The sequence below is a fragment of the Pseudomonas anatoliensis genome (assembly GCF_017976235.1).
GTDB lineage: Bacteria > Pseudomonadota > Gammaproteobacteria > Pseudomonadales > Pseudomonadaceae > Aquipseudomonas > Aquipseudomonas anatoliensis.
This window is the reverse complement of record NZ_JACVHC010000004.1, coordinates 342216-396564: the sequence shown is the minus strand read 5'-3', so window position 1 is coordinate 396564 and position 54349 is coordinate 342216. Positions and strand designations below refer to the sequence as shown.

The following is a 54349-nucleotide window of genomic DNA, read 5'->3' as shown; positions in this document are numbered from 1 at the left end:
GGTGCGGTGCTGCTTGATCACACCTTCTGCCAGCCAATTCGTCACCCGTTCTCCTTCAATCTGATAACTGTCCAGCGGCCAGCGCTTGCGACCTTCACTGTCGATCAGCCAGCCGGGATTGCGCGGTGCCATGAAGATCGGGTGTTCGATGGAAAACACAAAATGCGAACCCGGTTTCAGCGCTGTGTAGAGGTGGGCAAACAGCCCCGGCAGATCCTTGATGTAGTGCAACGCCAGCGAACTGTAGGCCAGGTCGAAACTGCACGCGGGCAAGTCGAGCTGTTCCAGATCGGCGCGTTCGTAGCGGATGTTTGCCACCGAAGTGGTGTCGCGTGCCCGCTGCAGCATTTTCTCCGAGACATCCAGCCCCAGCACATTGTGCGCGCCTTGTTCGCTGGCCCAACGGCTGAACCAGCCATAGCCGCAGCCCAGATCCACCACGTGCAAACCGTGCATGGAGGGCAGCAATGCCTTGAGCGCAGGCCATTCCGGCGCGGCATCGAGGCCGCCGATGGAGCGGTTCATCTGGCTGTAGCCCTGGAAGAACCCAGGGTCGTCGTAAATGTTTTGAGTCATGGCTCAAGTGCTCTTTTGAGTTAGGTTGTCAGCGGCAAACGGACCGCAGTGGGTTCCCTCGAAAGTGATGACGCGTATTCGTCGATGGCCGCGCAGGGGGAGGGTGGTGGTAAATCTGATGCTCCGCGGATATCAACCCTGCTGCAATACCTTCAAAGCCGCCGAAGCCAGAAACCCCGAACGACTCTTCTCCTCCGGGTGATGCAAAACATATTCATCAATGCGGTTGAGCAAATGTCCAGGCAGCGTGATGTTGAGTTTCTGGGCTTTACCCAAATACTTCACGACATCAATATCCACCACTGCCCACGCGCATCCGGCGAACTTCGGATTGGCCACATGGAGCCCCAACTTACTGGCAGCCGGAATCGGCGCACCGTCCTCGGCCAGAATCTCGAAATGCCCCTCGATGGCTTCGCGAGCCATGGCAACGGCATCATCCAGATCGTCGCCAGCCGAAAAGCAGCCGGGAATGTCCGGCACTTCCACGCCCCACGCGTGTTCTTCATCACCTATTGAAATCGCAATCGGATAGAGCATATTCGTTGATCTCCATGGTTGCTGACTGAGCCAATCAAAGCAGCGCTTGTTCAAAATACTGATGGCCGTTTTCTTCAGCAGATCTTTCGTCGGATGCGGCACCGTGACCAGTCCAGGCTTGGTCGGATGCTTGAAGTGATGGTGACTGCCTCTGACTCTCACTAAATACCAACCGTCTGCGACAAGTTGACCTATTAAAAACGGCTATTCACAACACCTCCCTGTGGTGTGCGTGGTGGGTACTATACCTACCGATGATCCGCGGGCAACAATGTAATCACCGAGCGGTCATCCGTTGTTAATCAGCTCAGTGGTTTGAAGCAGTCTAGATAGGGAAGCAACGGAGGCATGGAGAGTGTGTTGCAGGCTTTTGCGTTGTTCCAAATGTCAGATGTAAACCTTTTTTAGGGCACAAAAAAACCGGCCATCAAGGCCGGTTTTTTCTGTTCCTGCATCCCCCGTCAAACCACAACGTGAGACCAAAATTGAGTGGAGCGGGTAGAGGGAATCGAACCCTCGTCGGAAGCTTGGGAAGCTACTGTTCTACCATTAAACTATACCCGCTCAGAGCGGCTGACTTTGTACCAGACTCGGCCACGGATTTGAAGTTTTTCTTTCTGCGCACGGCATTACAGCACTGAATCGGTCGATCGCGAGCAAGCACTGCGGAGTGGTAAACAAAACACTCAGCCCGGCAGTCTTGCTCGCGATGACGCGCTTTCAAATGGCCAATGCATGTTGATCCTGTACAAACGAGTAACGCGTTCGGCTCGCCTGCGGTGCCGGTTTCAAAAAGCCCAGCAAGGCGTTCTGGCTGTCGCGGCACGCAGCTTTGTGCTCCATGTCGAGAAAGTGCCCGGTGGCTTGCACGGTGCTGAAGGTGCTCTGTGCCACGTGGTTGCCGAACAGGCGCGCATCCTCGGCGGCGGTGTATTCGTCCCATTCGCCGTTGAGAAACAGCACCGGCACGTTGATTTTCTTCGCCGCGTCTAAATAGCACTGACGATCGCTGTGCAGCACGTCGCTGATGTGGAAGTGCATCTGCCCGTATTCGTGCTCCGCCAGGCTGCTGACGTGGCGATAGTTGAAGCGTTTGAACAGTGACGGCAGGTGTTTGCCGATAGTGCTGTTGACCAGATGCCCGACTCGATCACCGTCACGCTGGCCGAGGTAATCGACGCCGCGCTCCAGGTAATCAAGCATGTGCGCGTTGATCACCGGCGAAAACGAGCTGATCACCGCTTTTTCGATGCGCCGTGGCTGGTTTGCAAGGGCAACCAGTGTCGCGGCGCCGCCCCAGGAGAACGACAGCACGTGTTCGGCGGCGAAGTGGTCGATCAGCTCCAGCAGAATTTGCCCTTCAACGTCCTTTGTCAGATGTTTCTCGTGACGGTTGTGGGCTTTTGACCGGCCCGCGTAGGGCTGGTCGTAGCAGACCACGTTGAATTGCGGGTGCAGGTTTTTCACAGTCTGTGCAAACGACGCAGTCGTGGCCATCGAGCCGTTGACCAGAATGATGGTCTTTTCTGCGGCGTCTGCGCGATAGAACTCCGTGTAAACCCGATACTGACCCTGTATATCCAGCACAGCGATTTCTGGCCTCATGTCATAAGACTCCTGGCAAGCAAGCGGGTATGCGCGCAAATAGACATTGCACGAGCTTTGTGACAGGTAGGCATACGCCTGGAATTTGCTTGGCCCATGTCGATCCATGACTGCGGTCGACGGGTATTGTTATTGGCGGGCAGTCTGCCGGCTGAGGCGCAGCCCTGGGGGCTGACGACCGGCAAAAAGTTTCTTAGAAGTATGGTGTGACTCGTCGGTCACATTTCGTCCGACGTCCTGATTCAAGCAGGGGGAGCAGGATCGCGCAAGTGCCATTGGCAAATTGTTCGACAACTTCTGCTGAGCGGTCACAGGCTTAGAACAAATGAATCTCTTCGGTGCGCAAAGCGCGGTACTCGCCCGGTTTTAGCGCGTCATCGAGCCGCAGCGGGCCCATGCATTCGCGGTGCAGACGCAGCACTTTGTTGTTGAAAAAGCCAAACATGCGCTTCACCTGATGGTAGCGGCCCTCGACGATGCTCAGGCGTGCCGAGTGTGATCCGAGGAGCTCCAGCTGCGCAGGTTGCGTGGTCAGGTTTTCGAAGGCGAAGTAGATGCCCTCGGCAAACTTGCTCGCATATTGCGCGCCGATTTCCTGGTCGGTCTCGACGTAATAGACCTTTGGCAATTTGGTTTGCGGCTGGGTCAGGCGGCGCGACCAGGCGCCGTCGTTGGTGATCAGCATCAGCCCGGTGGTGTTGAAGTCCAGGCGTCCGGCGATGTGCAGCTCGTCCTTGTCCGGTTCATTGATCAGGTCTAGCACGGTCGGATGTTGCGGATCGCGAGTGGCGCTGACGCAGCCCGGTGGCTTGTGCAGCATGAAGTAGCGCGCCGGTTTGCCGAGTTGCAGCACTTCGTCATCGACTTCGATGCGGCTGAATTCCAGTACCTCTGAATGCGGGTCGCTGACGACTTTTCCGTCAACGCGCACGCGCTTTTCCACCAGCAACAGGCGAACCTGCTGACGGTTGTAGCGGGGCAGATTGCTGAGGAAACGGTCGACGCGCATGTTCAGGTTTCAATGAATCAGGGGGCACGCATCTTACGGGATCGGCTGACCGGCCGCTTGCAGTTGCGCCTCGACCTGCGCGCATCGCGGGCACAGGCAGGATTTGTCGCGCAGTGCTGACGGCAAGGCCTGGAGCACCGCCGGATCGATGCTCACGCCATAGCACCAGCAGGCGCGGTCGGCGGTGCGTGGGTCAGCCAGGCTGCAGTCGTTGCGGGCGCCGCAGGCCGGGCAGAGGTCGGGTTTAACGTCAGATTCAGGCATAGGTCGAGTGAGGCATTTCCACGCAGGTGCGATTGCGGCCGTTTTGTTTGGCACGGTACAGCGCATGATCGACCCGCGACGGCAGACTGTGCAAGTTGCCATTACATAGAAATTGCGCCGATCCTTGTAGGAGTGAGCCTGCTCGCGATCGCGGTGTGACAGTCACCAGGATGTGACTGATAAACCGCCATCGCGAGCAGGCTCACTCCTACATGGGGAACGGTCAGGCCAGGGTTTTCAGGTACGCCCGCCAGCCACCCAAATGGCTGATATCCAAGGCACCTTCCAAGCCATACGGCTCACAGATAAAACCGCTTTCCCAACGACCATCTGCCAGTTGCACTTTGCCCAACCCGAGCGGTGCGGGAATCCCGGTGAGGAACGAGCCCAGCTCGCTGCTCGGCAAGTCCCAGACTTCCACCGCGATCGCCACGCCGCCAGCCTTCACCCGAACCATGCCTGGACGCAACGGCGGGCCGCCGGCCAAGGCGTGCAGTTGATAGTTCGCAGAGCTGAATGTCGTCTCGAGCAACCGCCCGCCACGCTGAGTAAGTTGCCAGTTCAACGCCAACCCTTGCAGATGTGCGCCGCACACGACGATTCGCGCACGGTCATGGCGTGCGACATTGGTGGGTGTTGGCAACATTGAATCTTGCTGACGCTGCAATGCGTCCGCCACGCTCAGCAGATACTGATCGGTAAACGCCCGGCCAAAAAGGGTCACACCCCACGGCAAACCGTTGCTCATGAATGCGCTCGGCACGGCGACGGCAGCGTAATCGAGCAAGTTCATGAAGTTGGTGTAGTAACCCAGTTCGGAATTGCGCAGCACCGGTTCGGCGTCCAGTTCGGCCAGCGTCACGGGGCGGCCGATGGTCGGCGTCAGCACGCAGTCGAGGTTTTCGAGCGCCTGGTCACACAGGGCTTTAAGGGCTTGCAACCGGTATTGCGCGCGGAACGTTTGCACGCCAGTGACTGCCGGGGCTTTCGCCAGCACAGCGCGGATCACCGGCAGCACCGCTTCAGGCTGCTGCTCCATCAGTTCTCCGGCAACGCTGTAACGCTCGGCAACCCACGGCCCGTCATACAGCAGGCGCGCAGCTTCGAGAAACGGAGACAAATCCAGTTCGACTGCTTCTCCCCCCAACGCTTGCAGCCGTTCAATGGCGTCGCCGAACAGTCGCGGGCCTTCTTCGCAGCCGAAAAATTCCAGGTCCTGCGCGCGCGGTACGCCGAAACGAAACGGTCGTGGCGCACCGAATGCCGAGCCGTCATTCCAGGACGGATTGCGGCGACTGTATTCGTCGCGCGGATCAAGTCTGGCGGTCAACGCCAGCAACTGACTGGCCTCGCGTGCCGTCGCCGTAAACGTGGTGACGCAGTCCAGCGTGCGGCACGCCGGCAGCACACCGGCCGTGGAGATAAGTCCTTTGCTGGCCTTTAACCCGACCAGATTGTTGAGCGCCGCCGGTACCCGACCGGAGCCGGCCGTGTCGGTGCCCAAGGCAAAACTCGCCACGCCCAACGCCACCGCCAGTGACGACCCGGCGCTGGAACCGCCGGACGGATATTCCGGCAACACGCTGTTGGGGCATGCGCCGCAAGGTGAGCGGCTGCCGTTGAGGCCGGTGGCGAACTGGTCGAGGTTGGTCTTGCCCAGCGGAATCGCGCCCAACGCCAACAGTTGCTCGACGATGGTCGCCGAGCGTTCCGCCACGTAGGCGAACGCCGGGCACGCAGCGGTGGTGGCAATGCCCGCCAGATCGATGTTGTCCTTGATCGCAAACGGCACACCAAACAACGGCAAAGCTTCAAGATCGCGACCATCGAGGGCGGCCAGATAAGGCTCCAGCTCTTCGAGGCTGAGCAGGTGGATGAACAGGTGATAGTCGGGATTCAGCGCGGCGGCTTTTTCGCGCAGCAGCGGCAGCAGTTTGCGCGGCGTGGTGTCGCCATTGCGGTAGGCCTGGCGCAGAACATCGAGTTGCAGATTCATGAATTTATCCTTTTCGAAATAGGTTTCAGTCGAGTTCCAGCACCACGACCCGCTGTCCGGCGCGCACCGCCGATCCGGGCTGCACACGAATCTCGCGCACCACGCCGGCCATCGGCGCGAGGACTGGGATTTCCATCTTCATCGACTCCAGAATCACCAGCACATCGCCCGCTTGCACGCGGCTGCCGGCTTCGACTTGCACCTGCCAGAGGTTGCCGGCGATGTGGCTGTCGACGCTTTGCTGACCGTTGGCCAGGGGCGCGTCTTCGGTGGATTCGGGTATGGCTTCTTCACTGTCGAAATGCGCCTGACCGCTGGCGATCCAGCGTTCGCGCTCGGCGTTGAATGCGCCCTGTTGCTGGCGTCGAAACGCGCCAATGCTCTCGGCTTCGTGATTGAGAAAAGCCTGGTAGTCGGCGAGGTTGAGTTGGCTGTGTTCGATGTTCAGATCGAACCGCCCGAGGGGAAAGTCGCGGCGGATGCGCAGCAGTTCTTCGGCGCTCACCGGGTAGAAGCGAATCTGGTCGAAAAAGCGCAACAGCCACGGTTTGCCATCGAATGCCGCGACCTCGCGATAGCGATTCCACATCTGCAAGGTGCGCCCGACGAACTGGTAGCCGCCGGGGCCTTCCATGCCGTAGACACACATATAGGCGCCGCCGATGCCCACCGAGTTTTCGGCGGTCCAGGTGCGCGCCGGGTTGTATTTGGTGGTGACCAATCGGTGACGCGGATCAAGCGGTGTGGCTACCGGTGCGCCGAGGTAAACGTCGCCAAGACCCATCACCAGGTAACTCGCATCGAACACCGTGCGTTGCACTTCGTCGAGGTTGGGCAGGTCGTTGATGCGGCGAATGAACTCCAGATTGCTCGGGCACCACGGCGCGTCCTTGCGCACGGTGGTCATGTATTTTTCGATGGCCAACTGGCAGGCCGGATCATCCCAGGACAATGGCAGATGCACGATGCGTGACGGCACTTGCAGGTCCTGGGCGGCGCACACCGCGTCCCACTCGCCAGCGACAATGCCGAGCAGATCGGCCAGCGGCAATTGCTCAGGCTGGTAGTGCACTTGCAGCGAGCGGATGCCGGGCGTGAGGTCGATCACGCCCGCCAGGGCTTTGCTTTCCAGCGCCTGCATGAGGGCGTGGGCACGAAAGCGCAGGACCAGGTCGAGCTCGGGTGCGCCGATTTCCAGCAACAGATGCGTGTCGCCGGATACGCGCGCCACGAGATGCATATCGCCCTGACCCAACTCCAGAACCACAGGCGACAAAAGTCCTTGTGGGAGCTGGCTTGCCAGCGATGAAGTTGATGCGGTGTCTGGACGGCCCCCATCGCTGGCAAGCCAGCTCCCACAGGTATCCCATTGGCAGGCGAGATCGCGGGCGGTCTTGAGGTCGACCGGGATGAACTGGATTTTATCGCCAGCCTTGAGCTGCCCCAGTTGCCACAAATCCGCTTCGATGACCGTCACCGGGCACACAAACCCGCCGAGACTCGGACCGTCAGGGCCGAGGATTACTGGCATGTCGCCGGTGAAATCCACCGCGCCGATGGCGTAGGGATTGTCGTGAATGTTCGACGGATGCAACCCGGCCTCGCCACCGTCGGCGCGCACCCATTCGGGCTTGGGCCCAATCAACCGCACGCCGGTTCGGCTTGAGTTGAAATGCACTTCCCACTGGGTCGCAAAGAAGGTGCCGATGTAGTGTTCGGTGAAGTATTCCGGCGCCCCGTGCGGGCCATAGATCACGCGAATCTGCCGCACTGCCGGTAACTCGCTGATGTGCTGCTGCGCTAGTTGTTGCCCAGCGCTGCGATCAGCCAACGCGGGCACGTGCAACACGTCACCGGCGCGCAATGCTCGACCGGCATGCCCGCCGAACTGGCCGAGGGTGAAGGTGCTTTTGCTGCCCAGGTAATCCGGTACCTGCAAGCCGCCGCGCAGGCACAGATAACTGCGCGCCCCGGCGCCGTTTATGCTGCCAAGGGTCAACGTCGCGCCGGCCGGAATCAGCAATGCGGTGTTCATCGGCACCGTTTCACCATCGAGCGTCAGGGCAGTCGGCGCGCCGGTCACCGCCACAACGGCATCGCAGTTGAAGCGCAGCAACGGCCCGCTCATGGTGATTTCCAGCGCCGCAGCACCGTCGGCATTGCCCAGCAGACGATTGCCCAGACGCAACGCGCGGCTGTCCATCGGCCCCGATGGCGGCACGCCAACCGCCCAGTAACCGAGGCGGCCGGGGTAGTCCTGCACGCTGGTTTGCGTGCCGGCGCTGAGCACTTCCAAAGTGTTGGCGCGATACACCAGACCTTCGAGGCAACGGGTCCACGGCTCACCACTGGCGAACGGCGTGTCCATCAGAATTTGCCGCAAATAGTCGCGGTTGGTTTCCACGCCGTACAACACACTGGCGCCCAGCGCTTGATGCAGTTCGGTGCGCGCCTGTTCGCGGCTCGGTGCCCAGGTGATGACCTTGGCGATCATCGGATCGAAGTACGGCGGGATCTCGCATCCAGCCTCGACCCAAGTGTCGATGCGCAGTTGAATCCCGTTGGCCGGCGCGAATTCCACGGCGGTCAGCAAGCCCGGACTCGGCTGAAAATCACGCCCCGGATCTTCTGCATACAGGCGTGCCTGAATCGCGTGGCCCTCGGGTTTGAGCTCGCGAAACAACTCGGCCAACGGCGGCAGATCACCCGCCGCCAGTTCGACCATCCAGCGCACCAGATCGACGCCCCACACCTGCTCGGTGACGCCGTGTTCCACCTGCAATCGCGTGTTCACTTCAAGAAAGTAAAAACGCTGCGCCTCGCTGTCGAAGACAAATTCGACGGTGCCGGCGCTGCGGTAATTCACCGCTTTGGCCAGTTTGATTGCCGCGACGCACAGCTCATCCGCCATGCCGGCCGGCAGGTTGGGCGCTGGGGTTTCCTCGAGAACTTTCTGGTTGCGCCGCTGCACCGAGCAGTCGCGCACGCCGAGGGCGATAACCTCACCGTGACCGTCACCGAACACCTGCACTTCCAGATGTCGGGCGCGCTGAATGTATTTCTCGATGAACACGCCTGCGTCACTGAAATTGTTCTGGCCGAGGCGTTTGACCGCCTCGAACGACTCACTCAGTTCGCTGGCGTTGCGGCACACGCGCATGCCGATACCGCCTCCGCCGGCAGTGCTTTTGAGCATCACCGGGTAACCGACCTGCTCACAGGCGATCAGTGCGGCGTCGAGGCTGTCGAGCAGTTCGCTGCCTTCGAGCATCGGTACACCGTGCTGTTTGGCCAGAGCGCGGGCCGTGTGCTTGAGGCCGAACACCCGCAGTTGCTCCGGTGTCGGGCCGATGAAGGCGATGCCTTGTGCTGCGCAGGCTTCGGCGAACGCAGCGTTTTCCGAGAGGAAACCGTAGCCGGGATGAATCGCCGTGGCGCCGCTGGCTTTAGCAATTGCGAGGATTTTATCGACCGCCAGATAAGTGCCGGCCGCCGCACCTTCGCCGAGGCTGTGCGCTTCATCGGCCTGGAGGATATGCAGGCTGGCGGCATCGGCTTCGGAATACACGGCCACACCCTTGACCTGCAGTTGCGCGAGGGTACGCAGGATCCGGCAGGCGATGGCGCCACGGTTGGCGATGAGGATTTTTTCGAACATGGCTTGTCCCCTGGAGCCGCCCGAATGCGCTGGCTCGACTGGGAGGCGGGCCGTCCCGCCGTTTGTAAAAGGTCCTCGGGCCGTCCCGAATGACTGAATTGCACCCGTCCCCTGTAGGAGTTGCCGAAGGCTGCGATCTTTTGATTTTGCAGATGAAGATCAAGATCCAAAGATCGCAGCCTGCGGCAGCTCCTACAAGGGCGCGGTTATTTGATGCACTGCCCGGATCGGGCCTGACACAAGGCAAACAACCACCGCCGCAACCGGCGCATTTTCAGTTCCATACCAGTAGCTCCGCAGGTGTCGGGTTGTAGGCGTTGCACGGGTTGTTCAGTTGCGGGCAGTTGGAGATCAGCACGATCACGTCCATCTCGGCGCGCAGGTCGACGTATTTGCCCGGTGCAGAAATCCCGTCTTCAAAGGTCAGCCCGCCGTCGGCCGTCACCGGCACATTCATGAAGAAATTGATGTTCGGGCCGATGTCGCTTTTGCCCAGCCGACCGTCGTGGACACAGGCGCGCAGGTAGTTGTCGCGGCAGCTGTGCATGTAGCGTTTTTCCAGGGCGTAGCGCACGGTGTTGCTCTCTTGCGCGCAGGCACCGCCGAGGGTGTCGTGACGCCCGCAGGTGTCGGCAACGATGGTCAGCATCGGCTTGCCGAGATTGGAAAACAGCACGCTGCCGGTGCTCAGGTAAACGCTGTTCTGCCGGCGCAAAGTGCGTTGCACGTCGTAGCGTTCCCTGGGATTGGCGACGCTGTAGAACAAGGTGTCGACGGCCTGATTGCCCTCAAGATCGAGGATGCGCAGGGTCTGGCCAGCCTTGACCTCCATCAACCACGGCTCACCGGCAGGGATGGTGGCCCGGTAGACGGCGCTGTCGGGATGTCGGTTTTGTGCAGCTGTAGCAGGGGCGATGGCAAGTGACATGGCAGCGATCCTCAGGCGAACAAACGGTCGGTGTTGATAAAGCCGCGCTCGTTCTCCGGGCGCGAGGTGCGGCAGTGTTCGGCGACGCTGGCGTCGGCGTTCATCCAGCTCAGCTTCAGCGGTTTTGGCGCGTATTCGGGTGAGGGATCCATCGGATGTTGCAGGGCGGTCAGCACCACCAGCGTGTCCATCGGCGCGTATAGCTCGATGTAATCGCCAGCCTTGGCGTTGCCCTCGACGAAGTGAAAACGCCCGGCCTCATCGACGTTGACCCGGCTGAACAGATTTAGGGTCATCAGCAGGTCGGACAGGCCCAAGCCCCACTTGCCGAGTTCCACCAGCAGGTTGTCGGTGCCGTTGCGGAAGAAGCCGTTGCGCAGCTCTTGATAACGGCCCTGACCGTACTTTTGCGCGACTTCTTCGGCGCAGAGCACACCACCGAGGCTGTCGCTCCAGCCGCAGGTGTCGGCGGTAATCGCCGCGAGCACGCGGCCCATGTCCGAGTACAGACAATGGCCGGCGGTGAGCTTGGCGGTGTGCTGGCATTTGAGGCTGTCGGGCAGGTTCAGCCGCTCGGTTTTTTCGTTGGCGTTGAGCAACGTCAGGCTGACGTTGGCGCCGCCGCGCAGGTCGGTCAGGCGCAGCAGTTGGCCGCGCTTGAGGACGAAGGAGCGGTGGCCGCCACCGGGCAGCATTTCCTCGGCGAAAGGTGGGAACAGTTGGGTCGAATCAGTCATCGGATCATTCACAGGATCAGTCCTCTCAAGCGGTTCGAAGTACGCCCGCCAGTGGCACCGGCAAGGCCTCGACGGCGGCGCGTTGGGCGCGGCGGTCGCTGTTCAAAGGGATGTCGTAGGTGATGCGCGCGCCATAGGCGCCTGGGGCGTGCGGGTCGACACGGACTTTGTCGAAGACCAGTAATCGCGTGCCGAGGCTGAAGCCCTCCGACAAGTCATGGGTGACCATGAACACCGTCAGTCGCGTCTCGCGCCACAGTTCCAGCAGCAGCGCGTGCATGTCTTTACGAATGCCCGGATCGAGCGCGCCGAAGGGTTCGTCGAGCAGCAACACGCGCGGTTTCATGATCAGCGCCTGCGCAATCGCCAGGCGCTGTTGCATGCCGCCGGACAACTGCGCCGGATATTTGTCCAGCGCATGGCCCAGACCGACCTTGTGCAACAGCGCCGAGGCCTGTTCGCGGGCGTCTTTTTTCGCGCTGCCGAACAACCGACCGAGCAGTGGCGCGCGGGGCAGTTCAAGGCCGAGGGCGACGTTGTCCAGCACGCTCAAATGCGGGAACACTGAATAGCGCTGGAACACCACGCCACGGCTGGCATCCGGTTCGCTGGCCAGCGGTTGACCGTCGAGCAGGATCTCGCCGCGACTGGCGGTTTCCTGGCCAAGCAGCAAGCGCAGGAAGGTTGATTTTCCGCAACCGGACGCACCCACCAACGTGCAGAACTCGCCTTCGTTGACGTGCAGGTTCAGGCCTTCGAGCACGACTTGATCGGCGTATTGCTGCCAGACGTTTTTCACCGTGATGAAGCTCATTTGGCCGCCCCCTCATACCAGGGAAATGCCCGCCGGGTCAGGGATTTGAGGCCCCAATCCATCAGCCAGGCGAGGAGGGTGATCCACACCACGTACGGCAGGATCACGTCCATCGCCAGATAACGGCGTACCAGAAAAATCCGGTAGCCGAGGCCGTCGGTGGAAGCGATCGCCTCAGCGGCAATCAGAAACAGCCACGCCGAGCCGAGCATAAGCCGCAGCGAGATCAGCAGGCGCGGCAACAGTTGTGGCAGCACCACGCGCAGTATCAGCGTCCAGGTCGAGGCGCCGAGGGTCTGCGCCTTGATCAGCAGTTCGACGGGAATGTCCCGGGCACGCTGCTCCAGATCGCGAGCCAGTGCCGGGGTAATGCCGATCACGATCAGCATCACTTTCGACAACTCGCCCAAGCCGAACACGATAAACAGAATCGGCAGGATCGCCAGCGGCGGTACCATCGACAGCACCGTCAGCAATGGCGACAGCGGTGCGCCGAACAGCGGCAGCGTGCCGGCGGCGATGCCCAGGCACAGCCCGGCCAGTGCCGCGATACCGAGGCCGATAGCCAGACGCCGCACACTCGACAGCGTGTCCTGCCACAACAGATAGTCGCCGGTACGGCTGTCGGCATTGAACGCCAGACGTTTCACCGCATCGGTCATCTGCACGGCACTGGGCAGCAGTTTGTCGTTGGGGTTTTCTGCCAGTCGTTCGGCCGAGCCCATGAAGTAGGCGAACAGCAGCAAAGCGAACGGCAGAATCACCAACAACAAACGACTCGGGCGATCGGGGTGGCGATTGATCAGGCGCATGGCCAAATCCTCCGTGGCTTACAGCTTGGCGTCGGCGGCCATCTGCACGTAGGTCGGATCGAAACGCAGCTTGAGGTTGCCGGTGTCGCCGCTGGTCACGCCGTTGGCGAAGGCCATGCCCACCGCACTGGTGTCTTTGGCACCTTCACCGAGCAAACCGTGCTGGAACGAGAACTCGGCGACTTTGCGCATGGTTTCCGGTAGTTGCTTGCTGGTGGCGAAGCTCAGCGCTTCACTCGGTGTGGCGAACAGTTTGGTCGTGGCCAGTTGCGCCTGGAAGCCGGCCAGGTCGGTGCCCGATGCCTTGGCCATGTGTTCCAGCGCAGCGTTGCTCGCGGCGTTTTTCGCGTTCATCAATTCGACGACTTCGAACCAGGCGCCGGTCAGTGCTTTGCCCAGCGCCGGGTTGTCTTTGAGGGTGGCGCTGTTGACCACCATCATGTCCATGATCTCGCCGGGAATCTGGCTGGAGTTGAACACCTCGGTGACGCCGGGTTTGGCCTTGATGTCCGAGAGCATCGGGTTCCAGGTGGTCACCGCGTTGACCTGATCGGTATTGAAGGCGGCGGAGATGTCGGCATCGGAGGTGTTGACCACTTTCAAGTCTTTCTCGCTCAAGTCGACCGAGTCCAGCGCCCGTGCCAGCAGGTAGTGCGACACCGAGAGTTCGACCAGATTGACGTCCATGCCCTTGAGGTCGGCAACCTTCTTGCCGTCGCCCTTGAGGACGATGCCGTCGTTGCCGTTGGAGAAATCGCTGACGATCAGCGCGGTGCTGTCGACGCCACCCGCCGCTGGAATGGTCAGCGCATCCATGTTGGTCATGGTGCAGCCGTCAAACTGGCCAGCGGTGTACTGGTTGATCGATTCGACATAGTCGTTGAGTTGCACAACGTCGATCTTGATCCCGTACTTCTTCGCCCATTTGTCGACGATGCCCTGGCTGCCGGCGTATTCCCACGGCATCCAGCCGGCATAGATCGTCCAGCAGACACTGAAGTGGTCTTTCTGCGCGGCAAAGGATTGGGTGCTGAGCAGCGCGGCGAACGCGGCAGCGAGCAGGGCGGGGAAACGTAGTCGGGACATAGCGGATTCTCCAGTTGAAAAAGGGCGGACAGGAAGGCAACGCGGCACCGCGAACGGTGGCTTGTCTCCCGGGCTTTTGTCCCGCCGTGTAACCTCAACTGGAGGTCGCCAACTCTCGGACCAGTCACTCGCGATTGCGAGCCGGAACCCTAGTCAGCCATTGCAAATTGTGGTGCCGCGAACCTGTGATGACTCCTGCACGGGTTTTCTATAGCGAGAGGCGTGCCAAGTCGGCGCAAGCGCTCTGCCACGCGGCTATGACGTTGAAAGGCTATGCGCAGGTATCAGCAAGGTGCGTTGTGTTGGTGCGCGGCTGCACCGTGATGCAGCGTTCACGCCGCTGATCTGAAGTTGGCCAGGATATGGCTTATCACGGCGGCGGATATCACGCAGACCACCATTAATCAGCAGATGAATGACCGCGTTCTGCGAGTGAACAAGGTTTAATAAATCACTTGTTTCAACTTGTTGCAGAATCGCACCAGATTCGGAAATCGGTGTCTGATCTTTCGTCAGTCACCGAATAAAAGACTGACGCCTGCCAGCGTCGCTGGTGTGGCTACCCGCGGTCCAGGAGGCCGCCATGTATCGACGAATTCTTCTGCTTGCTGCGTTGATGTTTTCCGTCACCGGTTGTGCCCCGTATTCGTACGCGGACACTTATTACAGGTCTGAGGTTTACACATCACCCGCACCGGCGTACTACAACACTGGCGGCACGTACTACTCGGCTCCGCGCTATTACCAGCCAGCGCCGCGTTACTATCAGCAACCGCGTTATTACCAGTCGGCGCCGCGCTACTATCAACCGTCGCCGCGGTACTACGAGAGCCGTCGCTGGCACGGTAATGATCGGGGTCGCTGGGAAGGCCACCGTCGCGGCGGTTGGGACAACGACCACCGCGGTCGCGGCAACTATGATCGCCACAGCGGACGCGGCAATTACGACCGCCATAGCGGTCGCGGCGACCACAACGGACGTGGCAATCGCTGGTAACTGAACCGTAAATAAAAGCGGCGCATGATGCGCCGCTTTTTTGTGCCTGCGATTCAGTCAGTAAGCCGTCAGATCCGCCAACGGATGCCGCCCCTCCCACGCTTTATGAAAATGCGCCTCAACCACTGCATCCGGCACGCTGCTGATGTCCGGCCAATGCCAGTGCGGCTTTTGATCCTTGTCGATCAACCGCGCCCGAACCCCTTCGCTGAACTCCGGATGTCGGCAGCAATTGAGGCTCAGGGTGTATTCCATCTGAAAGACTTCGGCCAGCGACATGTGCCGCGCGCGGATGATCTGTTGCCAGACCAGATGGGCGGTCAGCGGCGAGCCTTCGCTGAGGGTTTTTGCCGCGCGGGCGATGAGCGGGTCGCTGCTGTCGCGTTGCAGGCTGATGGCTTTCCAGGCGCAGGTGACGTCGCTGACATCGAGCAGTTCGTCGATCTGCCGACGACGCGGCAGCCACTGCGCCTCAGGCATCTGCTCTACGGCTTCCTGCTGCAAGGCCTTGAGCAAGCTGTTGAGTTGCATGTCGGTCTGTTCCTGCCAGTTGAGTTGCAGCAGGCCTTCAATCAGCTCCGGTTGTTGCTCGTCGAGCAGAAAGCGGTCGGCCAGATCGAGGTCGATCGCGTCACGGCCATTCATGTGCGCGCCGGTCAATCCGAGGAACAGACCGAGCTTGCCCGGCAACCGCGCCAGAAACCAACTGGCGCCGACATCCGGATACAGCCCAATGCTGATTTCCGGCATCGCCAGACGGCTGCTCGGCGTGACGATCCGCGTACTGGCGCCTTGCAATAGACCCATGCCGCCACCCAGCACATAACCGTGGCCCCAGCAGATCAGTGGTTTCGGATAGGTGTGCAGGCTGTAGTCCAAGCGGTATTCGGCCGCAAAAAACTGTGCTGCCAGCGGCGGGACTTCGCCGGGATGTGCGCGACAGGCTTCCACCAGGCTGCGCACTTCACCGCCAGCGCAAAAGGCTTTGGTGCCGTTGCCGCGCAACAGCACGCAGACGATTTGCGGATCCTTGGCCCAGGCGTCCAGCTTGTCGCTAAGGGCGTTGATCATCGGCAGGGACAGCGCGTTGAGCGATTTTTCAGCATCCAGGCTGGCGATACCGATGCGGGCGCCGTTGGTGCCGCAGAGTTCTTCGAAGTGCAGATTCATCGTGACCTCGATCGGAAATTTGAACGATCAGTATGATCGCTGCGTGGGAAAGTGCCGGATCTGCATCAGATCAATTGACAAGCGTGGCCGGCTTTCCTAGGGTTCGCCCCATTGTTTTTGCCGGGTATGACCATGACTGCTGACGACCGTATCAAACTCGAACCGAGCTGGAAGGAGGCACTGCGTGCTGAATTCGACCAGCCTTACATGGCAGAGTTGCGCAACTTTCTGCAGCAGGAGCAGGCGGCCGGCAAGGAAATCTATCCGCCACGGCCGCTGATTTTCAATGCGCTGAACTCCACCCCGCTGGACAAAGTGAAGGTGGTGATCCTCGGCCAGGACCCCTACCACGGCCCGGGCCAGGCCCACGGCTTGTGTTTCTCGGTGCAACCGGGCGTGCCAGCGCCGCCGTCGCTGGTCAACATCTATAAAGAGTTGAAACGCGACCTGAACATCGACATCCCCAGCCACGGTTACTTGCAGAGCTGGGCGGATCAGGGCGTGTTGATGCTCAACACCACCATGACCGTCGAGCGCGCCAACGCCAATGCGCACAAGGACAAGGGTTGGCAGTTTTTTACTGACCGGATCATCGAACTGGTCAGCGAGCGGCAACCGCATCTGGTGTTCATGCTGTGGGGCGCCCATGCGCAGAGCAAGCAGAAGCTGATCGATGCGACCAAACACCTGGTGCTGACTTCGGTGCATCCGTCGCCGCTGTCGGCTTATCGTGGCTTTCTGGGATGCGGGCACTTCGGCCGGACCAACAAGTTTCTTGAGCAGAATGGCGAGACGCCGATTGAGTGGCGGTTGCCGCCGGTTTGAAAAGCATCGCGAGCAGGCTCACTCCTACAGTTGGAATGCGTTCCCCTGTAGGAGTGAGCCTGCTCGCGATGGGGGCAACTCGGTCTTACTCGGGATTACGATTCCAGTACTTGAACAACGGCTCCGCCAGAAACAGCACAAACAACAGCCGCATCACCTGCATCGCCGTCACCAGCGGCACCGACAGTTGCAGGGTTTCCGCCGTCAAACTCATTTCGGCGATACCACCGGGCATCATGCCTAACGTCAGCGAACGCAGATCCAGATGCGTTAAAGCGCTCAATCCCAACGCCGCCAGGGTCGCGATCAACATGGTCAGTGCCGTGCCGATCAACGTGCGGCCCATGAATGACGGCGCACGCCTGAAAAACTGTCGATTGAAGTGACAACCCAATCCGCTGCCGATCAACCACTGGCCAATCTGACTGCCGCCATCGGGCAAGCCGATGTGCAGATCCCAACCGATGCTCACCGCCGCACTCACCAGCAACGGCCCGAACAGCCATGGATTGGGTTGGCGCAGACGCTGCCAGATCCAGGCGAGCAGGGCGCCCGCCGGAAACAGAATGGCCAGCCAGCGCCAATCGACGCTGCCGGCATGAGAAATCGGCGTGCCGTCGCCCAGCAAATACTTGAACGCGGCCGGCACACATAAAACCACCACCAACACCCGCAAGCTTTGCCCCGCCGCAACATGACTGAGCATTGCGCCATTGCGTGCGCCGAGGTTGACCATCTCCCCGGAGCCACCGGGCATGCTGGAGAAAAACGCCGTGGCGCGATCCTCACCGGTGCGGCGCATCAACCACACGCCAACCACCGCCGACAAACTGGTGACCAGCGCACCGAAGAAGATCAAACCGAAATGACTCAGCACCTGCTCCATCACCACCGGGGTGAAGTGCAGGCCAATGCCGATGCCGACGATCCACTGGCCGCATTTACGCCCGCCAGGGATCTCCGTCAGTTGCCACGGGGTCAGGCAGCGCACGAGGATGATCGCCAGCAACGAGCCGACCATCCATGGCAGCGGCCAGCCGATCTGGCTGGCGAGGTAACCGCCAAGCAGACCGACCAGCGGGGTTCCCCACCAGGATTTTAGCGACAGCCGATCAAACATCGGCAACTGCGCGCCGGGCGACCGAACGTTTGCGCCAGATGCGCAGCAGCGGCATCAGCAGCATGATCGCGGTCAGTACCCAGACACCGAAGGTGATCGGGCTCGACCAGAGGATTTCCAGCGCGCCGTTGGAGATCGACAGTGCACGACGCAAGTTCTGCTCCATCAGACCACCGAGGATGAAACCCAGCAGAACCGGCGACAACGGGAAGTCGAGCTTGCGCAGGATGTAACCGAAGATGCCGATGCCGACCATCAGGAACAGATCGAAAGTGGTCGCGTGTACCGCGTAGACGCCGATCCCGGTGATGATCGCGATGACCGGCACCAGTGCCCAATTCGGCACGGCAAGGATGCGGGTGAAGATGCGGATCATCGGAATGTTGAGGATCACCAGCATGATGTTGGCGATGAACAACGAAGCGATCAGGCCCCAGACGATGTCGGGTTGTTGCTGGAACAACAGCGGGCCCGGAGTGATGTTGTACAGCGACAGCGCGCCGATCATCACCGCCGTGGTACCCGAACCCGGCACGCCCAGCGTCAACATCGGCACCAGTGCGCCACAGGCCGAAGCACCGATGGCGGTTTCCGGCGCTGCAAGGCCACGGGCATCGCCCTGACCGAATTTGCCGCTGGTACCGGCGATGCGTTTTTCGGTCATGTAGGCCACGGCGCTGGCCAGCGTCGCGCCGGCACCCGGCAACACGCCCATGATGAAGCCGAGCAGGCCGCAACGGATGTTCACGGTGAACACCGACGCTGCTTCCTTGAAGTTGAACATCATTCGGCCGGTAGCTTTTACCGCTTCCTGGCCGCGATGGGTTTTCTCCAGCAGCAACAGAATTTCGCTGATCGAGAACAGGCCCAGCACCAGTACGACGAATTGAATCCCGTCGGTCAGGTGAATGTTGTCGCCGGTGAAGCGGTACACGCCGCTGTTGGCGTCGATGCCGACCGTCGACAGGAACAAACCGATCAACGCCGCAATAAACGTCTTCAGTGGTCGATCACCCGCCATGCCGCCGAGACAGACAATCGCAAACACCATCAGCACGAAGTATTCCGCCGGGCCAAAGGCAATCGCCCATTTCGCCAGCAGCGGGGCGAACAGCACCATGCCGCACGTGGCGATAAAGGCGCCTATGAACGAACTCCACGCCGACAACGACAGCGCCACACCGGCCATGCCTTTGCGCGCCATCGGGTAGCCGTCGAGCGTGGTCATTACGGTAGAGGCTTCGCCCGGAATGTTCAGCAGGATCGAGCTGATCCGGCCGCCGTATTCGCAGCCCAGATACACCGCCGCCAGCAGAATCAATGCCGATTCCGGCGGCAGGCCGAGGGCGAATGCGATCGGGATCAGCAGCGCCACGCCGTTGATTGGGCCCAGCCCCGGCAGCAGGCCGACGACGGTACCGATCAACGTGCCGCACAGCGCGGTCACCAGGTTGTACGGGCTCAGCGCGACGCCGAAACCCTGACCCAAATAGCCAAGAGTATCCATATCAGTTCTCCAGAACGTCGAGCAGGCCGAGGGGCAGCGGAACGTCCATCACACGGTCGAACAGCAGGTAAAGACCGATGGCCATCAGGGTGGTCACCACGACGCTCGGCATCCAGCGACCGCCATACAGACGCGCCATCGGAATGCCGATCAGCATGCTGCTGAGAATGAAGCCCAGCGGTTCGAAGAGGCCGGCGAACACCAGCAACAGCACGACGCAGATGCTGATCTTGGTCAGCGTCTGGCGATCCAGTGGCGGCTCGTCTTCAGTGTGTTTGATCGGCGCCGGGCGGAACACCATGTACAACAGCGCTGCACCCATCAGGCCGAGCATCAGCAGAGGGAAGGCGCGTGGGCCCACCGGTTCGTAGGAAAAAGCCGCTTGGTACGGCCACGCCATCAGTGCCAGGCCGACACAGGCCAGCAAAAGCACCGAAGCGAAAATGCGTTGTAAGAGCATGGGAAACTCCTGTGCCGCCGCCCCGCGAACGGGGGCCGCAGCCGCTAGACAGAGACGATCACTGAATCAGGCCGAACTCTTTGGCCAGCACTTTGTAGTCCGCAACCTGCTTCTTCACGTAGGTATCCAGTTCCGGGCCGGTCATGGCGAACGGGAAGAGTTCACGCTGATCGCGCAGCTTGGCGAACTCATCGGAGGCCAGCAGCTTGTCGAACGAATCCTTCCACCAGGCGTAGTCTTCATCGCTGACTTTTGGCCCCAGGTAGAAGCCGCGAACCACCGGCCAGACGATGTCGTAGCCCTGCTCGCGAGCGGTCGGGATGTCTTTCATTTCCGGTTCGTCGAGACGCTTGTCGGAGAAGACGGCGAGCAGGCGCATGTCACCGCTCTGGATGTGCGGCATGGAGTCGGAGATATCGGTACTGCCGACCTGAATGTGGCCGCCGAGCAGCGCGGTGGCGATTTCGCCGCCACCTTCGAGGGCGACGTAACGCAGTTCGCGCGGGTTGATCCCGGCAGCCTTGGCGATCAGTGCGGTTTGCATCCAGTCCTGGCTGCCGACGGTGCCGCCGGAACCGATGACCACGGAGCCGGGATCTTTCTTCAAGGCCTGAACGAGATCGTCGAGGGTCTTGTAGGGCGAATCGCTTTTCACCGCGATGGCACCGTAGCTGGTGCCGACTGCCGCGAGCCAGCGCACGTTGGTCTCATCGAAGCGCCCGAACTTGCCTTGCGCCAGGTTCAGCAGCGAACCGCTCGACCACGCCACCAGCGTGCCGGCATCGGCTGGCCGCTGCGCAACCACTGCGTTGTAAGCCACCGCGCCAACACCGCCGGGCATGTAGGTCACGCGCATCGGTTTGGACAGCAGTTTTTCGTTGACCAGCGCGCTCTGCACCAGTTTGCAGGTCAGGTCGAAACCGCCGCCGGGCGACGCCGGAGCGATACATTCCGGACGCTTCGGTTCGGCCATGAGTTGGCCAGCGAACAGCACGCAACTGGCGGCGAGTGCAACTTTACGCAGTGACAGGTTCATTCGATTCTCCACGGTTTCTTGTTGTAAGGCTTTATGTAGGAGCTGCCGAAGGCTGCGATCTTTTGATCTTCCGATCACAGCACCCCGGCGTTTCAATCAATCACCAAATGGCAACGCTATAGCTCACCAGCAGCCGCACTTCATCGGCATCGCGAGCGGAGTAGTTGGAGCGGTAGGTGGCATTGCGCAGGCGAACAGCGACATCCTTCAAGGCGCCGCTTTGTACTACATATTTGATCTCGGTGTTGCGCTCCCACTCTTTGCCTTCTTCGCCACTTTTGAGCTTGATGTTGTCACCGCTCAAGTAACGACTCATGAAGCTCAGGCCGGGAATGCCAAGTTTGCTGAAGTCAAAGTCGTAGCGCGCTTGCCACGAGCGTTCTTCGGCGCCGGCGAAGTCGTTGATCTGCACGAAGTTGACCAGGTACGGGTCGCTGCCATCGACATAGGGGAAAGCGCTGTCGCCGGACATGTGCTGATAACCGGCGCTGAACTTGTGGCCGCTCAGGGCATAGCTGACCAGGCCGTTGAGCGAGCGGTTGTCGATCTCTCCGCCACGGGCCGCACCTTGATCGTCACTGACTGCAAAACGCAGGTCGGTGGCAAACGTGCCGGGACCCATCGGGCGCGAGGCAACCAGGCCGAAGAAGTGCTGGTTGTAAACTTCGTCGAGTTGCGCGAAGTGGTAACTGCCGGTGATCTTGTCAGTGAACTTGTAATCCACGCCGCCAAAATCGAAGTGCTTGCCGGCAGCGGTGCCAGCAAAGCGGCTGTTCTTGTTGTTGAGCGCAATGTCCTCGAAATCGGTGCTGTCGCGATCCTTGGCTTTCTCCAGACGCCCGCCCGTGAACGTCAGATTCTTGATCTCTTTGGAGGTCAGCAAGCCGCCTTCAAAGGTCTGCGGCAGGATGCGTCCGTCGTTGGGCTTGAGGATCGGCAGTTCGGGAATCAGGCTGCCGATTTTCAGTTCCGTGGCAGAGATTTTCACTTTGCCGGTCAGGCCGAGTTTCGAGTATTCGTCCGCCGCGCGCCCGTCGTCGTGGGTCGGCAACAGGCCGGTGCCGGTGCGGTCCGGACTCGAATCAAGTTTCACACCGAGCATGCCCAGCGCATCGACACCGAACCCCACGGTGCCGTCGGTGTAGCCCGATTGCAGATTGAGCATGAAGCCCTGAGCCCATTCATCGCGTTTGGATTGCTGGGCGCTGGTGCCGTCGCGAAAGTCGCGGTTGAAATACATGTTGCGGGTTTCGAAGGTGGCTCTGCTGTCTTCAATGAAGTCGGCAAAACTCAACGGCGAAAAACCCGCGAGGGCGGTTGCACTGGCGAGGGCAGTGTGGCGGAGACGGGAAGGGCGAACAGGCACAAGGACCTGGGACTGCATGGACGGCATGCGGGTGTACTCCGATTATTGTTCTTATTGGTCGAAAACGCTTCGTGGCGTTTTTCGTAGCGCTGTGTGGCAGCAGCGACGGCAGTCGAAACTGTCCGTAGGCCGACTCTAACGGCCTAACCTTTCGCTAACCTTTCAGCTGACTTTCAATGTTTTCGGGCTTCACAGTGGCGGTTGCGGCTGTAAACTCCGCGGCAAAGAGTGGCGTCGGCCATCCCTGAACGAGGTAAAAATCCATGCGTGTTCTGCTCGTCGAAGACCATCTGCAACTGGCCGAAAGCGTCGCCCAGGCGCTCAAGAGCACCGGTCTGACCGTGGATGTGTTGCACGATGGCGTGGCTGCCGATCTGGCGCTGGGCAGTGAGGAATACGCCGTGGCGATCCTCGATGTCGGCCTGCCGCGCATGGACGGCTTTGAAGTGTTGGCGCGGTTGCGGGCTCGCGGAAAAAATCTGCCGGTGCTGATGCTGACGGCGCGCAGCGATGTGAAAGATCGGGTGCATGGCCTCAATCTTGGCGCCGACGACTACCTCGCCAAGCCGTTCGAACTGACCGAACTGGAAGCCCGGGTCAAAGCGCTGTTGCGACGCAGTGTGTTGGGCGGTGAACGCCAGCAGCGCTGCGGGGTGCTGGCCTATGATCTCGACACCCGACGTTTCTCCCTCGGTGAGGAACTGCTCACGCTGACGTCCCGCGAGCAAGCCGTGCTTGAAGCGCTGATCGCCCGGCCGGGGCGAGTCATGAGCAAAGAGCAACTGGCCGCGCAAGTGTTCGGTCTGGACGAAGAGGCCAGCCCCGATGCCATCGAAATCTACGTGCATCGCTTGCGCAAGAAACTTGACGGTCAACCGGTGGCGATCGTGACCTTCCGCGGCCTCGGCTATCTGCTGGAAAGCCGCGATGCATAAGCCCAGCAGCCTGCGCTGGCGGTTGCTGTGGAACCTTGCGTCGTTGCTGGTGGTGTTGATGCTCGCCAGCGGCTTGAGTGCTTACTGGAATGGTCGCGAGGCGGCCGACACCGCGTATGACCGCACGTTGTTGGCTTCGGCGCGAACCATTGCCGCCGGCCTGTCGCAACGTGATGGCAGCCTGAGTGCCGACGTGCCTTACGTGGCCCTCGATACCTTCGCTTACGACAGCGCCGGACGCATTTACTACCAGGTCAACGACATCCATCAAAAGCTGATTTCCGGCTACGAAAACCTCCCCGGGCCACCACCCGGTACGCCAAGAACTGACAGCTATCCGGCGCTGGCGCGTTTTTACAATGCCACCTACAAGGGGCAGAACGTGCGCGTGGTCAGTCTGCTCAAGGCAGTGAGCGAGCCGAACATGAACGGCATGGCGGAAATCCGCGTGGCCGAAACCGACGAAGCCCGCGTCAGCATGGCGCGCAGTCTGGCGGCCGATACGTTGTTGCGATTGGGCATGTTGGCGATCGGTGCATTGCTGTTGGTCTGGTTTGCCGTCAGCGCCGCACTGCGTCCGCTGGAGCGTTTGCGCACGGCAGTCGAGGAACGCCAACCCGATGACTTGCGGCCATTGCCACTGGTGGAAGTGCAACATGAGCTCTGGCCGCTGGTGCGCGGGCTCAACCATTTCACCGAGCGCCTGCGTGGCCAGTTCGAGCGCCAGGCGCAGTTCATCGCCGACGCGGCGCATGAGTTACGCACACCACTGGCGGCGTTGAAGGCGCGGCTGGAATTGGGGCTGCGTTCAAATGACCCGCAGGTCTGGCGGACGACGCTGGAATCTTCGGCGCAAGGCACAGATCGCCTGACCCATCTGGCCAATCAATTGTTGTCGCTGGCGCGCGTCGAAAATGGCGCCCGAGCGATTGCCGAGGGCGGTGCGCAGTTGCTCGATCTGAGTCAGTTGGCCCGCGAGTTGGGCATGGCCATGGCGCCACTGGCGCACAAACGCGGGGTGGCGCTGGCGCTGGAGGCCGATGAACCGGTGTGGCTGCGCGGCGAGCCGACGCTGCTGAATGAGTTGTTGAGCAATCTGGTGGATAACGCCCTGGCGCATACGCCACCGGGCGGCAATGTGATCTTGCGCGTGCTGACCCCGGCAGTGCTTGAGGTTGAGGACGACGGGCCGGGAATTCCGCTGCAAGAGCGCGATCGCGTGTTCGAGCGCTTCTACCGGCGTAATCAGCAGGTGGCGGGATCGGGATTGGGTCTGGCGATTGTCGGCGAGATCTGCCGGGCGCATCTGGCGCAGATCACGCTGCATGATGGTGAGCAGGCGGGGCTGAAGGTGCGGGTGAGTTTTATTGCGGGGTGAATTGTGTTGATTGCGTTGGCCCCATCGCCAGCAGGCTGGCTCCCACAGCGGATTTGTCTCAATCACAGATCCAGTGTGGGAGCTAGCCTGCTAGCGATGGCAGCACCAAGGTCTTGGATCAGTAAAACATCGAGCGCGATTCTTCCAGATCCGCACACAGCGCCTTGTTTTCCGGATCAATCCCAAGCTTCCTGAACGCCGGAACACTCAGCGGATCAATCCGCGCAAACGGATGGTCAGTGCCCTTGTGGCAATACAGGCTCGCCACCTGCACCAGATCGACATAATCGATCTGCGCCGAGTCGCGTTTGAGATCCTGATACAGCCCCGGCAGCTCCACCAGTCGTTCCGGAAAGTCCCACACGCGCAAGAGTTTGTCACCCAGCAACGGATGAAGCTGGTCGATTACATGGTTGAGGCTGACCGGGTCCGACAGCAGTTCATAGTGGTCTTCGGCGTAGGTCAGAATCGGCAGCACGCCGATCTGATGCACCAGCCCGCCCAGCGCCGCCTGATCCGGCTTGAGCTGGGTGTAACGACGACACAACGCATAACTGACCCCGGCAATTTCCAGGCTCTTGCGCCAGACTTCGCGCATTTTCTGTTCCACTACCTCGGAACTGGCGTGGAAAATCTGCTCCATCACCAGACCGATCGCCAGGTTACTGCTGTAGTTGATGCCCAGGCGGGTGATGGCGGTGTGCAGGTCGGTGACTTCCTGCGCCGCGCGCAGCAGTGGGCTGTTGACCACTTTGATCAGGCGCGCGGACAGCGCCGTGTCACGGCCAATAACTTTGCTCAGCTCGCTGACGCTGATTTCCGGATCTTCCGCAGCCTTGCGAATTTGCAAGGCTACTTCCGGCAGTGTTGGCAGAACCAGGTCATCTTTATCGATGGCCTCAACCAAATCCTGTTGGATCTTATCCGCCAGTTCGTTCATTTAGGCTCTCTAGGGTGTTGCAACAAATGCTGCGATCAGCGCTGGATTTCGCGGTCGCGATCCAGTTCGTAGGGCAAATCGAGCAGATGCAGCGCAGGCCCTTCGAGGGTGCCCAGATGCAGATCACCCGCTTCTGCAGCTTCGGCCTGCAACACTGCCAGTAGTTCAATGTTTTGCCCGGCGTTGGCAGCCAGTACGACCTCGCCGATCGAACTGTTGTGGCTCGGCGCGAATAATGGCGTGCCGGGTTCCGGCAATTGTGCGGCGTCGAGGCTCAAGCGATACAGACGGCGCTTGAGTTTGCCCAGGTACTGCATGCGCGCGACGATTTCCTGGCCGGTGTAGCAACCCTTCTTGAAACTCACGCCGCCGACGGCTTGCAGGTTGAGCATCTGCGGGATGAACAGCTCGCGGGTGGTCGGCATGACCTGACCGATACCGGCGCGGATCTGGCCGAGCAACCACTGGTTCAGTTCACCTTCAGGCAGGGTGATCGACAACTTGCGGCGGATGGTTTCAGCTTGATCGGCGGGTACCCACAGTTCGGCACGATCCGGCGAGACGCGAATTGCAATCAGGCCGTCGTTGCGCACCACGCTGTCGGTCTCAATCGGCAGATCCAGGCCGAGACTGCTCAGCGCTGCATCGCCCGACCTGAGCCCAAAACGCACCCAGGCGGCGCTTTCGTCGGTCAGTTTCGACTTGGAGAACACCGCGTACTTTTTCAGATCCGCCAGTTGCGGCTCGAGCAATTCGCTGGCCATCGCCAGCAGCACACCGTCACCTTCGAACAGAATGCGGAAACTCGACTGCATCCGGCCTTTTTGCGTGCAGCGAGCGCCCAGGCTGGACGCTGTTTCGCTCAGGTAATTGATATTGCAGGTCAACTGGCCTTGCAGGAATTTTCCGGCATCCGCGCCGCGGACCGCGAGAACGCCTTCATGAGACAGGGTGCAGAAAAAAGCAGAATCGGCCATGGGTCTTCGCAGGGTAAATAGACTGGGGCACATCATAAGGGCGCGTTGTTGAAATGGGTAGTTGATAAAGGATCGGTGGTGCCCGACCAAAGCCGACTGTGCGAGCGGCATCGGGGCTGTATACTTGCCGCCAAATTTGAGGAGGGCCCCATGGTCGAACAAGTTGAACTGAATCGCCTCTTTTGGCACAGCCGTCGCGGCATGCTTGAGCTTGACGTGTTGCTGGTGCCATTTGTGCAGGAGGTTTACGCAAACCTGAATCAAGTTGATCGCGATCTGTATGTCCGTCTGTTGACTTGCGAAGATCAGGACATGTTCGGCTGGTTCATGGAGCGCAACGAGTCCGAAGATCCGGAGCTGCAACGCATGGTTCGCATGATCCTGGATCGTGTTCAGCCCAAGTAATACGTTCGAATGCCGCTGGCATGCCTCACGGCAGTTGCTGGCGGCGTATCTGTTGGCCCAGGCATTCGCTCTGGGTGCCTTGTTTGTGCTTTCAATTCCCGTGTGGGCGAGCTTGCTTGGGGCTTTCGGTTGCCTGCTTCACGGGTTTTGGGTGTTGCCGCGGCAGATTTTGCTCAGTCATCCCAAGGCAATGCGCGGATTGCGTCGAGACGGCGACGGCTGGCAATTGTGGAATCAGGCGGATGGCTGGCAAGCGGTGCAGTTGCGGCCGGACAGCCTTGCACTGCCGCTGATCGTGGTGCTGCGTTTTCGTTTGCGCGGTGAGTGGCGCGTCAGATCGATCTGCGTGCCACGGGACTCGCAGGCGACGGATTTGCATCGACGCCTGCGAGTGCGGCTCAAGTTCAGCCGACGTAGGTGGGCGGCACCAGAATAGTGTCGAGCGCTTCGGGCAGCAGGTCCGGGTAGTCGAGGGTGTAATGCAGGCCGCGACTTTCCTTGCGTTCCATGGCTGAGCTGATCATCAGTTCCGCCACTTGCGCGAGATTGCGCAGCTCGATCAAATCGCGACTGACTTTATAGTTGCTGTAGAACTCGTCGATCTCGTCCAGCAGCAGACGCACCCGATGTTGAGCCCGTTGCAGGCGCTTGTTGGTCCGCACGATGCCCACGTAGTCCCACATGAACCGCCGCAGTTCATCCCAGTTGTGCGCGATGATTACGTCTTCATCAGAGTCGGTCACCTGACTGGCATCCCAGACGGGCAGGGTGCTTGGCGCTGTGACGTCATCCAGTTGCGCCAAAATATCTGCCGCCGCCGACCGGGCGTAGACGAAACATTCCAGCAACGAGTTGCTGGCCATGCGGTTGGCACCGTGCAGGCCGGTGAAGCTGGTTTCGCCGATGGCGTACAAACCCGGCACATCGGTGCGGCCATGCTGATCGACCATTACGCCGCCGCAGGTGTAGTGCGCCGCGGGTACGACTGGAATCGGTTGTTTGGTGATGTCGATGCCAAAACCCAGGCAGCGCTCATAAACAGTCGGGAAGTGAGTCTTGATGAACGCTTCGGGTTTGTGGCTGATGTCGAGATAGACGCAGTCGACGCCCAGACGCTTCATTTCATGGTCGATGGCCCGGGCGACGATGTCACGCGGTGCCAGTTCGGCGCGCTTGTCGAAGCGATACATGAAGCGTTCGCCGTTCGGCAGCTTCAAATGCGCGCCTTCACCACGCAGGGCTTCAGTGATCAGGAAGCTCTTGGCCTGCGGGTGATACAGGCAGGTAGGGTGAAACTGATTGAATTCCAGGTTCGCCACCCGGCAGCCCGAGCGCCAGGCCATAGCGATGCCATCACCGCAGGCGCCGTCGGGATTGCTGGTATAGAGGTAAACCTTGGCCGCACCACCTGAGGCCAGAATCACGAAGCGCGCACCGTAGGTGTCGACTTCACCGGTCGCGCGGTTGAGCACATAGGCGCCGAGGCAGCGATCGCCGTCCATGCCCAAACGTCGTTCGGTAATCAGATCGACCGCTACCCGCTGCTCCAGCAGTTCGATGTTCGAGCGCTCTTTGGCCTGGGCCAGCAAGGTTTTGAAGATCGCAGCGCCGGTAGCATCGGCTGCATGGATGATGCGCCGGTGACTGTGGCCGCCCTCGCGGGTCAGATGGAATTCGAAACCGCCGTCTTCAGTGCCGGACTGTTCGTCGCGGGTGAACGGCACGCCTTGGTCGATCAGCCACTGGATGGCTTCGCGGCTGTGCTCGACGGTGAAGCGTACGGCGTCCTTATGGCACAGGCCACCGCCAGCATTCAGGGTGTCGTCGACGTGGGATTCGACAGTATCGGTGTCGTCCAGCACGGCAGCGACTCCGCCCTGGGCCCAGAAAGTCGAGCCATTGGCGAGATCACCCTTGCTCAATACGGCAATGCGCAAATGACCTGGCAGGGTCAGCGCAAGACTCAAACCGGCAGCACCGCTGCCAATGACCAGAACATCGTGTTGGAACTGTTGGCTCATTTCAGCATTCCGCTCAAAGCGACCCGGATCGGGGGTGGCGCATGACACCTGGATCGGCGAGTCAAGTCAGCCACACAGCCCACTAGTATATAGAGGGGTGGGGCGGCACAATAGCCGGGCTCAGATGGCATTGTGAAACTACTGTGACGGAAAAATCCGGGTGCTTCGTCGGAAGTTTTTTCCTGCGGTTTTGGGAAAAGACGACTGTATCGGCGTTGAAACAGTCTTTTTCCGTCCAGAGTCGCCCAATGTCGGGTGGGTGCGGCTATAAATAATTGGAACTTTTGCCAAAAGTCCAAGATCAATAGACGGTGCCAGAAATAGGGACAGTGTCGGTTTCAGTGAGGAATCTGCGATCAGGGGTTCCTGCCGGCGAAACCGATGACAAGATTATTCGCGCAGCCGGTTTATCCCGCGCTGCGTTTTTCGTGCGTGCCAAATCAGAGCCCGCAGGAAACTTGCTTGGAGGGGGAGAACTTTTGCGAAAAGCCCGAGTCTATGTTTGCAAGTCTGGTCGTTTAGTTATGCAAGTCTCCTTCGGGCCTATCGAGGAGTGTTCATGCTAACCCAGGAAGAGGATCAGCAGCTGGTCGAGCGCGTTCAACGTGGCGACAAGCGAGCTTTCGATCTGCTGGTGCTGAAATATCAGCACAAAATTCTCGGGTTGATCGTGCGTTTTGTGCACGACACCCATGAAGCCCAGGACGTAGCTCAGGAAGCCTTTATCAAGGCGTATCGAGCACTTGGAAACTTTCGCGGTGACAGTGCGTTTTATACGTGGCTGTATCGTATTGCCATCAACACGGCAAAGAATTACCTCGTTTCCCGTGGCCGCCGGCCGCCGGATAGCGATGTAAGTTCTGAGGATGCGGAGTTCTACGACGGCGATCATGGCCTCAAGGATCTCGAGTCACCAGAACGAGCACTGTTGCGGGATGAGATCGAAGGCACCGTCCATCGAACCATTCAGCAACTACCAGAGGATTTGCGTACGGCTTTAACTTTACGTGAATTCGATGGTCTGAGTTACGAGGACATTGCGAGCGTCATGCAGTGTCCGGTGGGTACCGTGCGCTCCCGGATTTTCCGCGCTCGGGAAGCCATCGATAAAGCCCTGCAGCCGTTGTTGCAGGAAAACTGAGACAGCGGCGACAGCCAAGAGAGGAACGCCATGAGTCGTGAAGCCCTGCAGGAATCGCTGTCCGCAGTGATGGATAACGAAGCGGACGAACTGGAATTGCGTCGAGTGATCAATGCACTGGACGATGTCGAAACCCGTGAAACCTGGGCTCGTTACCAGATCGCTCGGGCAGCCATGCACAAGGATCTGCTGCTGCCACGTCTGGATATCGCTGCGGCAGTGTCTGCTGCGCTGGAAGACGAAACGGCTCCGGCCAAAGTATCTCGCAGCCCATGGCGCAACCTTGGCCGTCTGGCCGTTGCAGCCTCGGTGACTGTTGCCGTTCTGGCCGGTGTTCGCCTGTACAACCAGGACGAAATCGCCGGTGTTGAACTGGCTCAGCAATCCAATCAGCCAACCCTGGCCACTCCACAGGTCAAAGGCCCGGCTGTGCTGGCAGGCTACAGTGAGAGTTCCGAAGCCACTGGTCCTATGGCCAACGGCGTTTTGCAAGGTCAACCGGGCTGGCATGATCAGCGTTTGCCAGGCTACCTGCGCCAGCATGCTCAACAAGCTGCGCTCAAAGGTACTGAAAGCGCGTTGCCTTATGCACGTGCAGCAAGCCTGGAAAACCAATAAGGAGGATCATGCGCGCCATACCTCTACTTTCGCTTCTGCTCAGTGGCTGGTTTGTTGTTCCAGCCCACGCTGACGAGGCCCAGGACTGGTTGACCCGTCTGGGCCAGGCCGAGCAGCAGCAAAGCTTTCACGGTACTTTCGTTTACGAGCGTAACGGTAGTTTTTCTACCCATAACATCTGGCATCGTGTCCAGAATGGTCAGGTCCGCGAGCGTTTGCTTCAGCTCGACGGTTCGGCACAGGAAGTCGTGCGCATTGATGGACATACTCAATGCGTCAGCGGCACCCTGATTGCAGGGCTGGGAGATACTCCGAACACTGCCGCTCGTCCTCTCGATCCCAAAAAGCTGAAAAACTGGTATGAGCTTGCCGTCGTTGGCAAGTCGCGCGTGGCTGGCCGAGACGCAGTGATTGTATCGCTGACGCCTCGTGACCAGCACCGTTACGGTTTTGAGTTGCACCTGGACAAGCAGACCGGTTTGCCGCTGAAGTCGTTGCTGTTGAACGACAAGGGGCAATTGCTCGAACGTTTCCAGTTCACCAGCCTTGATACTGACGATGTCCCGACGGATAAAGACTTGCTGGCACACGCCGACTGCAAGGTTATTAACCTTGACAGTGACAAGGCCTCTGCCGCCAAGACCGCTCAGATGTGGCATTCGGACTGGCTACCGCCGGGTTTCGAACTGACCAGCAGCACGTCCCATAAAGATCCGCAAACCAAGACTCAGGTTAGCAGCCTGATGTATGACGATGGTCTGGCGCGTTTTTCGGTTTTTCTCGAGCCTTTGAACGGCGCGACTGTTACCGACACCCGGACCCAGTTAGGTCCGACTGTCGCGGTTTCCCGACGCCTGACTACACCCGAAGGCGAGATAATGGTGACGGTTGTCGGAGAGATTCCGATGGGCACCGCCGAACGAATCGCGCTGTCGATGCGTAATCAAGATGTCTCTGCAACCAGCAAGCAGTGAGCTGATTCCATTCATTTCCACTTCGTCGTCGAGACCTGGAAATGTTTGCTGAGCATTTTCATTTGCAAATACCCCAAAAGTTTTTTATAGGTCAGAGCCTCACGGCTCTGGCCTTGTTTGTTGTTCCCGGAACAAAAATGCCGGACTGTGGTTTCCGGTGTTCCTTGCTCCATATCGCTTAACCCTGCTCGTCGTAACGGGAGCTGTATGTCGATACCTAGCTTGAAGTCTTATCTGTCCATTTTCGCCACCGTGCTGTTGCTCGGTCAGGCGATCCCTGCTGCGCAAGCGGCCGATCTGCCTGATTTCACCCAACTGGTCGAACAGGCTTCGCCGGCCGTGGTGAACATCAGTACCACGCAGAAACTGCCGGATCGCAAAGTTAACCAGCAGATGCCTGATCTTGAAGGCTTGCCGCCAATGCTGCGCGAGTTCTTCGAACGCGGCATGCCACCTCAGCAGCGTTCGCCGCGTGGCGATCGTCAGCGTGAAGCGCAGTCGCTGGGTTCGGGATTCATCATTTCTCCGGATGGCTACATCCTGACCAATAACCACGTGATTGCCGATGCCGATGAAATTCTCGTCCGTCTGGCTGATCGCAGCGAAATGAAAGCCAAACTGGTCGGCACCGATCCGCGTTCCGACGTGGCCCTGCTGAAAATCGAAGGGAAGGATCTGCCGGTACTCAAACTCGGCAAGTCTCAGGATTTGAAAGCTGGCCAGTGGGTGGTGGCAATCGGTTCGCCATTCGGCTTTGACCACACCGTTACCCAAGGCATCGTCAGCGCCGTTGGCCGCAGCCTGCCGAACGAAAACTACGTGCCGTTCATTCAGACCGACGTGCCGATCAACCCGGGCAACTCCGGTGGCCCGCTGTTCAACCTGAACGGTGAAGTGGTCGGGATCAACTCGCAGATCTACACCCGTTCCGGCGGCTTCATGGGTGTGTCGTTCGCGATCCCTATCGATGTGGCGATGGACGTTTCCAATCAATTGAAGAGCGGTGGCAAGGTCAGCCGCGGCTGGCTGGGTGTGGTCATCCAGGAAGTGAACAAGGATCTGGCCGAATCGTTCGGTCTGGATAAACCGGCCGGTGCACTGGTTGCACAGATTCAGGATGACGGTCCGGCTGCCAAGGGCGGTCTGCAAGTGGGCGATGTGATCCTGAGCATGAACGGTCAGCCGATCGTCATGTCCGCCGATTTGCCGCATCTGGTTGGCGCACTGAAGTCTGGCGCCAAAGCCAATCTGGAAGTGATTCGTGAAGGCAAGCGCAAAAACGTCGAGCTGACGGTAGGCGCGATCCCGGATGAAGAAAAAGAGCTGGATGCGCTGCCGAAGTCCGGTGCTGAAACCAGCAGCAACCGCCTCGGCGTTGCCGTGGCCGAGCTGACTGCTGAACAGAAGAAAACCTACGACCTCAAAGGTGGTGTGGTGATCAAGGAAGTTCAGGACGGTCCTGCTGCCCTGATCGGTCTGCAACCAGGTGATGTCATCACTCACCTGAACAACCAGGCCATCGGCTCCAGCAAGGAGTTCGCCGAGATCGCCAAGGCGCTGCCGAAGAACCGTTCGGTGTCGATGCGCGTTCTGCGTCAAGGCCGTGCGAGCTTCATCACCTTCAAGCTGGCTGAATAATCCGGATTGAGCGGTAAATAAAAACCGCCTCGAAAGAGGCGGTTTTTTTATGCCTGAAGCATTTCAATCGCGAAGAAGCGTCAGCCCATCATGTCCTTGACCATGCGCTCCTGCTCCATCAGTTCGCGCTGGCGGGCATCGATCCGCGAGGACAGCGGGAAGTTGCTGCCAGCCTTGCGCTTGGCGAAATCCAGTTGCTGGATCGCCTGACGGTAATCGCCGACCAAGGCAAAGTATTCGGCGCGCGCCTGGTGCAGGCCAATGATGTTGCCAGACAAGCCACGGGTTTCGGCAACCTGATACCAGACATCCGGATCATCCGGGCGAGTCTTGAGCAATCCCTCCAGCGCTTTTTCGGCATCGGCCGCGCGGTTCTGCTTGAGCAGAAGATCGACGCGAACCTGATTCAGTGGATAGTTGCCGGGGTATTGCGTGAGCATTCGGTCGACACGCGACTGGGCATCGGGCAGGCGATTGTTGGTGATGTCCAGATCGACCTGAGCGAGGTTGTAGATGATCTCGTTCGGCGCTTTGGTCAGCAACTGTTTGAGGTTCTCCCGCGCCTCGTTCAACTGACCGCCCTTGATCTGCGCGATGGCCAGACCATAGCGGGCCACGTCGTTTTGAGGGTTCTCGTCCAGTTGCGCACGGAAACGCTTGGCGCCCAGTCCTGGTGTCTCTTCGTAGATCAACTGCACGCGGGCGCGGATCAACTGATAACGCTTGGTATCTTCGATGCCGCCGGGCCTGGCCTGTTCGGCGCGGTTGCGGGTGTCGGCGATACGCGATTCGGTCACCGGGTGAGTCAGGAGGAATTCCGGTGGTTTGGCATCGAAGCGATATTGACGCATCAAGCGCTCGAACATGGTTGGCATCGAACGTGGGTCGTATCCGGCCTTTTCCAGGTTGAGGATGCCGATACGGTCGGCCTCCTGCTCGTTCTGGCGGGAGAACCGCCGCTGCTCCTGAAGCGCCGCTGCCTGAGTACCGGCAATGGTCGCGATCCCGGCGTCACCGCCACCGGCCGCTGCAATCACAATACCGGCCAGCAGCGCCGCCATCATCGGCACCTGCATGCGTTGCGAAGCTTCGACGCCGCGCGCAAAGTGGCGCTGCGACAAGTGAGCCAATTCGTGAGCCAGCACCGAAGCGTATTCGCCCTCGGTCTGTGCGTTGAGGAACAAGCCACCGTTGACCCCGACCACGCCGCCCGGTGCCGCGAAGGCGTTGAGCTGCGGGCTGTTGATCAGGATGAACTCCAGGCGTCGGTCGCTGACCTGGCTGGTCTCCACCAGCTTGTAAACGCTGGATTCGACGTAGTCTTTGAGTTGCGGATCATTGAGCTGTGAAACCTGGCTGCGCAACATGGCCAACCAGGCGCGACCGAGCTGGTATTCCTGTTGTGGCGAGACAATGGCAGAACTGGCGTCGCCGAGTGACGGCAGATCGTCGGCAAAGCCTGGTGAGGCGAGCAGGCAAGCGAGCGTCAGCAGGGTAGGGCGCAGAAAAGTCATGCACAAAGCCTTAGAAGACAAAGACCTTACTGTAGCCGGACACCGGGCTTGCGACCAGATATTCTAGGCTGCTCGACTGACCTGATCCGGAGTGACGCAATGACTGACGCTGTAGCCCATGACGCAGAGCTGGACGCCAGCGGCCTGAATTGTCCGTTGCCGTTGCTCAAGGCAAAAATGGAACTCAACAAGCTTGCAAGCGGCGCGGTGCTGAAGGTGATCGCCACCGATGCGGGCTCCCAGCGCGACTTTCGCACCTTTGCCAAGTTGGCCGGTCATACGCTGCTGCGCGAAGAAGACGAAGCAGGCGTCTACCGTTACTGGTTGAAAAAAGCCTGAAGGCAATAGCGTCGCGCAAGGAGCGGGTGGTGGCGCCGTTGCTTTAAAGCAAAAGATCGCAGCCTGCGGCAGCTCCTACAGTTTTCGGTGTCGCCGCAAAATATGCGATCTAACATCGAAAATGTAGGAGCTGCCGCAGGCTGCGATCTTTTGATCTTCAGGCCTTATTCAGCGCTTCAGCAGCAGCCAAAACAGCATCAACATGCCCCGGCACTTTCACGCCCCGCCATTCCTGGCGCAGCACGCCGTCCTTATCAATCAGGAAAGTGCTGCGATCAACGCCCAGGTATTCCTTGCCGTAAAGCTTCTTGAGCTTGATCACGTCGAACAACTGACAGACAGCCTCGTCCTTGTCGCTGATCAGCTCGAACGGGAACTCCTGCTTGCCCTTGAAGTTCTCGTGGGACTTCAGGCTATCGCGGGAGATGCCGAAGATTTCCGTGTTGGCAGCCTTGAACGCCGCGTACTGGTCACGAAAGCCCTGGCCTTCGGTGGTGCAGCCCGGGGTGCTGTCCTTCGGATAGAAGTAGATCACCACTTGCTTGCCCTTCAGGGCAGACAGGCTGACGGTTTGCCCACTGGTGGCAGGTGCTTCGAAATCTGCAACCGGTTGGTCGATGACAACAGCCATGAAAACTTCCTTACATTGGGTTCTGTGGACGCCAAGGTTCGATCAGCGCATCCAGGTTCATCGCATCGGAGAAATCCAGGAACTGATCACGCAGCCAACTGATCTGGGTGCCGGCCGGCAGGGTCACGGTGAAGGTGGCGTTGAGCATGGTGCCGCCGGTCTGTGGTGCCTGATACGTGTCGCACGTCAGGTTTTCCAGTTCGACGTTGTGATCCATGAAGAACTGGCACAGCTCATTGATGATGTCCGGACGATACGCCGAGCTGACGTAAGCCACGTATGGCAGCGCCTGCGGACGGTTCTCCAGTGGTGCGCTGCGCACCACGTTGACGGTAAAGGCGTGCTTCTTGGCAAGACCTGACAGGCTGCCTTCCAGGCGCGCGAGGGCGTCCCAGCTGCCAGAGACTTCGAGAATCAGTGCGCTGCACTCGCCATGGCGGGTCAAACGGGATGTAACCACGGCGCAGCGATTTTCATGGCTGGCGCGGCACAGGACGTTAGTCAGCTCCATGGGGTTGGCGCCGAGGGCACTGATGACAAGGAATTGTTCGCGAACTGTGGGGGTGGACATGCAGCATTCCTAAAGCGATGAGCGGTCGGTAGGTTTACGGGCGTTGATCGCCGCAGAGTGCCCGTGTGCCCATTAAGGCTGTCCGTTCAGAAAGCCCCGGCAAGCGCTCGCGGCTCGCTCCACTCAACGGGAGCGCGTCGATGCGACGCTGGAACGGGGCCTGGGAGGCCGAAAAGGGAGGCTGAAACCCGGCGTACAAGCTGATCAGTACCGATCAAAGTCTGAAGGGTAGCGAAAAGCGGCGCCAAGGGGAATGGCGGCAGCGCAGTACTTTGCTTGTGCAAGCATCTTGGCGCCAGTACCATTACCGCTCTCTTTTTCCGGCAGGAGCGGTTTCATGATTGCGGGCAGTATGGTGGCACTGGTCACTCCCATGGATGCACAAGGGCGTCTTGACTGGGACAGCCTCAGCAAACTCGTGGACTTCCACCTCAAGAACGGCACCCATGCCATTGTCGCGGTCGGTACTACCGGCGAGTCGGCAACCCTTGATGTAGAAGAACACATCGCCGTCATCAAAGCCGTGGTCAAACAGGTTGCAGGCCGTATTCCGGTCATCGCCGGCACTGGCGCCAACTCGACTCGCGAAGCCGTCGAGCTGACCCGCAACGCCAAAGAAGCCGGTGCCGATGCCTGCCTGCTGGTCGTTCCGTACTACAACAAGCCGACTCAGGAAGGCTTGTATCAGCATTTCAAACACATCGCCGAATCGGTCGACATTCCACAGATTCTCTACAACGTTCCTGGCCGCACGTCTTGCGACATGCAGGCCGAGACCGTGATTCGCCTGTCCACCGTGCCGAACATCATCGGCATCAAGGAAGCCACCGGCGACCTGGTTCGTGCCAAAGCGATCATCGATGGCGTGAGCAAGGACTTCATCGTGCTGTCCGGCGATGACCCGACCGCCGTCGAACTGATCCTGCTGGGCGGCAAGGGCAATATCTCGGTTACTGCCAACGTCGCTCCGCGCGAAATGGCTGATCTGTGCGAGGCCGCGCTCAAGGGCGACGCCGAGACCGCACGGGCCATCAACGAAAAACTGATGCCGCTGCACAAAGACCTGTTCATCGAAGCCAACCCGATTCCGGTGAAATGGGCTTTGGTTGAAATGGGCCTGATGCACGAAGGCATCCGCCTGCCACTCACCTGGCTGAGCACTCCTTGTCATGAAACGCTTCGCTCGGCCCTGCGCCAGTGCAGCGTCCTGGTTTAATTGAGGAAGTACAACGCATGAAGCGAATGGCCGGACTTTCCGCACTTGCCTTGATTATCTCCAGCACCAGCGGCTGCGGATGGGTCTGGGGGCCGGAAGGTTATTTCCGCGACCGTGGTAGCGATTACCTGCAAGCGCAACAGACTGCACCGATGCAACTGCCAGCGGATGTCAGCACATCCAAGCGTCTGGATCCGCTGCTGCCGATCCCGCGCAACGTCGCTGACGACACCGCCAAGGGCGAGTACGTGGTTCCGCGTCCTCAGCCGTTGTCGGCCGTTGCCGATGCCAGCGACTACTCGCTGCAGAAGAGTGGCGATACCCGTTGGGTCGTGGCCCAGCATCCACCGGCCGAAGTCTGGCCAGTGGCTGTGCAGTTCTTCCAGGACAACGGTTTCCGTCTGGATGAACAGCGTCCGCAAACCGGCGAATTCACCACCACCTGGCAGCATTCCGACGAACTGTCGGCAGCAATGGCCAAGCGCCTGAGCGCAGCCGGCGTCAGCACCGACAGCGAAACCCGCGTTCGTGTGCGGATCGAGCCCGGCGTGCAGCGTAACACCAGTGAAATCTACGTGGTCAGCGCCGAGCGTCCTGCCGGCAGCAGCGCCGACGTGGCCTTCACCAACCGTTCGGTCAACACGGGTCTGGACGCCGCTCTGGTCGACGACATGCTCGCGAGCATGAGCCGTATCTCCGAGAAGGGCGGTTCCGTGTCGATGTTGGCGTCCCGTGATTTCGATACCCCGAGCCGTGTCAGTCTCAACGAAGACGGCAGCGGTAACCCGGTGTTGAACGTCGGTACCGACCTTGACCGTGCCTGGTCGAGCGTTGGTCGCGCACTGGAACAAGGCGAATGGCGCGTTGAAGACATCAACCGCAGCCTGGGCCTGTACTACATCAACTTGGCCGAAAAAGCCGAGAAGAAAGACGACAAGCCTGGTTTTTTCAGCAGCCTGTTCGGCAGCGCGCCGAGCAAGGAAGAAGTTGAAGCCCGTGCCGAGCGTTATCAGGTTCGCCTGAGCAAGGTTGGCGAGAACATTCAGGTCACCGTCGAGAAAAACATCAACACCGTTGCGCCTGCCGATGTGGCGCGCAAAGTGTTGAGCGTCATTCAGGACAACCTGGGCTGATCACATGCGTTTTGCCGTTCTCGGCAGCGGTAGCCAAGGGAACGGCACGCTGATCGCCAGTGCTGATACGTATGTGCTGGTGGATTGTGGTTTTTCCCTGCGGGAAACCGAAAAACGCCTGTTGCGCCTGGGTGTAAACCCGGCGCAACTGAGCGCGATACTCGTAACCCACGAACATGCCGACCACGTGCATGGCGTGGGTTTACTGTCTCGGCGTTACAATCTGCCGGTCTACCTCAGTCGCGGCACACTGCGCGGGATGCGCAAACCGATTGAACCCGCAGGCTTTCTGGCCGGCGGCGAGCAACTGCAGATCGGTGCACTGAACATCGGGGTCATTGCCGTGGCCCACGATGCGCAGGAACCGACCCAGTATGTATTCAGTGACATCGAGCAGCGGCGCTTCGGCCTGCTGACCGACCTGGGTTCCTACTGCGAGCGGGTGCTGGAGGGTTATCGGGATCTCGATGCGTTGATGATCGAATCCAACCATTGCCGTGACATGCTGGCCCGTGGTCATTACCCGTACTTTCTCAAGCAGCGGGTGGGCGGCGAGCTGGGACATTTGAACAACCATCAGGCGGCATTCCTGGTGTCCGAGCTGGGCTGGCAGGGGCTGCAACATCTGGTCCTGGCTCATCTGAGCAGCAAGAACAACTTGCCGCAGCTGGCCCGACAATGTTTTGTCGACACCCTTGGGTGCGACCCGGACTGGCTGCAACTGGCCGATCAAGATTCAGGGCTCGACTGGCGCCACATCGCCTAGCCCACCTACTTAGCAAGCGGAGCCCATCATGGAAAAACGTGAAGAACTCTACCGCGGCAAAGCCAAATCGGTTTACAAGACCGACGACGCTGACCGCTTGATCCTGCTGTTTCGCAACGACACTTCGGCGTTCGACGGCAAGCGTATCGAACAGCTCGACCGCAAAGGCATGGTGAACAACAAGTTCAACGCCTTCATCATGCAGAAGCTCGAAGCGGCCGGCATTCCGACCCAATTCGACAAACTGCTGGGCGACAACGAGTGCCTGGTGAAGAAGCTGGACATGATCCCGGTCGAATGCGTCGTGCGTAACTACGCTGCGGGCAGCCTGGTCAAGCGCTTGGGTGTGGAAGAGGGCATCAAGCTCAATCCGTACACCTTCGAACTGTTCTTGAAGGACGACGCCAAGGGCGACCCGTTCATCAACGAATCCCACGTCGTGGCATTCGGCTGGGGCACCGCCGAGCAACTGGTTCGCATGAAAGAACTGTCGCTCAAGGTCAACGAAGTCCTGAGCAAACTGTTCGACGACGCCGGCCTGCTGCTGGTCGACTTCAAGCTTGAATTCGGCGTATTCAGCGACGGCTCCATCGTCCTGGGCGACGAGTTCAGCCCGGACGGCTGCCGTCTGTGGGACAAGGACACCAAGAAGAAGATGGACAAAGACCGCTTCCGCCAAGGCCTCGGTGACGTTATCGAAGCCTACGAAGAAGTCGCCAATCGTCTGGGCGTACCGCTTTAATCGACGCAAGCATCTGATAGCACGCAGATTTTTTCGAAAGAGGGTTTGCTTTCGGTAAAAGTGTTGTTATGATGCGCGCCGTTGGAGAGATGCCAGAGTGGCCGAATGGGACGGATTCGAAATCCGTTGTACCTTCACCGGTACCTAGGGTTCGAATCCCTATCTCTCCGCCATTATTAGTAAAAGATGAAACCCCCGTAGCCATTGATGGTTACGGGGGTTTTTTCGTTTTTAATGAAATTTTTAGGGCAAATTTAGGGCATTTCTACTAGGTCTCGCAGACATTGAAGCTTGGTTGGGAAGGTCAAAAATGCCTTGAGAGTGGGGACACCATCGCACGGAGTTTAGGAAATGTCCTAAACGTACAATTGTTCGTGTACACAACCTAGGCAAGCGTGGGCAAAGTTAGCTAGACTCCGTTTATGATTTGAAGCGTTCCCGCAATGGGAATATTAAGAGCTCGTGTGAAATGGATTCACACAATCCTCGTACCATCAAACTGATAAGTGAATATCAATGACGCAGACCACCGCTTGGGCCACTGAGACAATTCGTTTCACTCTCCTGGGAGTACCAGAGGGCGTTAAGGTGTCTTGGCAATCCGTCGTTGGAGCAGAGCCTGAGTCGGTCACAAATCGTCCAGCTCAGCAGCTGTCCATTCAGGAGGGCCCCTACGAAGGGGGGCGGCTCGTCATTACCTCGCATCCCGGTCGCGTAGATATCGCGCTTACGGCCATGCCTAGTGATCCCATGAGTCATCCAACCCTTGGTGAATTTTCAGTAGTCTGCGCGAATTTTGAATCACGGATTAATGTGCTGAAATTTCCAACAGTCGCGAGATTGGCTATGGGCGTGACATTGAACGTTTTCCCAGAGTCGTTGGAAAAAAGTAATCTGATGTTCAAAGAGTTGGTGCCAGGGATAAATTTTGGCTCTGATGCATCTGACCTTATGGTTCAGGTTAATAGAGCAAAGAAATTTCCTAAAATCAGTGGCATGGTGATGAACAGGCTAACGAAGTGGTCACAACTTTTAAGTCAAACTGTTCAGTATCAGAACAATGAGGCGCTGGCCACGAAGCATAATCATCTGATACAACTAGAGTTGGATCTAAATACTAGTCCAACTTCCAAGCTGCCGCATGCTGATACTTACAAATCTATTGTTTCGGCATTCTTTAGTGAGGCTCGTTCGTTAGCAGGAGTTGAAAAAAATGCAAATGGATAATGCACCTTACATGTTGGAGTCCTCAGTGATGATGGCGCCTATTGAAAGAAGGATAACGGATTTTAATAATTCAACTCGCGTTGGAATGGTCGTAGTTCCGAGTTCGACATCTGCATTTCCGGCTTATGAGTTTAGGTCGAATGTCGTATCATATGGTTCCTTCCGGGATGCAGCTAAGTTAGCTGCTGCTAAGCGACATAGTGATTTAACGGGTTTCAACGAAAGTGTTATTGGCGTCCTCGATGTTAAAGATGGGTGGACAGTTAATGAGCTTATCGATATCAAGGTTAAGCCCATTACTGGAAAGATCATAGCTGCAATTGAAGAGCAGCTTGATTCGATCTATGCATTGGATGCAGCTGCGATTGTTGAACCTGAGCAAAGTAGATTGGCTATTCGAGCAGTTGTGGATGTTGTTGAGGATTATATAAAGGCTAAAGATCTTTGGAGTTTGAACGAGCTCTTGGTTGTCGCTGACCCAAGTTTGATGCGGAAAATTACAAGCGTATCTATTTTGCGCACTTCCTTTCGAATGAGAGACAAGCTGAGTAATTGGACTGCTCTTTATGATCGTGTAAATGCTCACCTTAAAGAAACGGAACAAGATCCGGAGCGCGCGTTGCGGGGGTTGTCTCGACCTAAGGTAGTCAAGATTGCCTGAAGTTAAACTCATTGGCGATGTGGGGCTGTTCGGGGCCGCGATTCTTCAAACGTCGACTCCTGGGCAGCGCCACGCAGCATTGGTTTTCAAAGATCGTAGTAGGAAAAATCTGAGCCTATTGCATTTGGCGTGGCACTACACTCTAAAGTGCGATCCTTACAATGCTCCTTATCGATCCGTGCCAAACAAGCACTTTGACGAGGAGGAACTTGAGCTTTTTGCTGAGCACGCATCTCGTTTATATGATGAGAATTCGGCTGGAATACCATATGGTATGGAATATACCGGAGCCTCGGTTTTCAACGGTGATCTGGAGTTTATCGACTCTCCAGGTGCGGGATTAACTTGCGCAACATTTATCTTAGGTTTTTTTGATAGTTTGGGTTTTGATATTTTAGATCTTGCCTCTTGGGAGAATCGGGATGACGATACTCAATGGCAAACCAATATATATTCTGCTTTGGAGCCTAAACTAACTCCGGAGAGGAAAGATTCGCAGAAGAATTTGATTGGTGCAGCTTACCGATTCAGACCGGAAGAAGTTGTTGGGTCGTTCGGCCTGTTTGAGTCGGCTCCTATAAAATTTACAGAAGCGGTGAACGTAGGCATAAAACTTCTTGAAGAAATGCGTGCGAAATAGAAGTTGCTGTAAATTCTTTTTTATTCAAAAGATGAAAGCGCCCCGATAGTTTTATTTGTTGGGGCGTTTTTATATTTGGTTGTTTTGAGTAAAGAGTGTTGTGTTGAATTATTGTCTGAATCCCAGCATTTTGGAAACCATCCCAGCCATACTTTTAGTATCCTTCGGTATCCACCTTCCGTAATGCTTTCGCACCATGGTTGTATCGGTATGTCCCAACTGCCGCGCCACCCATTCGACCGGAACGTAGCTCGATAGCATCTGGCTGGCAAATGTATGGCGGCACTGATTGGCACCTCTGTGGCGGACTTCTGCCTTTTTCAGGTGGGCGGTAAACCAATTGCTCAATGTTTTGCCATTCCAAAGTAAGCCGCTGGTGGAACTGCGGAAAAGGAACTTCACTTTCACATTTTTTGAGGTGATGTTGTCGCGTTGGATCACCGTGATCTCTTCGGCTATTGCGTCCTTGGCGGCAGCCATAATTTCCCGCATAAGTTCGAGCGCTGGGTCTATCAGCTCAACCGCTCGCACCCTGGAGCGCTCCTTAGGTACTTTGAATTCGCCGATGACCAATGCCCGGCGAACGTGTACCAGGCCGGCTTGGAGGTCGACGTCTTCAGCAGCCAGTCCGATAAGCTCGGACAGAGACAGCCCGGCCCAGCAGTTGAACTCAATCATTCGGGCATCAGCTCGCCGGCCGGGGTCCGTTTTACCGATCAGCTCGATCTCGGTGCGACTGAAGGGGTCAGCGTGCTCGAGGTCGACGTCCGCCCCGACGTTGCTGATCCGGTCGAGTGGGTTGGCTTTCAATATTCCGTCACCGAATGCGTCGGCCCAGACGCCGCGAACGACGGTGAAAATGTCGTTCACTGTCTTCGGGGCCAGGCCTTGCTTCAACAACTGCGCTTGAAAAAGCTCGATGTCGCTCTTGCTGATGTCGACGATCCGACGCTTACCGAATTTCTTCTCAACGTGTACTGCTTTGCTCACGTAGTTGACGACGGTGCTTGATGCTTTGAGCGCGTACTGAACCTCTAGCCAACGATCTATGCCTTCCTTCACTGTACGCTTCAGCGAAGGGCCGCCAGTGCCTGTGAACATTGCAGCCCTGGGCGATTTCGGAAAGTGTGCCGCGTAGTCGAAGCGACCCTCTTTGATTTCTGCGAGGATGGTCCGACGCTTGTTATCCGCGTATGCGATAGCGGCCTTGTTTACTTTTGAGATTCCTTCCAGTGGTTCTCGGCACCGTTGGCCGTTGAAGATGAACCAGATACGCAACTGCTTGCCATTCATCTCAACGCCGGTCGGCATCTTATCGATCATGGTTTCCCTTCCATCCAACGCTCAATGGCTGCGCGGTTGTAGACGATTACGTTAGCCGGGTCATACCGCCAGTGTTTGCCCTCAAGCCACAGGCCGCGGGTGCGGTACTTGCGGACTGCTTCGGTGCTCAGGCCGAAAACCGGGTACAGCAAGTCTTGGCGGAACCAGGCGCCAGGTGTGATGTGGAAGTCGATTTTCTCTGCTGCACTCATTGTGATTTCTCCGCTGCTCGCCGGGCGATGCCTTCGGCTTGGCGCTGCTTGCTGCATTGTTGATGGTTGCCATGTGCTCGCGAGGTTTCGCACTTGTCGCAGATGGTCTGTAAGTCGAGAGGTGGCATTTGCCCTCGACGAATTCGAACCGTTCGGCGAAGCGCTGTCATGAAGTCACCGGAGCACGAAGGGCTGCCATGGCAAGCGCTTTATCACGCAGCTCAATCGTGTCTCTTTCGAGTTTTTTACCTGTGCGGAAGGCGGCGAACGTCTCGGCGGCAATCCGAAGCTTCTCGGCGATGTCGAGTAGCGCCTGACGATCGGTTTCGCCGAGGGCCAGTCCGCCTTGAAGGCGCTTGCTGAATTGCGCCAGGCGGGCGTAGTCAGCCTTAATGAAGTCGAGGGAAGCCTTCAATTCGCGAATGGTCTTTGCGCTTTCGGCCCGCTGGATCGCATCGCTTTCTTTCATGCCTGCGGACATACCGTCGTTATGCCCCATGAAATAACCGGCCCAGACAAGTAGCCCGGCCAAGATGATCAGGGCGATGAGTACGTAGATTTGAATTGCAGTCATGTGCTGTGTACCTCAGTAGATCCCTCCGCCGGGATACTTGGTGAGAGGCCGGCGGAGGGGGGATTGGTGTTGTTAACCCAAGTTGAAATTGCCAATAGTCAATTGCGCGCCGCCCCCGACTTCGTGCTGCACGACTTCCTTGAATTCTTGTGCCAAGTCTTCGCGAAGCTGTTCTTCTCCAATCCAGCGCAGGCGCAGGAGGGGTTTATCCCCACCAGTAAGAACGGCTACACGCAGGCGGATGATCTGGACTTTCAGCCCTTCATATGGCTCGACGGTGAACAGGAATTCAGCAGGCAACCCTTCTGAGGACTTCGCCTCAATCTGGTCCATCGCTGAACGGGAGGCGCTTAGGTCGCCGACGATGTGTTCGCTCTTGCGTGCTTGCTCGATGCTGATGGAGCGGATGGCACTCGCGGCTTTTCGCAAATCGATGGGAGTGTCATCAGCCGCGAGGGCTTGGAGATTCGATGCCCAATCCTCGATCCAATCGCTGAGGTCTTTCTGTGCGAACTGAATGGAGGCTGCACGCTCCAGCGCCCGGAAAGCAGCAGTTTTTCTCAAGTTCAGGGTGGCGGTGAAGTCGCCGTGCCCTGGTGACTTGGTGTCGCCCAGGTTGAAAATGACTGTGCACGACATTGCTTCGGCGTCCACAAAACCAGACGCGACAACTTCGGCACTTTGCGTCATAACGTAATTGCCGAAGTCCAGCAGCGAGTGAGTAGTGAGCGCGCCGCGGAACCGGCTACGAGCGGCTTGAAATTTCTCGATGCTGTGGATCTTCTGGTCAGACGGCAATACCAGCGCTGGGGTGAAAGTATCCAGCGGCTTGGCATAGGCCAGAACGGCGGTGTCCTGAATCAACTGAATTGCTTTGGCTTCCATTGAATCGACTTCCTTTGGTGAGAGGTTTGGAATCGAACGGTTTAGGACTTCGCGTGAATCGGGGCGTCGTCGCGGTTGAATAGCTGACCGGCGCGGGGGGCTTCGGCGAACAAAGTCAGGCGACCGCCCTCATTGACGTGCATCGGGGTATCGAGGGTGGTGTCCTCGGTACGGCTGCCGCGTTTGGTAGGCACCTTATAGGCGAGCTTGTGATTGACGGTGACTTGATGACTGTTGGCGATCTGCTTCAAGGTGAAGGTCAGAGTGACCGAGCCGACCTTGCCGTTATCAACTACTCCCGATGCCACTTCAGAAAGGGCGTGACCGATCTGATTGGCGAAAACGCCTGCGTTGAGTTCGCCGATGAATTCGGCCGTATCCGTAGGTTTCATGTGCTGTGCCTATTGATGTGCGATTTGTTTGCCCCTGGACGGCAGAGGCGACCGTTGAAATCAAGCCGCTTGCTTTGCCGCTTGGGCGTCGAGGAACTCGGCCAGGTCGTGCAGGTACACCACTCGTTGTGCACGAGCCGACCCGTGCAAACGCTTCACGACCAGCGCGATACGACCTGCCTTGATCTCTGCCAGTAGGTAGCGGTCGGTGCGAATGTGTGCGAAGTACTGTTCCCGAACAGCGGCTAGGGTCGGGCATGGAGTAGCGAACTGACGTCGCAATTGTTCAAGTGTGTTGCTCACGCTACGTTCTCCCCGAACCCCTCCGATGGGGGCAGCAACTTGAGGCGAATCAGCTCGGCGAGGCCTTCCTTACTTTTGCCCATTGCAGCCGCACAAATGTTGCCCTTGGCGTCAGCCACTACCGCGCCGAATGGGTACTCAGGCGAGTTTGTGGGCGTAACGTAGGCGACTTGCCCGTCAAGGATCACGTTGTTGACGCAGCGGAATACCTCGGCCAACTCGGTGCTTAGTACGGGCATGCTTTCCAGTAGTTGGATGGCTTCCGTCGAGGCGCCAACAAGCGTTGCGCGGCTGACTACCCCCGGGCAGTTCAAGTAGATCGGGATCAGCTTCAGGGCGCCGAGGGCTTGCGTGTAGGCATTGAGGTTGTTGGTTTTCATGCGGCGGCGTCCTTTTTAGTGATGGCGATTCCCAGCTTCTTGGCCAGCCATTCAACCCCTTCTTCCTTCACCATCACCACTGAGTAATGACGGCACTTGTTGAGGGATGGAATCAGGGTGCTGCGCGGATCCGAATACAGATAGCCGCGATCACGGTGCTGGCTGGCTAGATCGCCACTGCTGTTGAGAATGCTCAGCTCGCGCAACCTGGTGCGGAAGGCGCGGGGCTTGAGTCCGAGCAATGCGGCTGTTTCGTCCAGGGTGCGATTCATGGCGCAGTCCTCAGGCAGCGATCAGTTTGCGAACGCGGGCAAGCAATGCTTCCGAGTCCGCAAGTGCTCGATCAATTTGCGCCAGTCGGCCGGACTGCTCGGGTGGCGCGGGTTGAGCTGATTCAATTCGGCCGTTCGCAATGTCCTGGATGAAATCCCGCAGATGAAGGTGATTGGCTCGGTCCGACCGCTTGAGGGTCAGTTCGCCGGTGTGACCTCCCAATTCAACGCTGACGACTGCGCTGTTTTGAGTGAGCTCCACATCAAACCTTGCATAGATGGTTTGCTCTGGTCGTTGAAGAGGGCACACGGCACCTCCACCAACCTGGAGCATGTGATGCAACAGATCTTGTTTAGTGAGGGGGATGAGGTAGTTATTCATGCCGCGTCGTCTCCGAGTGGCCCGGCAGTGGCTTCGGATGCGTTAGCGATAATGACTGGCCTGATAGCGGCGGGACGGCCCTTGGGGTTGCTGACGACGAGAAGTCCCGTGCGAAGCTGTAGGTCTTCAACTGCGGCGCGACTGCAGCATGCGGAGGGGTGCAGGTAAACAGGGCAGCGGGTGTCGCTTTGCTGTGTGATTTGCATGGTTTGATCTCTTTGGTGAGAGGTAGATTCCGATGCAAAATTAGTGTTACTGATTTAATATGTCAACAGTATCACTTATAAAACTTGGTAAATAAAATTAGTAGACGAAAAAAAAGACCCTTACGGGCCTTTGGGGAGGGATCTCTTAAAGCATTACCGAATACCAGAAAACCTTCCCGATGATACGAATGTGCTGTTGGACGTAGTCGCCATCGTAACGTTCGTCCGGGTGTTCCTCGGTGTTGTAGCTCCGTAGGCGCAAACCTGAGCCTGGCAATCGATAGAGAAGCTTCACGCGCAACTGTCCGTCATGATCAATGGCGTACATCTTGCCGTCCTGAACGACTGTATTCGCGGTGTCTACACCCACGGTACTGCCATCCGGAAGCACTGGCTCCATGCTGTTCCCAGTTACTGGAGCGCAACCAGCAGAAGCAGGATCGATGCTTTTTCTTTTGAGAGTACGTTTCCCGAAGCGAAGCTTACGTCCATTTGTTTCAAGCCTAACCTGAGATCCATTACCCGCAGACAATTCCACTTCCTTAAAGAATGGCAGCTCTACTTCATCAGGCCCGAGCGGGGTCTCGTCATCCCACACTTCAATCTGATGCATTTCCCAGTCGGGGGTTCTTGAGCTTTCATTGCCGCCCTGCGAATGCCGCAGGCGGGGCATTTTGGCGAGAGCAGCGAGACGTGGACTTACCTCTTCAAGCGAAAAGCCCAAGACATTCGAAAATTTGATCAGCGCTCCGATGTTGAGAGGGATTCTGCCATTTAAGTATTGGCTGACAACGCTTTGCCCAGCCCATTCGCACAGATCGGCGATTTTGTCCTGGGTAAGGGAGGGATCATGCCGTTTGCGATCCTGATAAATAGCCTTCAAGCGCATGGCTTCGGCTTTTCGGGTCTCGTCGTCGGCAGAAAAGGGTATCGAGGTAATCATGCATCCCAATTTATAAGGAAGACTTATTTTATCAAAACAGCAAAACGTCTTTTTTCTTGCTGTTCAAAAGAAGTAACACTAATATCCATGCCGCAACGCCCATTCGAGGAAACGTGGATGGCAAACGAAATAGGAATTCCTTTGGGAGATTTCGCCGAGGGTAAGACTCAACCAGAGCTGGCTTTACTGATCGGGGTATCGCAAAGCGCTGTCTCTCAAATGCTCAACTCAGCTCGGGATATTCGAGTTCGGGTTGATGAGAAGGGGGCCTGTACAGCGGTAGAGATTCGTCCAATCGGATCGCGCCGCAAGGTCAGGGCCGCTTAAAAGGTGTCGAGCTGGGGCCTCTCACCAAAGAATCCCCCAGCCCGACTACGACGATACACAGCACATGCACATCGGTCGTGGTCATAGGATAGGGTTTGCCCTAGGCTATGGCTACACCGTAAACAGGGGATTTACGGTTATGAGTCGCACAGATCTTTTGCCGGACGCTGGTCCGGTCCTGCCACTACGCCAAGCGATTTATCGCGCTGGTCGTGACTACAAGGGCGGAATCACCGCCCTTGCCTTTGAAATGGTGTTGGACAACGACACCCTCCAGAAGAAACTCAAGCTCGATGAAGAACGCCGCTGGCTGAATCCAGATGAGCTTGAGGAAGTTATCAGGCTGACCGCTGATCCACGCCTGCTGGACGCATTGATGCGTCCAGCAGGTGCGGTTTGGTACCGGCCCGTGCCCGTACCGGCAACCCGTGATGCCTTGAAAGCGGTTGGTAAGCTACTCGGGGAAACCGGTGAATTCGTGGCCAAGATGCACGACGGCGCGGCGGACAACGTCTGGGAGCTTCATGAAGTCGTGGATCTCGAAAAGCACGGAATGGATGTGATACGCGAAGTCCTTGGAATCATGGCGGGCGCTCGTCAGGCGATGGAGGATCGCATCAATGGCTGATGATATCGACCGCGCAAACGAGCAGGCGCAATACCTGCTTGATGTTGCTATTCATCGCAGTCGCCGCGTGCCATCGAGCCGCGTTAGCGCGCAGTTCTGTGACGACTGCGACGAACCAATCCCGTTGCTTCGACAGCAGAAGGTTGAAGGTTGCGAGACCTGCGTCTCTTGTCAGGAGTTGCGGGAGGCCCGGCGATGAGTGAAACGGGCAAAGGAACAGCCATCGCTATATGGGCAAAGCGTTACATCAGTACTTTTGACCTGGCACTCGTATCAATTGATCCAGGTGAAAAGGCTCCGAAAGGCCTAGGGTGGAATAAGCCCGGAGGCTATATCACCGACGCCGACACGGCCGAGGCGTTCTGGCAACGAAACCCAAATCACAACCTTGGCGTCGTGCTGGGGCCGAGCCGCGTTTGTTCATTGGATGTTGATGACGTTCAATGGACGCGACATGTTCTGTATGAACTGTTGGGCCTTGACCTTGATGCGATGGCAGTAGTGTTCCCGACTATCGTCGGGAATCCGCTGCGATTCCGGGTAGTGTTCAAGGTGCCGGAAGGCATCGAACTCACGCGTCATTCACTTTCATGGCCGAATGAAAAAGACCCGGACGGTTCGATTTTCAAAGGGTTGATGGACAAGGCCAAGGCTGCGAAAGAGCAAGGTGATCTTGCCGCAGAAGCTGCTGCACGAACCGAAGCCGAGCCGTTCAAACGCTTCACGGTCTTTGAACTACGTGCGGGATTGGTGCAAGACGTATTTCCACCATCAATTCATCCCGGTACCGGCAAACCTTACATCTGGAAAACCGCTCCAAGTGCTACTGACGGGCTGCCGAGGCTGACCAACGAGCTGCTTACCATTTGGCAGAATTGGGAGTTTTTTAAGCGAGATGCTGAAGCTGCGTGTCCATGGGCGGTTGCGCCAACGAAGCCACCGGTCAAAGCCCAAAAGCGTCCTGCACTCGGTGGCGGCAAACGGCCCTCGGTAATTGATGAATTCAACCGTTGTCACGATGTTGCGGAGCTTCTTCGTGCCCATGGATACATCAAGCGAGGCAATAAGTGGCTGTACCCTCAAAGCAGCACCGGTCTGCCAGGGGTGACGATCAGTGAGGACAAGGTTTATTCGCACCACGGTGCTGACCCTCTCGCGAACGGGCATCAGAACGACGCCTTTGAAGTGTTCTGCTTACTCGAGCACGGTGGCGACCAGTCGAAGGCTGTGAAGGATGCTGCGCGAATGTTGGGCATGCAACACGCCGCCCGTCCAGATCCGAATGATCTTCCCCCCACCCCATCCGGTGAATTGAGCGGGCCGATCTCCGATGAAACATGCCCGTCCAGCGAGGCCGCTCCTGCTCCTGACGGGGGGGCGGGGGAGGTCATAACGTTGGACCACATTCTGCGTCGTTTCGCGTTGGTCGAGGGCACCACGCACGTGTGGGATTGCGACCAATCGAAGGTAATGAAGAAGTCCGCCTTCGAAGCTCGTGTGGGCAAGCCACTGGCCAAAGCCTGGTTGGACGACACCGGAAAGAGGCTGATTTCTGACGATCATGTTCGCGAGATCGAGCAGGCGCGCCGTATGGCCGGGAAGAAAGGCGGTGCATTCGGGATGTCTCCAACCGATCGCTACGTTTACATCGATGGCACCAAAGACGTTTGGGATCGGGAAAAGAAGCGGCGTATAGCCGAGGGCGCGGTGAAGATGGCGCTGGGTGACACTTACCCGCTGTGGTTGAACAGCAGTGAGCGCCGCACCGTCGATGTTGAACACATCGTGTTTGATCCGACCATGACGAAGGATCCTGCGGTGTACATCAATACCTTTGACGGGTTGCCGCTTGAGCCAGTCAGGGATGATGCAGCGTGTGCCAACCTGCGTTGGCTGATTTCATTTCTTTGTAACCACGATGAAGCTGCAACCGATTGGCTAACTCGCTGGCTGGCGTATCCGCTGCAGCACCTGGGCGCCAAGATGGATACCGCTGTGTTGATGCATTCGATCATGGAAGGTTCGGGCAAGAGCCTTTTGTTCGCTGACGCACTCGGCATGCTTTACGGCCAATACGCGGCGACTGTTGGTCAGACGCAATTGGAAAGCAGTTTCAACGCGTGGCAAAGCCGCAAATTGTGGTCCGTCTTCGAAGAGGTGGTCAGTCGCGATCAGCGTTACAACCAGGTGGGCAAGATCAAGCACTTGATCACTGGTAAAACGGTGCGGATGGAGTCGAAGTTCATTAATGGCTGGGAAGAAGCCAACCATATGAATGCGGTATTTCTCAGCAACGAGATTCTTCCGTGGCCAATCAGCGACAGTGATCGACGAATGCTGGTGATGTGGCCTATGGAGACCCTGCCAGTCGCAAGGCAAAAGGCGATTGGTCGTGAACTGGAGCAGGGTGGGGTGGCGGCGCTCTACGGTTGGTTACTGTCGGTCGATCTAGGGGACTTCAACCAGCGCACGCGGCCGCCATCGACCGAGGCGCGTGAGCGTTTGGTGGCCTTGAGTCGGGCCGGCTGGCAAACATTCTTGCATCTGTGGAAGTACAGCGAGCTGGGGCATGGGCTTTGGGGACCGTGTCTATCGACCGATCTCTATTCGTTATTTCTCGAATGGTGTCAGCGCAATAAAGAGCACGTGATGAGTCAGACCAAGTTCTCTCTATTCATCAGTTCTGAGGTGGATAAAACGCGGGCGATACCCTGGACTGACGGCAATAACCGTCGCTTCGGCGCGTTTTTCTTTCCTGTGGATCTGGATGCTTCCCCGCCCCCATCACTCAAGGCGGCAGAGCTGGGCAAGCAGGTGGAGAACTGGCGGGCGAAGGCCAAGCTGGCGGGCTGGCACGTGGACAGCTGGGATCACATCAAGGCGCTTGCAGCATGACTATTTTCAAAAGTGTGTTGGGTGTGTTGAGTGTGTGTCGGGTTGATTTTGAATACCCCACACAATTTGAGTGCCCGAATTACATGCCTTCGCGGGTGTTGTGTGGGGTGTGTTGGGTTTTGTGTCGCGCACGCGCATGCATGACGTTCTTTGCAACGAATTCAACGGAAGGAATTTTTTCTTATGCGACGACTGATAAACCCAACAAACCCAACACACTAAACACAAGTTTGATTGAAGCATTGAATTTAAAGGGATTTATGTGTGTTGGGTTTGTGTCGGGTTGGGCTATTTCTGTGTCGGGTTGGGTTTTACGGGGGCAGGGCAATGATTGAGGCGATGGAGTTATTGCTGAAACATTGGGGCGAGCAATGCCGACACGGCGGTGAAGCCGGAGGCATGGGTAGCCCGATGGCGACGATCATGGAGTGGGGCGGTTGCGCGCCGCGAGGCACACCCGGTTCTCGGATCCTTCTCGGCGGTGGTGCGGGACCAGATGCAATTGCGCAGGAAGTTGGTGCCGCCCTTTCCGAGATAGCCCGGCAAGATGGTCGGGGTGAAAGGCTGCAACAGTTGGCGGTTATGCGTTATGGCTTTGACCCTGCACCAACATGGGCAGCGCAGTTGCACGAACTGGGCTACGTCTCAAAGGCGAAGCAAACCTACTACGATCTTGTACACCGCCTTCATGTGCGACTCTTTGAGGTGCTGGCCGAGCGGAAGGACGCACGAAAGTGGCTTACCGTTGGTCGGGGCGCTTTGCCTCAAAGTCTCCTCAAAGTTGCCTCAAAGTTGCGTCAAGTTGGATAACCGAAAATGCCCCCTTTTCGGTTCCGTACTCAGGGGGTAAAAAGTCCCCACGATATGGATTCTGCGCCTTGGCGCTTCCCCGAGCACGTGCTGTGCACTTCGTCCTGGCGTATGCCGCGACATTGAAAACCCTGCCCTCCGGCGGGGTTTTCTTTTTTGTGTTCGGCATGCTCTTTCACTTGAGGCACAACATGACAAATGAGCAGCAAGCGCTGGCAGAAATGCCGATCTGGTTGGTGATCGTCCTGGCTCTGGTCGGCGGCGTATCCGGTGAGATGTGGCGAGCAGACAAGGATGGTGCCCGGGGCTGGGCGTTGATGCGTCGGCTTGCGCTTCGATCCGGTGCCTGCATTGTCTGCGGAGTCTCGGCAATGATGCTGATGATCGCGGCGGGCATGTCGCTCTGGACGGCTGGCGCCTTGGGTTGTCTCACGGCAATGGCCGGTGCAGATGTTGCCATCGGCTTGTACGAACGCTGGGCTGCCAAGCGGCTTGGCGTGTGCGATGTCCCGCCGAATGGCGGCGGACCAGCCTGAAACCGCCGGGGACCCTGGGGTTATTCGGAGGGTACGGGGTCGGAAACCCGCGGGATCTTGCGAGTGGCTGAATTTTCCACGTTGGTTGACAGAGGTTGACAGAGGTTGACGGCCCTAGGTTGACAGGAGGTTTACATGACCGTTTTGAGCCGAACGGAATACGCGGCCAGCAAGGGATGGTCTCGCCAGTACGTCGGCAAACTGGCCAAGCAAGGCCGATTGATTTACGCCTCGGATGGCAAGATCGATGTCGAAGCCACCGATCAGTATTTAGAAATGACGGGCGATCCAGCACGCAGTAACGCAGG

General features: G+C 58.2%; 60 protein-coding genes, 2 tRNA genes, 1 pseudogene and 1 riboswitch (2 of these 64 only partly in view). Of the genes and pseudogenes, 27 read left to right on the top strand and 36 right to left on the bottom strand.

Features of this window, described 5'->3' with window-relative positions; genetic code table 11:
• The 14 genes and pseudogenes from ICA16_RS15450 to ICA16_RS15390 form a co-directional block, all read right to left on the bottom strand.
• Positions 1-576, bottom strand: partial view of a class I SAM-dependent methyltransferase gene (locus tag ICA16_RS15450; RefSeq protein WP_210700951.1) — the 5' portion only. 153 nt of this gene lie to the left of the window's left edge; the window shows 576 of its 729 coding nt (coding positions 1-576); its start codon is at positions 574-576; the stop codon falls past the left edge of the window.
• 132 nt (positions 577-708) lie between these two features.
• Entirely contained in the window at positions 709-1116 is a 408-nt protein-coding gene (locus ICA16_RS15445; protein ID WP_150617645.1) for a type II toxin-antitoxin system HicB family antitoxin, read from the bottom strand.
• 60 nt (positions 1117-1176) lie between these two features.
• A pseudogene (locus tag ICA16_RS28300) lies at positions 1177-1311 on the bottom strand (type II toxin-antitoxin system HicA family toxin); the annotation flags it as partial.
• A gap of 295 nt (positions 1312-1606) precedes the next feature.
• A tRNA-Gly gene (locus ICA16_RS15440) sits at positions 1607-1680 on the bottom strand.
• A 156-nt stretch (positions 1681-1836) separates the two neighbouring features.
• Complete coding sequence (locus ICA16_RS15435) at positions 1837-2721, bottom strand: alpha/beta fold hydrolase (RefSeq protein WP_210553773.1); 885 nt, start codon at positions 2719-2721, stop codon at positions 1837-1839.
• 316 nt (positions 2722-3037) lie between these two features.
• On the bottom strand, positions 3038-3730 hold the full coding sequence (locus ICA16_RS15430; protein WP_210700949.1) for a pseudouridine synthase: 693 nt from the start codon (positions 3728-3730) through the stop codon (positions 3038-3040).
• Positions 3731-3763: 33 nt separating this feature from the next.
• Positions 3764-3994, bottom strand: a complete 231-nt coding sequence (locus ICA16_RS15425; RefSeq protein ID WP_210553772.1) for a cysteine-rich CWC family protein — start codon at positions 3992-3994, stop codon at positions 3764-3766.
• A 223-nt stretch (positions 3995-4217) separates the two neighbouring features.
• A complete protein-coding gene (gene atzF / locus ICA16_RS15420; protein WP_210700948.1) occupies positions 4218-5990 on the bottom strand; it encodes an allophanate hydrolase in 1773 nt (590 codons plus the stop codon).
• A gap of 25 nt (positions 5991-6015) precedes the next feature.
• Entirely contained in the window at positions 6016-9648 is a 3633-nt protein-coding gene (uca, locus tag ICA16_RS15415; RefSeq protein WP_210700947.1) for an urea carboxylase, read from the bottom strand.
• A gap of 274 nt (positions 9649-9922) precedes the next feature.
• Positions 9923-10576 (bottom strand): urea amidolyase associated protein UAAP2, encoded by a 654-nt coding sequence (locus tag ICA16_RS15410; RefSeq protein ID WP_150603057.1) that lies wholly within the window; start codon positions 10574-10576, stop codon positions 9923-9925.
• An 11-nt stretch (positions 10577-10587) separates the two neighbouring features.
• Positions 10588-11313, bottom strand: coding sequence for an urea amidolyase associated protein UAAP1 (locus tag ICA16_RS15405; protein ID WP_150617652.1), 726 nt, complete (start codon positions 11311-11313; stop codon positions 10588-10590).
• A gap of 25 nt (positions 11314-11338) precedes the next feature.
• The gene (locus ICA16_RS15400; RefSeq protein ID WP_150603055.1) at positions 11339-12127 is read right to left on the bottom strand and encodes an ABC transporter ATP-binding protein; all 789 of its coding nucleotides are present in this window, start codon (positions 12125-12127) and stop codon (positions 11339-11341) included.
• Positions 12124-12939, bottom strand: coding sequence for an ABC transporter permease (locus ICA16_RS15395; RefSeq protein ID WP_150617653.1), 816 nt, complete (start codon positions 12937-12939; stop codon positions 12124-12126). The genes ICA16_RS15400 and ICA16_RS15395 overlap by 4 nt, the downstream gene beginning before the upstream one ends.
• Before the next feature lie 18 nt (positions 12940-12957).
• Entirely contained in the window at positions 12958-14025 is a 1068-nt protein-coding gene (locus ICA16_RS15390) for a putative urea ABC transporter substrate-binding protein (protein WP_150617654.1), read from the bottom strand.
• A 63-nt stretch (positions 14026-14088) separates the two neighbouring features.
• Positions 14089-14189: riboswitch (guanidine-I (ykkC/yxkD leader) on the bottom strand.
• A 419-nt stretch (positions 14190-14608) separates the two neighbouring features.
• On the opposite strand from ICA16_RS15390, the gene ICA16_RS15385 reads away from it, so the two are divergent.
• Positions 14609-15022 (top strand): hypothetical protein, encoded by a 414-nt coding sequence (locus ICA16_RS15385; protein ID WP_150603052.1) that lies wholly within the window; start codon positions 14609-14611, stop codon positions 15020-15022.
• Between the two features lie 57 nt (positions 15023-15079).
• On the opposite strand, the gene ICA16_RS15380 is transcribed toward ICA16_RS15385, so the two are convergent.
• Positions 15080-16192: an enoyl-CoA hydratase/isomerase family protein gene (locus ICA16_RS15380; protein ID WP_210700946.1), complete on the bottom strand. Its 1113-nt coding sequence runs from the start codon at positions 16190-16192 to the stop codon at positions 15080-15082.
• Positions 16193-16324: 132 nt separating this feature from the next.
• On the opposite strand from ICA16_RS15380, the gene ung reads away from it, so the two are divergent.
• Positions 16325-17017, top strand: coding sequence for a uracil-DNA glycosylase (gene ung, locus ICA16_RS15375; RefSeq protein ID WP_042561972.1), 693 nt, complete (start codon positions 16325-16327; stop codon positions 17015-17017).
• An 85-nt stretch (positions 17018-17102) separates the two neighbouring features.
• On the opposite strand, the gene ICA16_RS15370 is transcribed toward ung, so the two are convergent.
• From ICA16_RS15370 to ICA16_RS15350, 5 genes are all read right to left on the bottom strand, one after another.
• A complete protein-coding gene (locus tag ICA16_RS15370; protein ID WP_150617713.1) occupies positions 17103-18137 on the bottom strand; it encodes an AbrB family transcriptional regulator in 1035 nt (344 codons plus the stop codon).
• A complete protein-coding gene (locus ICA16_RS15365; protein ID WP_150603050.1) occupies positions 18130-19644 on the bottom strand; it encodes a tripartite tricarboxylate transporter permease in 1515 nt (504 codons plus the stop codon). The genes ICA16_RS15370 and ICA16_RS15365 overlap by 8 nt, the downstream gene beginning before the upstream one ends.
• Before the next feature lies 1 nt (position 19645).
• Positions 19646-20104, bottom strand: coding sequence for a tripartite tricarboxylate transporter TctB family protein (locus tag ICA16_RS15360; protein WP_150603049.1), 459 nt, complete (start codon positions 20102-20104; stop codon positions 19646-19648).
• 58 nt (positions 20105-20162) lie between these two features.
• Positions 20163-21140: a Bug family tripartite tricarboxylate transporter substrate binding protein gene (locus ICA16_RS15355; RefSeq protein WP_150594383.1), complete on the bottom strand. Its 978-nt coding sequence runs from the start codon at positions 21138-21140 to the stop codon at positions 20163-20165.
• Between the two features lie 100 nt (positions 21141-21240).
• Positions 21241-22533: an OprD family porin gene (locus ICA16_RS15350; protein WP_210700945.1), complete on the bottom strand. Its 1293-nt coding sequence runs from the start codon at positions 22531-22533 to the stop codon at positions 21241-21243.
• Between the two features lie 236 nt (positions 22534-22769).
• On the opposite strand from ICA16_RS15350, the gene ICA16_RS15345 reads away from it, so the two are divergent.
• Together ICA16_RS15345 and ICA16_RS15340 are read left to right on the top strand one after the other, a co-directional pair.
• Entirely contained in the window at positions 22770-23441 is a 672-nt protein-coding gene (locus ICA16_RS15345; protein ID WP_042558060.1) for a response regulator, read from the top strand.
• Positions 23434-24819: a sensor histidine kinase gene (locus ICA16_RS15340; RefSeq protein ID WP_150603047.1), complete on the top strand. Its 1386-nt coding sequence runs from the start codon at positions 23434-23436 to the stop codon at positions 24817-24819. Before ICA16_RS15345 ends, ICA16_RS15340 begins: the two co-directional genes overlap by 8 nt.
• 118 nt (positions 24820-24937) lie before the next feature.
• On the opposite strand, the gene ICA16_RS15335 is transcribed toward ICA16_RS15340, so the two are convergent.
• The gene (locus ICA16_RS15335) at positions 24938-25759 is read right to left on the bottom strand and encodes an HDOD domain-containing protein (protein ID WP_150617657.1); all 822 of its coding nucleotides are present in this window, start codon (positions 25757-25759) and stop codon (positions 24938-24940) included.
• Between the two features lie 35 nt (positions 25760-25794).
• On the bottom strand, positions 25795-26736 hold the full coding sequence (ygfZ, locus tag ICA16_RS15330) for a CAF17-like 4Fe-4S cluster assembly/insertion protein YgfZ (RefSeq protein ID WP_210700944.1): 942 nt from the start codon (positions 26734-26736) through the stop codon (positions 25795-25797).
• A gap of 150 nt (positions 26737-26886) precedes the next feature.
• Here ygfZ and ICA16_RS15325 point away from each other — a divergent pair, with 150 nt between their 5' ends.
• Both ICA16_RS15325 and ICA16_RS15320 read left to right on the top strand, forming a co-directional pair.
• Positions 26887-27141 carry an FAD assembly factor SdhE gene (locus tag ICA16_RS15325; RefSeq protein WP_042558064.1) on the top strand — a complete coding sequence of 85 codons (255 nt, stop codon included), beginning with the start codon at positions 26887-26889 and terminating at the stop codon, positions 27139-27141.
• Positions 27125-27577 carry a protein YgfX gene (locus ICA16_RS15320; protein WP_210700943.1) on the top strand — a complete coding sequence of 151 codons (453 nt, stop codon included), beginning with the start codon at positions 27125-27127 and terminating at the stop codon, positions 27575-27577. The genes ICA16_RS15325 and ICA16_RS15320 overlap by 17 nt, the downstream gene beginning before the upstream one ends.
• On the opposite strand, the gene nadB is transcribed toward ICA16_RS15320, so the two are convergent.
• Positions 27546-29162 (bottom strand): L-aspartate oxidase, encoded by a 1617-nt coding sequence (gene nadB / locus ICA16_RS15315; RefSeq protein WP_210700942.1) that lies wholly within the window; start codon positions 29160-29162, stop codon positions 27546-27548. The genes ICA16_RS15320 and nadB overlap by 32 nt on opposite strands.
• 559 nt (positions 29163-29721) lie before the next feature.
• On the opposite strand from nadB, the gene rpoE reads away from it, so the two are divergent.
• The 4 genes from rpoE to ICA16_RS15295 all read left to right on the top strand — a co-directional run bounded on the left by rpoE (position 29722) and on the right by ICA16_RS15295 (position 33533).
• Positions 29722-30303, top strand: coding sequence for an RNA polymerase sigma factor RpoE/AlgU (gene rpoE / locus ICA16_RS15310; RefSeq protein ID WP_003172477.1), 582 nt, complete (start codon positions 29722-29724; stop codon positions 30301-30303).
• A 30-nt stretch (positions 30304-30333) separates the two neighbouring features.
• Positions 30334-30921: a sigma-E factor negative regulatory protein gene (locus ICA16_RS15305; RefSeq protein WP_150603043.1), complete on the top strand. Its 588-nt coding sequence runs from the start codon at positions 30334-30336 to the stop codon at positions 30919-30921.
• Positions 30922-30929: 8 nt separating this feature from the next.
• Positions 30930-31895: a MucB/RseB C-terminal domain-containing protein gene (locus ICA16_RS15300; RefSeq protein ID WP_210700941.1), complete on the top strand. Its 966-nt coding sequence runs from the start codon at positions 30930-30932 to the stop codon at positions 31893-31895.
• Positions 31896-32102: 207 nt separating this feature from the next.
• On the top strand, positions 32103-33533 hold the full coding sequence (locus ICA16_RS15295) for a DegQ family serine endoprotease (protein ID WP_042558069.1): 1431 nt from the start codon (positions 32103-32105) through the stop codon (positions 33531-33533).
• Positions 33534-33613: 80 nt separating this feature from the next.
• Here the strand turns inward: ICA16_RS15295 and ICA16_RS15290 are convergent, their stop codons facing one another.
• Positions 33614-35047, bottom strand: coding sequence for a M48 family metalloprotease (locus tag ICA16_RS15290; RefSeq protein ID WP_210700940.1), 1434 nt, complete (start codon positions 35045-35047; stop codon positions 33614-33616).
• A 99-nt stretch (positions 35048-35146) separates the two neighbouring features.
• On the opposite strand from ICA16_RS15290, the gene ICA16_RS15285 reads away from it, so the two are divergent.
• Positions 35147-35386, top strand: a complete 240-nt coding sequence (locus tag ICA16_RS15285) for a sulfurtransferase TusA family protein (RefSeq protein ID WP_150603040.1) — start codon at positions 35147-35149, stop codon at positions 35384-35386.
• A 157-nt stretch (positions 35387-35543) separates the two neighbouring features.
• On the opposite strand, the gene ICA16_RS15280 is transcribed toward ICA16_RS15285, so the two are convergent.
• The gene (locus tag ICA16_RS15280; RefSeq protein WP_210700939.1) at positions 35544-36017 is read right to left on the bottom strand and encodes a peroxiredoxin; all 474 of its coding nucleotides are present in this window, start codon (positions 36015-36017) and stop codon (positions 35544-35546) included.
• Between the two features lie 10 nt (positions 36018-36027).
• On the bottom strand, positions 36028-36588 hold the full coding sequence (locus ICA16_RS15275; protein WP_150603039.1) for a glycine cleavage system transcriptional repressor: 561 nt from the start codon (positions 36586-36588) through the stop codon (positions 36028-36030).
• Between the two features lie 337 nt (positions 36589-36925).
• On the opposite strand from ICA16_RS15275, the gene dapA reads away from it, so the two are divergent.
• The 8 genes from dapA to ICA16_RS15235 all read left to right on the top strand — a co-directional run bounded on the left by dapA (position 36926) and on the right by ICA16_RS15235 (position 42973).
• Positions 36926-37804, top strand: coding sequence for a 4-hydroxy-tetrahydrodipicolinate synthase (dapA, locus tag ICA16_RS15270; protein ID WP_042558075.1), 879 nt, complete (start codon positions 36926-36928; stop codon positions 37802-37804).
• Between the two features lie 17 nt (positions 37805-37821).
• A complete protein-coding gene (bamC, locus tag ICA16_RS15265; protein WP_047300077.1) occupies positions 37822-38937 on the top strand; it encodes an outer membrane protein assembly factor BamC in 1116 nt (371 codons plus the stop codon).
• A 4-nt stretch (positions 38938-38941) separates the two neighbouring features.
• Positions 38942-39703, top strand: a complete 762-nt coding sequence (locus ICA16_RS15260; RefSeq protein WP_042558077.1) for an MBL fold metallo-hydrolase — start codon at positions 38942-38944, stop codon at positions 39701-39703.
• A 28-nt stretch (positions 39704-39731) separates the two neighbouring features.
• Positions 39732-40445 (top strand): phosphoribosylaminoimidazolesuccinocarboxamide synthase, encoded by a 714-nt coding sequence (purC, locus tag ICA16_RS15255; protein WP_042558078.1) that lies wholly within the window; start codon positions 39732-39734, stop codon positions 40443-40445.
• Positions 40446-40528: 83 nt separating this feature from the next.
• A tRNA-Ser gene (locus ICA16_RS15250) sits at positions 40529-40618 on the top strand.
• 343 nt (positions 40619-40961) lie between these two features.
• On the top strand, positions 40962-41672 hold the full coding sequence (locus ICA16_RS15245) for a hypothetical protein (RefSeq protein WP_210700938.1): 711 nt from the start codon (positions 40962-40964) through the stop codon (positions 41670-41672).
• A complete protein-coding gene (locus ICA16_RS15240) occupies positions 41659-42333 on the top strand; it encodes a hypothetical protein (protein ID WP_210700937.1) in 675 nt (224 codons plus the stop codon). Before ICA16_RS15245 ends, ICA16_RS15240 begins: the two co-directional genes overlap by 14 nt.
• The gene (locus ICA16_RS15235; protein ID WP_210700936.1) at positions 42326-42973 is read left to right on the top strand and encodes a hypothetical protein; all 648 of its coding nucleotides are present in this window, start codon (positions 42326-42328) and stop codon (positions 42971-42973) included. The genes ICA16_RS15240 and ICA16_RS15235 overlap by 8 nt, the downstream gene beginning before the upstream one ends.
• A gap of 108 nt (positions 42974-43081) precedes the next feature.
• On the opposite strand, the gene ICA16_RS15230 is transcribed toward ICA16_RS15235, so the two are convergent.
• From ICA16_RS15230 to ICA16_RS15185, 10 genes are all read right to left on the bottom strand, one after another.
• Positions 43082-44296 (bottom strand): Arm DNA-binding domain-containing protein, encoded by a 1215-nt coding sequence (locus ICA16_RS15230; protein ID WP_210700935.1) that lies wholly within the window; start codon positions 44294-44296, stop codon positions 43082-43084.
• Positions 44293-44508 carry an excisionase family protein gene (xisR, locus tag ICA16_RS15225; protein ID WP_073473060.1) on the bottom strand — a complete coding sequence of 72 codons (216 nt, stop codon included), beginning with the start codon at positions 44506-44508 and terminating at the stop codon, positions 44293-44295. Before xisR ends, ICA16_RS15230 begins: the two co-directional genes overlap by 4 nt.
• A 166-nt stretch (positions 44509-44674) precedes the next feature.
• A complete protein-coding gene (locus tag ICA16_RS15220) occupies positions 44675-45082 on the bottom strand; it encodes a hypothetical protein (RefSeq protein WP_210700934.1) in 408 nt (135 codons plus the stop codon).
• Positions 45083-45154: 72 nt separating this feature from the next.
• The gene (locus ICA16_RS15215; RefSeq protein WP_130910898.1) at positions 45155-45967 is read right to left on the bottom strand and encodes a DUF2303 family protein; all 813 of its coding nucleotides are present in this window, start codon (positions 45965-45967) and stop codon (positions 45155-45157) included.
• A 41-nt stretch (positions 45968-46008) separates the two neighbouring features.
• Positions 46009-46359 (bottom strand): hypothetical protein, encoded by a 351-nt coding sequence (locus ICA16_RS15210; protein ID WP_073473053.1) that lies wholly within the window; start codon positions 46357-46359, stop codon positions 46009-46011.
• Between the two features lie 60 nt (positions 46360-46419).
• Positions 46420-46662: a pyocin activator PrtN family protein gene (locus ICA16_RS15205; protein WP_073473050.1), complete on the bottom strand. Its 243-nt coding sequence runs from the start codon at positions 46660-46662 to the stop codon at positions 46420-46422.
• Positions 46659-47042, bottom strand: coding sequence for a hypothetical protein (locus tag ICA16_RS15200; RefSeq protein ID WP_210700933.1), 384 nt, complete (start codon positions 47040-47042; stop codon positions 46659-46661). Before ICA16_RS15200 ends, ICA16_RS15205 begins: the two co-directional genes overlap by 4 nt.
• Positions 47039-47314 (bottom strand): hypothetical protein, encoded by a 276-nt coding sequence (locus ICA16_RS15195; protein WP_210700932.1) that lies wholly within the window; start codon positions 47312-47314, stop codon positions 47039-47041. The genes ICA16_RS15200 and ICA16_RS15195 overlap by 4 nt, the downstream gene beginning before the upstream one ends.
• A gap of 10 nt (positions 47315-47324) precedes the next feature.
• Positions 47325-47696 (bottom strand): hypothetical protein, encoded by a 372-nt coding sequence (locus ICA16_RS15190; protein ID WP_210700931.1) that lies wholly within the window; start codon positions 47694-47696, stop codon positions 47325-47327.
• A gap of 351 nt (positions 47697-48047) precedes the next feature.
• Positions 48048-48845 (bottom strand): LexA family transcriptional regulator, encoded by a 798-nt coding sequence (locus ICA16_RS15185; RefSeq protein ID WP_228734187.1) that lies wholly within the window; start codon positions 48843-48845, stop codon positions 48048-48050.
• On the opposite strand from ICA16_RS15185, the gene ICA16_RS28460 reads away from it, so the two are divergent.
• The 8 genes from ICA16_RS28460 to ICA16_RS15145 all read left to right on the top strand — a co-directional run.
• The gene (locus ICA16_RS28460) at positions 48753-49172 is read left to right on the top strand and encodes a Cro/CI family transcriptional regulator (protein WP_210700929.1); all 420 of its coding nucleotides are present in this window, start codon (positions 48753-48755) and stop codon (positions 49170-49172) included. The genes ICA16_RS15185 and ICA16_RS28460 overlap by 93 nt on opposite strands.
• 139 nt (positions 49173-49311) lie before the next feature.
• On the top strand, positions 49312-49800 hold the full coding sequence (locus ICA16_RS15175; RefSeq protein ID WP_095669236.1) for a phage regulatory CII family protein: 489 nt from the start codon (positions 49312-49314) through the stop codon (positions 49798-49800).
• The gene (locus tag ICA16_RS15170) at positions 49793-49999 is read left to right on the top strand and encodes a TraR/DksA C4-type zinc finger protein (protein WP_101158491.1); all 207 of its coding nucleotides are present in this window, start codon (positions 49793-49795) and stop codon (positions 49997-49999) included. The genes ICA16_RS15175 and ICA16_RS15170 overlap by 8 nt, the downstream gene beginning before the upstream one ends.
• Positions 49996-52695 carry a DUF5906 domain-containing protein gene (locus ICA16_RS15165; RefSeq protein ID WP_210700928.1) on the top strand — a complete coding sequence of 900 codons (2700 nt, stop codon included), beginning with the start codon at positions 49996-49998 and terminating at the stop codon, positions 52693-52695. The genes ICA16_RS15170 and ICA16_RS15165 overlap by 4 nt, the downstream gene beginning before the upstream one ends.
• Positions 52692-53030, top strand: a complete 339-nt coding sequence (locus ICA16_RS15160; RefSeq protein ID WP_210700927.1) for a hypothetical protein — start codon at positions 52692-52694, stop codon at positions 53028-53030. Before ICA16_RS15165 ends, ICA16_RS15160 begins: the two co-directional genes overlap by 4 nt.
• Positions 53023-53505, top strand: a complete 483-nt coding sequence (locus tag ICA16_RS15155; protein ID WP_210700926.1) for a hypothetical protein — start codon at positions 53023-53025, stop codon at positions 53503-53505. The genes ICA16_RS15160 and ICA16_RS15155 overlap by 8 nt, the downstream gene beginning before the upstream one ends.
• A 191-nt stretch (positions 53506-53696) precedes the next feature.
• Complete coding sequence (locus ICA16_RS15150; RefSeq protein ID WP_034156347.1) at positions 53697-54041, top strand: phage holin family protein; 345 nt, start codon at positions 53697-53699, stop codon at positions 54039-54041.
• Between the two features lie 135 nt (positions 54042-54176).
• On the top strand, positions 54177-54349 hold the 5' portion of the coding sequence (locus tag ICA16_RS15145) for a hypothetical protein (protein WP_210700925.1). 391 nt of this gene lie beyond the right edge of the window; 173 of the gene's 564 nt are visible here — the first part of the coding sequence; the start codon lies at positions 54177-54179; the stop codon falls past the right edge of the window.

Bases quoted from the DNA above. Each gene is read 5' to 3' on its own strand.
- ICA16_RS15295 (WP_042558069.1), top strand. From the start codon at position 32,103: ATGTCGATACCTAGCTTGAAGTCTTATCTGTCCATTTTCGCCACCGTG.
- ICA16_RS15435 (WP_210553773.1), bottom strand. From the start codon at position 2,721: ATGAGGCCAGAAATCGCTGTGCTGGATATACAGGGTCAGTATCGGGTT.
- ICA16_RS15195 (WP_210700932.1), bottom strand. From the start codon at position 47,314: ATGAATCGCACCCTGGACGAAACAGCCGCATTGCTCGGACTCAAGCCC.
- ICA16_RS15245 (WP_210700938.1), top strand. From the start codon at position 40,962: ATGACGCAGACCACCGCTTGGGCCACTGAGACAATTCGTTTCACTCTC.
- uca (WP_210700947.1), bottom strand. From the start codon at position 9,648: ATGTTCGAAAAAATCCTCATCGCCAACCGTGGCGCCATCGCCTGCCGG.
- ICA16_RS15335 (WP_150617657.1), bottom strand. From the start codon at position 25,759: ATGAACGAACTGGCGGATAAGATCCAACAGGATTTGGTTGAGGCCATC.
- ICA16_RS15160 (WP_210700927.1), top strand. From the start codon at position 52,692: ATGACTATTTTCAAAAGTGTGTTGGGTGTGTTGAGTGTGTGTCGGGTT.
- ICA16_RS15380 (WP_210700946.1), bottom strand. From the start codon at position 16,192: ATGAATCTGCACTTCGAAGAACTCTGCGGCACCAACGGCGCCCGCATC.
- ICA16_RS15155 (WP_210700926.1), top strand. From the start codon at position 53,023: ATGATTGAGGCGATGGAGTTATTGCTGAAACATTGGGGCGAGCAATGC.
- ICA16_RS15215 (WP_130910898.1), bottom strand. From the start codon at position 45,967: ATGGAAGCCAAAGCAATTCAGTTGATTCAGGACACCGCCGTTCTGGCC.
- ICA16_RS15190 (WP_210700931.1), bottom strand. From the start codon at position 47,696: ATGAATAACTACCTCATCCCCCTCACTAAACAAGATCTGTTGCATCAC.
- ICA16_RS15410 (WP_150603057.1), bottom strand. From the start codon at position 10,576: ATGTCACTTGCCATCGCCCCTGCTACAGCTGCACAAAACCGACATCCC.
- ICA16_RS15305 (WP_150603043.1), top strand. From the start codon at position 30,334: ATGAGTCGTGAAGCCCTGCAGGAATCGCTGTCCGCAGTGATGGATAAC.
- purC (WP_042558078.1), top strand. From the start codon at position 39,732: ATGGAAAAACGTGAAGAACTCTACCGCGGCAAAGCCAAATCGGTTTAC.
- ICA16_RS15430 (WP_210700949.1), bottom strand. From the start codon at position 3,730: ATGCGCGTCGACCGTTTCCTCAGCAATCTGCCCCGCTACAACCGTCAG.
- ICA16_RS15400 (WP_150603055.1), bottom strand. From the start codon at position 12,127: ATGAGCTTCATCACGGTGAAAAACGTCTGGCAGCAATACGCCGATCAA.
- ung (WP_042561972.1), top strand. From the start codon at position 16,325: ATGACTGCTGACGACCGTATCAAACTCGAACCGAGCTGGAAGGAGGCA.
- bamC (WP_047300077.1), top strand. From the start codon at position 37,822: ATGAAGCGAATGGCCGGACTTTCCGCACTTGCCTTGATTATCTCCAGC.
- ICA16_RS15210 (WP_073473053.1), bottom strand. From the start codon at position 46,359: ATGAAACCTACGGATACGGCCGAATTCATCGGCGAACTCAACGCAGGC.
- ICA16_RS15365 (WP_150603050.1), bottom strand. From the start codon at position 19,644: ATGGATACTCTTGGCTATTTGGGTCAGGGTTTCGGCGTCGCGCTGAGC.
- ICA16_RS15200 (WP_210700933.1), bottom strand. From the start codon at position 47,042: ATGAAAACCAACAACCTCAATGCCTACACGCAAGCCCTCGGCGCCCTG.
- ICA16_RS15385 (WP_150603052.1), top strand. From the start codon at position 14,609: ATGTATCGACGAATTCTTCTGCTTGCTGCGTTGATGTTTTCCGTCACC.
- ICA16_RS15355 (WP_150594383.1), bottom strand. From the start codon at position 21,140: ATGAACCTGTCACTGCGTAAAGTTGCACTCGCCGCCAGTTGCGTGCTG.
- ICA16_RS15280 (WP_210700939.1), bottom strand. From the start codon at position 36,017: ATGGCTGTTGTCATCGACCAACCGGTTGCAGATTTCGAAGCACCTGCC.
- ICA16_RS15340 (WP_150603047.1), top strand. From the start codon at position 23,434: ATGCATAAGCCCAGCAGCCTGCGCTGGCGGTTGCTGTGGAACCTTGCG.
- ICA16_RS15290 (WP_210700940.1), bottom strand. From the start codon at position 35,047: ATGACTTTTCTGCGCCCTACCCTGCTGACGCTCGCTTGCCTGCTCGCC.
- ICA16_RS15425 (WP_210553772.1), bottom strand. From the start codon at position 3,994: ATGCCTGAATCTGACGTTAAACCCGACCTCTGCCCGGCCTGCGGCGCC.
- ICA16_RS15360 (WP_150603049.1), bottom strand. From the start codon at position 20,104: ATGCTCTTACAACGCATTTTCGCTTCGGTGCTTTTGCTGGCCTGTGTC.
- rpoE (WP_003172477.1), top strand. From the start codon at position 29,722: ATGCTAACCCAGGAAGAGGATCAGCAGCTGGTCGAGCGCGTTCAACGT.
- ICA16_RS15285 (WP_150603040.1), top strand. From the start codon at position 35,147: ATGACTGACGCTGTAGCCCATGACGCAGAGCTGGACGCCAGCGGCCTG.
- ICA16_RS15405 (WP_150617652.1), bottom strand. From the start codon at position 11,313: ATGACTGATTCGACCCAACTGTTCCCACCTTTCGCCGAGGAAATGCTG.
- ICA16_RS15445 (WP_150617645.1), bottom strand. From the start codon at position 1,116: ATGCTCTATCCGATTGCGATTTCAATAGGTGATGAAGAACACGCGTGG.
- ICA16_RS15275 (WP_150603039.1), bottom strand. From the start codon at position 36,588: ATGTCCACCCCCACAGTTCGCGAACAATTCCTTGTCATCAGTGCCCTC.
- ICA16_RS15345 (WP_042558060.1), top strand. From the start codon at position 22,770: ATGCGTGTTCTGCTCGTCGAAGACCATCTGCAACTGGCCGAAAGCGTC.
- nadB (WP_210700942.1), bottom strand. From the start codon at position 29,162: ATGAGCCAACAGTTCCAACACGATGTTCTGGTCATTGGCAGCGGTGCT.
- ICA16_RS15165 (WP_210700928.1), top strand. From the start codon at position 49,996: ATGAGTGAAACGGGCAAAGGAACAGCCATCGCTATATGGGCAAAGCGT.
- ICA16_RS15220 (WP_210700934.1), bottom strand. From the start codon at position 45,082: ATGACTGCAATTCAAATCTACGTACTCATCGCCCTGATCATCTTGGCC.
- ICA16_RS15170 (WP_101158491.1), top strand. From the start codon at position 49,793: ATGGCTGATGATATCGACCGCGCAAACGAGCAGGCGCAATACCTGCTT.
- ICA16_RS15260 (WP_042558077.1), top strand. From the start codon at position 38,942: ATGCGTTTTGCCGTTCTCGGCAGCGGTAGCCAAGGGAACGGCACGCTG.
- ICA16_RS15370 (WP_150617713.1), bottom strand. From the start codon at position 18,137: ATGTTTGATCGGCTGTCGCTAAAATCCTGGTGGGGAACCCCGCTGGTC.
- ICA16_RS15390 (WP_150617654.1), bottom strand. From the start codon at position 14,025: ATGTCCCGACTACGTTTCCCCGCCCTGCTCGCTGCCGCGTTCGCCGCG.
- ICA16_RS15230 (WP_210700935.1), bottom strand. From the start codon at position 44,296: ATGATCGATAAGATGCCGACCGGCGTTGAGATGAATGGCAAGCAGTTG.
- ICA16_RS15175 (WP_095669236.1), top strand. From the start codon at position 49,312: ATGAGTCGCACAGATCTTTTGCCGGACGCTGGTCCGGTCCTGCCACTA.
- ICA16_RS15395 (WP_150617653.1), bottom strand. From the start codon at position 12,939: ATGCGCCTGATCAATCGCCACCCCGATCGCCCGAGTCGTTTGTTGTTG.
- ICA16_RS15325 (WP_042558064.1), top strand. From the start codon at position 26,887: ATGGTCGAACAAGTTGAACTGAATCGCCTCTTTTGGCACAGCCGTCGC.
- ICA16_RS15300 (WP_210700941.1), top strand. From the start codon at position 30,930: ATGCGCGCCATACCTCTACTTTCGCTTCTGCTCAGTGGCTGGTTTGTT.
- ICA16_RS15350 (WP_210700945.1), bottom strand. From the start codon at position 22,533: ATGCCGTCCATGCAGTCCCAGGTCCTTGTGCCTGTTCGCCCTTCCCGT.
- dapA (WP_042558075.1), top strand. From the start codon at position 36,926: ATGATTGCGGGCAGTATGGTGGCACTGGTCACTCCCATGGATGCACAA.
- atzF (WP_210700948.1), bottom strand. From the start codon at position 5,990: ATGAATCTGCAACTCGATGTTCTGCGCCAGGCCTACCGCAATGGCGAC.
- ICA16_RS15150 (WP_034156347.1), top strand. From the start codon at position 53,697: ATGACAAATGAGCAGCAAGCGCTGGCAGAAATGCCGATCTGGTTGGTG.
- ICA16_RS15185 (WP_228734187.1), bottom strand. From the start codon at position 48,845: ATGATTACCTCGATACCCTTTTCTGCCGACGACGAGACCCGAAAAGCC.
- ygfZ (WP_210700944.1), bottom strand. From the start codon at position 26,736: ATGGCCGATTCTGCTTTTTTCTGCACCCTGTCTCATGAAGGCGTTCTC.
- ICA16_RS15240 (WP_210700937.1), top strand. From the start codon at position 41,659: ATGCAAATGGATAATGCACCTTACATGTTGGAGTCCTCAGTGATGATG.
- ICA16_RS28460 (WP_210700929.1), top strand. From the start codon at position 48,753: ATGCCGTTTGCGATCCTGATAAATAGCCTTCAAGCGCATGGCTTCGGC.
- xisR (WP_073473060.1), bottom strand. From the start codon at position 44,508: ATGAGTGCAGCAGAGAAAATCGACTTCCACATCACACCTGGCGCCTGG.